We start from the raw sequence: 57,671 nt of genomic DNA, 5'->3' as shown, positions 1-57,671 counted from the left end.
CCGATTCGTACACCGTCAGCCGGGCGCTGGCATTCAGGCCCTGGGGCATGTAGCAGATGCCCGGCGTGCCCTTTATCGAGTCCTGCAAGACAACCTGTCCGGGACCGTCGATCAGCCCCGCCATCCGTTTGAACAGGGTGGACTTGCCCGCCGCGTTGGGGCCGACCACCGCGACCACCTGGCCGCCGGCAAAGGTTGCCGTTGTGACACCACTGATGATCGTGCGCTGGTCGTAGCAGGCACCGAGATTCTCAAGCCGGATCTTTACCATGAGTTTTTCTTCCCGCTGAGAATCAGAGATATGAAGAACGGTACGCCGATCAGCGAAGTGACCACGCCGATGGGGAAAATTGCCCCGGGGATCAGGGTTTTGCTGACCACCGAACTGGCGGACAAAATCAGTGCGCCGGTCAGCAGTGAGGCCGGCAGGAAGAAGCGTTGATCTTCACCGATCAGCATCCGGGCAATGTGGGGACCGACCAGCCCGATAAAGCCGATGGTGCCGACAAACGCCACCGGAAAAGAGGCCAGCAGGCTGACCATGATCAGCGTCTGGAAACGCAGGCTGCGCACGTTGATGCCGAAACTCGCGGCCTTGTCATCGCCCAGGCGCAGCGCGGTCAAGGCCCAGGCGCGTTTGGCGAAGATCGGCAGGGTGATGAGGATCACCAGGCAAATCACGCCGAGCTTGGGCCAGGTGGCTTTGGTCAGGCTGCCCATTGTCCAGAACACCACGGCCGCCACGGCTTGCTCGGTGGCAAAAAACTGCACCAGGGCCAACAGCGCATTGAAGGTGAACACCAGGGCAATGCCGAGCAGCACGATGGTTTCGGCCGTTACGCCGCGACGCATGCTCAGGAAGTGGATCAACAACGCTGAGAGCATGGCCATGATGAAGGCGTTCACCGGCACCATGTACTGCGCGGCCAACGGAAACAGCGCGACACCAAACGCCAGCCCCATCGCCGCGCCGAAGCTGGCAGCGGCGGAAATACCCAAGGTGAACGGGCTGGCCAGCGGGTTATTGAGGATCGTCTGCATCTGTGCACCGGCCAGCGACAACGCCGCACCGACCGCGACGGCCATCAGCGCCACCGGCAGGCGGATATCCCACATCACCACCCGGACCTGCGGCGAAGCGCTATCCGGCGAAAACAGCGCACCCAGCACTTCGGTAAGGCTATAGCGTGCCGGACCGAGGGCCAGATCGAGCAGCACACTGCAAATCAGCAACACCACGAGTCCGCTCAGGATCAGGCGTTTGCGCAGTACCAGGCGACGGTAAGTCTCGCCCTGGACAACCCGTGCTTCGTTCAGTGAGCTCATGGTTTGACCTCCGGCGTGCGCAAGCTGACAAAGTAGCCAGGTTCATAAGGGACTGGCAGGAACCGCTCATGCAGTTCGCGAAACGACGCGTCCGGATCCAGATCGGCAAACAGCGTCGGATGAATCCACTTCGCCAGTTGCTGGATGGCCGCGAACTGGTAGGGGCTGTTGTAGAACTGATGCCAGATGGCATGGAAGGCTTGATCGTCCTGAGCCTTGATGCCGGTGTAGGCCGGACGCTGGGTGTACCACGCCAGTTTGTGCCTGGCTTGTGCCATGTCCGCGCCGGGGCCGACGCCGATCCAATGACCGCCGGGCGCGAAGGCTTCCCAGTTGGCGCTGGTGACGACGATGTGGGCCGGGTTGGCGACGATGACCTGCTCGGGGTTCAACTGGCCGAAGGTGTTGGGAATGATGCGTCCGGCAATGTTGTTGCCACCGGCCAAATCGACAAAAAGACCAAAGTTCTCGTTGCCGAAACTCAGGCAGCAATCATCGGTGTAGCCACCGATACGTTCGATGAACACGCTGGGGCGGGCAGGGTGCTTCGCTTCAATGACATCGGTGACACGGCGGATCTGCTGGTTGCGAAAGTCGATGAACGCTTCGGCGCGAGCTTCCTTGCCAAACAGCTGGCCGAACAGGCGCATGGTCGGCTCGGTGTTTTGCATCGGGTTATTGCGAAAGTCGACGTAGACCACCGGGATGCCGAGGGCATCGAGTTTCTCGATGTAACGCGCATCGTCGGTGGCATGTTGGGCCTCGATGTTCAGGATGATCACATCCGGTCGCTGTGAGATCGCTTGCTCGATGTCGAAGGTGCCGTCCTCGAACCCGCCGAAGGTCGGTATCTTGGCGATATCGGGAAATTTGCGCAGGTAGGCGCTGTAGGTATCCGGGTCGGACTGGATCAAGTCCTTGCGCCAGCCGACGATGCGTTCAATGGGGTTTTGCGTATCCAGCGCGGCGACCAGGTACAACTGGCGACCCTCGCCGAGGATGACCCGCCTGACCGGCAGATGAACCTTGACCTTGCGGCCCAGCAAGTCGGTGACTGTGCCGAGGGCGGGGTCCGGATCGGCGGCGTGGGCATTGCGCGGCGTCAGCGACAACAGCGACAAACCCAGCAGTCCGGTGAACAGCAGTGCAGCGACAGTGTGGCTGCGTCTAAAAATCGAAACCATGTTGTATGCCTTTGCAGAAGCCGGACCGGATAACGGCTCAGTTCGCCGCGCCGGACCGGACGTTTCAGAAATCGATGGTGGCCGACAGCAGCAGGGTGCGTGGTGAACCTTGGGAGAACGCCCCGTAGGAGGCGACGCCCGACCAATATTCGCGGTCGAGCACGTTCTGCACGGTGGCGCGGAATGTGGTCGGTCGATCCGCGATGCGAGTGGCATAGCGCGCGCCGACATCGAAGCGGGTCCAGGCATCGAGTTCCTGGGTATTGGCCTGGTTCACGTACTGGCTGCCGGTATAGATCGCACCACTGGTCAGTGTCAGCCCTTCGACAGCCGGGGTATCCCACTCGGCCCAAAGGTTGGCCTGAACCTCAGGGACGCCGACGGGTTTATTGCCACGGTTGGCGGCTACGCCGGTGCTGGTCAGTTCCCCATCGAGCAGGGTCACACCACCGATCAGGCGCGTGCGCGGGGTCATCTGGCCGGACATGTTCAGCTCTACGCCACGGTTGCGCTGCTCGCCCTGTACCGAGAACACCCCGGACGACAGCTCACCGCTGGGTTTCTTGATCTGGAACAGGGCCAGTGTGGACATGAGGTTGCCGTAGTCGACCTTGACCCCGACTTCCTGTTGCCGGGAGACGTAAGGTGAAAAAATCTCCCCCGCGTTCGAAGCGGCGGACGGTGCGACATCGCCCTTGCTCAAGCCTTCGATGTAGTTGTAGTAGAACGACACGTGGTCCCAGGGTTTGGCGACGATACCGAACAGCGGCGTGGTATCGCTTTTGTCGTAGGAGGTGGTGACGGCCCCGGCCGCATTGTAGTTGTCGGACTTGATGTTCTGTTGGCGCAAACCGACGGTGACTTGCAAGCGCTCGTCCAGCACCGAAAGGGTATCGGCCAATGCCACACCGGACAGTTCGCTCTCGGAGATTGTCGGCGTATCCGGTTTGGCGATAGAGGGCTTGGGGCGATGGACCGGATGGTAGATGTTCGACAGTATGGCCGGGCCGGAAATGATGCCTCGGGACAACTCATCGCGATAACGGGTGACTTGCAGGGCGGTACTGTGACTGACCGGCCCGGTGTCGAAGCGCAGGCGGGCACCGGCGTCGACCGTGTAACGCTGCACTTCGAACTTGTAGTAGCCGGGGGTTGAAGAGGTGTCGCCGGCGGCGTTGATGATGGTCGGGGTTTGATCGGACATGCGCGCTACATCCGATTTGCCGCCACCGGCGTGGGCGAATAGGGTCAGGGCATCGTTGACGTCGTATTCACCACCGAGCAGCGCCGATTTGTCACGGGTTTCGGACCAGCCCCAGTCCTGGCTCACGTTGCTGCGGCCATTGGCGGCGGAGGGAATCTGCACGCCGGGCGCGATCAGAAACGGTCGGGACGCGGCGTCGAATTGTTCTTTCTGGTTGATCAGGTCCAGGGTGGTCCGCAGGCGATCACCCTGATAGTCCAGGGAGAGGGCGCCGATGCCGACCTCCCGGGATTGATCGTCGATGGGCGTATCGCCTTGCTGGACGCTGCCGTTGATCCGCACACCGAAGCGGCGCTCCTCACCGAAGCGCCGACTGACGTCGATGTGACCGCCGAGTTGCGAATCCATGGCGTAACTGGCGGTGAATCGGGTCAAATCCTCGTCCAGAGAGCGCTTGGGTACCACGTTGATGACGCCGCCGACAGCACTGTTGGGCGACATGCCATAGAGCAGGGCCCCGGGGCCTTTGACCACTTCGATGCGTTCGGCGTACTCGGTGAACACCCGGTAGTTGGAAGCCACGCCGTACACACCGTCGAACGCCAGTTCACCGAGATTGCCTTCGCCGACGGGAAAGCCGCGGATGAAGAATGAATCGACAATGCCGCCAGTCTGGCCCGTGGAGCGCACGGAAGAGTCACGCTCCAGCACATCGCCCACGGTAACCGCCTGTTGATCCTTGATCATCGCCGAGGTGTAGCTGCTGATGCTGAAGGGCGCGTCCATCACATCCGTATTGCCCAGCATGCCCAGACGCGCTCCGCTGGCGACCTGACCGCCCGGGTACAGGGGTGGCAAGCTGCCGCTGCGTCGGTCGATGCCATCGACGGTGGTTTCCTCCAGCGTCACCCGGCGTGCCACCAACGTATAGCTGCCGTCGTCGCGCGCCACCATGTCCAGGCCACTGCCGGCCAGCAAGCGGGTGACGGCTTCCTGTGTGGAGTAAGAGCCGGAAAGTCCCGGGCTGATCAAACCTTCGGTCAAGGCGGGCTCGAACGACAGGGCAATGCCGGCGTCCACGGCAAAACTCGACAAGGTCGCGCCGAGCGGTCCGGGCGCAATGTTGTAGGCATGGATGGCGACAGCGTCCAGTTGCATGGCAGTAGCGACCACGGCCAGCGGGCAAGTGGCAACGCTCAGGGCAAGGCTTAACAACACACTGCGAATAACTGGCTTGAGCGGATGATCCGGACGCAGGGGCCGTGCAACGAGCATGAATGGATGACCCTATGGACGAGGTAGTAAAGGTTGTTCCTTTCTTTGCCAGCCGAGATCAAAAAAAGTATCACCTGCGCGGCGATTTTTTTTGCCTGAGGTCAGGCGGGAGAAAGCGTCACCCAGTAACCACTCAAGTGGCCGGTGACGAGCACCGGGTAGGTTTGCGCCAGCATGTTCAGCGTGCGCTGGGTATCGTTGATGGGAAATGCGCCGGAAATGCGCACATCGGCAATGGCCGGATCGCAGCGCACGAAGCCTCTGCGATAGCGCGCCAGTTCGGCAACGAAATCCGCCAGCCGCATCTTGTCGGCCATCAGCATGCCTTGGGTCCAGGCACCCACGTGGCGATCTGTCGCCATGACCTGGCCAAAGGCCTGTGATGAGAAATCCGTACGCTGTCCCGCGTTGATGATCATCGGCGCTGCATGGCTGCTCTGTGCCAATTCAACCCGCACAGCACCTTCCAGTACGGCGAGCTGGGTGCGGGGCATCAGTTCGCGAACGGTGAATCGTGTGCCCAGGGCCTGCATCCGGCCCTGGCGGGTGGTGACCAGAAAGGGGCGGGCCAGCGGTGAAACATCCGGCGCGGTCTGTACCAGTATTTCACCTGCGCGCAAGTTGATGAGTCGCTGATTGGCGTCGAACAGCACGTCGATGGCCGTGTCGGTATTGAGGGTGATCTGCGAGCCGTCGGCCAGGGTCAACTCGCGGCGCTGACCCACGGCGGTGCGGTAGTCCGCCGACCATTGCTGCGATTGCGCCAGGTGCCAGCTGCCCCAACCGGCAGGGACCGCCGCCAGCAGCAGGGCCAGTTTGCCCAGGGCCGCGCGACGTTCGGGACTGCTCGGGCGATCCAGTGCCGACATCGCCAGTGAGGGAGGCAACCCGTCGAGCTTGCTTTGCAGTAACTGCGCGCGGGCCCAGGCCCGATCACGTTCAGGGCTGCTGACCTTCCAGCATTCCCATTCGGCGCGTTCGGTATCGCTGAGGTCGTTTTCACTCAGCCGCATCAACCACTCGGCGGCCTCTTCGAGAACTTCGGGGTCGAGCGGCGGTTCATTGCGGCGGGTGAACATTCATTCCACCAGCATCAGGCACTGCACGAAAGCCTGTTTCATGTAGCGCTTGACCGTGATCAGCGAGACGTTCAGCTGTTCGGCGATATCGTCGTATTTCAGGCCACCGATCTGCGACAGCAGAAATGCGCGCTTGACCAGCGGAGGAAGGGTGTCGAGCATCGCGTCGATTTCGTGCAGGGTCTCCAGCACCATGAAACGTAATTCAGGCGATGGCACTTGCGGGGCGGGCAGGTGCGTGAGTGCATCCAGGTAGGCGCGTTCCAGTGCCTTGCGCTGATACCAGTTGACCAGAATGCCCTTGGCCACGCAGCTCAGGTAGGCTCGGGGCTGCTCGATGGCGGTGACCTGGGAGGCGAGTATGCGAGTGAAGGTGTCCTGCGCCAGATCCGCCGCATCCATGGCGTTACCCAGCTTTTTCTTCAGCGTGGCATACAGCCAGCCATGATGACCGTTGTACAGGGCCTCGATCACGCGCAGATGATTATCGTTGTTCGCGGGCAGGATTTCGCTCATGGCTGCAGGTTTTTTGCAATTGAGAAGTATTCCCAATGCTAATTGACAACTCGCCTGTGAAGCAAGCGGGATTCGGTATCCCGTATTCAATCCAGGCGCCTTGATCAATCCCCGCATGGGTCGCGATTGGGGTGCGCGCCCACGGGCCGGTATCGCAAGGCGACAATGGGAAGCAGTGCCACCGCATAAGCCAGACAAACGAATAGATAGGTGTACTGCAAGCCATAGACCTGGCTGAGCAGTCCACCGGCCGAAATGCCCGCAATCGAAGCGAATTGCGCGGTGCCCTGGGCAATCCCCAGCACGTGGCCCTGTCGTGAGCTGTCGGCGGTTTTCGAGATCAGGGCCATCAGCACCGGTGTGGTGGCCCCCAGCAGCACTCCCCAGATGAAATAGGCAGCGACAAACACCATGGCGTTGCGTGTGACACCGGCCACCGCGGTCAGGGCAATGCAGCCGATGACGATGTAACTGATGCGCTGCAGGGTGTCTTGCTGGCTGCGGTGTTCAAAGTAGCGTGACCAGGCCGTCGCCGAAAGAATGAAACCCAGTGCCAGCAAGCCATAGCACAGGCCGACGACCGAATTGCTGACCTCGAATATCGAGCTGACGTACAACGAGAATGCTGTCTGGGGCAGCATCCGCGCCAACAGCAGAATGCCCATGACACACAGCAGTGACAGCAGCGGCGATCCTTGCCAGACACTGCCGGTACGGCCAGTCGCGGCAGCGGTATGGGCGGCGGGTGTTTTCTTCACCGGCGGTACATCCGGCAATGTCACGGCGGCCACCACGGTGCAAATCGCGCACAGTGCCGAGGCGATGATGTTGATCCAGAAGAACGTCGCGTAATCGAGGATCAACCCGCCGACCACCGCGCCTAGCAACGAACCGACGTTGGTCGATATCTGCAGGATCGCAAACAGCCGCGCCCGCCGCGAAGGCGCTTCGATACTCACACCGTAAGCCTGTGCCGGGGCGATATACCCGGCGAAGGCACCTTGCAGGAATCGCAGGACCAGGATGACCCAAATGTCACCGGACAGTGCCAGCCCAAGCTGGGTCAACGACAAGCCGGCAAGGGCACGGATCATCATCAGCTTGTGGCCGTAGCGATCACCGATACGGCCCCAGAATGCGCTGGTCAGAATGATGCCCAGCATCGGCCCGACGTACACGGCGATGCTGGCGAAGCTGAAAACCGACTCCGAGGACGTCAGCCCACGCAGGTGGACGGGCCAGAACGGCCCGCTCATTTCCATCGCGCCCATGGAGATGAGCTGGATCGCGAACAGAAGATAAATCAGGATTCTTACATTCGAACCCTGGATGACACCTGCATGGGACATGAGTCAGTCTCGGTGGTTAAACGGCATCAGGCGTGAGGTTCAAAATGCCCTCGGTGCAGGGCGCCATCGCCGCAATCGCGGATCAGCAGACTACGTGCTTTGTGATCAGGGGAAAACAGCTCCCTGGTATTTCGCTGACGGATTTCCAACCCGATATCGCACGACAGATAAGATCTGGAAAAAATAAAACTCAGGGGGGTGATACTTTTTCGCAGGTCGACTGGCAATAGGAGTGATTACCATTTTCCCTTGCTGAAAAGGATCCTTACGTCATGTCTGTTGCAAGTCGACCTTGCGGTGAGTGCGCGTTATCGCTCGCAATCCGCACCGCCACGCTGAGTTTCGTTTTGGTCGCAGGAAGCGCCAACGCCTGGGCCGCCGCCCCCGAGCAGGAGGCTACCGCCGACAAGACCTCGAACAGTTCTGCTGTGCCGCTGGCCGATGACACTGCTGCCGGGTTGACCCTCGGCGTGACCAACATCGACGGTGTCTACAATGGCCCGACCGCGCTCCCGCCCGTGCTGGCCGGTGGTCAGGTTGCCCGTGGCGCCCGCTTGGGAATGTTGGGCAACAAAGACGTAATGGATACACCTTTCAGTGTGACCAGCTACACCGCAAAAACCCTGGCTGACCTGCAAACGGTGACTGTGGCTGACGCCCTGGAGCGAGATCCTTCCGTGCGATCCACCGGTCAGACTGGTGGCATCGTCGACTCGTTTTTCATTCGCGGATTTGCGGTAGGCGAGGGCAACCTGGGCGAACTGGCCTACGATGGCGTGTATGGCGTGGCGCCCAATTACCGGGTGTTCACCGAATACGCCGAACGTGTCGAAGTGCTCAAGGGACCGGGTGCCCTGATGTACGGGATTTCGCCCAACAGCGGTGTCGGCGGGGTGATCAATATCGTTCCCAAGCGGCCGCTGGCCGAAAGCCTGACCCGCTTTACCACCAGCTATGCGTCGGACTCCCAAGTGGGGGGACACCTGGACATCAGCCGTCGATTCGGCGCCGAGAACCAGTTCGGCGTGCGCTTCAACGGCGGCCTGCAGGGTGGAGACACCGCCGTTGACAACCAGGAGCGAGATCTCAATATCGGTGCCATCGCGCTCGATTACCAAGGGGATCGGTTGCGCCTGAACCTCGACTTCATCAGCCAGAAAGAAAGCTTTGATGCTGCCTCGCGGCCATTCACCGTCGCGCCCGGCATTGACATCCCGTCTGCCCCGAATGGTCGTACCAACGTGTCGCAGGAGTGGGGATGGTCGGACACCCGGGAGCAGTCGGCGTTGCTGGGTGGCGAGTATGACCTGACGGATGCGGTCACTGTATTTGCCCATGCCGGTGGCGGACGATCAGACGTCAAGCGGCTGTCCGACCAGGTGCCGAGAATCCTCAACGACGCAGGCGATACCAGCAACATTCCGGGTTACTACAAATTCAACGTCGATCGTTCGACAGCCGATTTAGGGATTCGCGGCGTATTCGCAACCGGTCCCGTTACCCACACGACCACGCTGATGGCGACCCGGTATCAGGACGAACTGTCGAGGGGAATCACCAACGGAACGGACATCCGCTCGAACATTTACCATCCGGTGGATGTGCCCAGGCAGTTCATCAGCGCGCCAAAGGTGCTGCGCATCTCCGAGTCGGATTTGTCCGGCGTTGCACTGACCGACACGCTGTCGGTGCTGGATGACCGTCTGCAGTTGACCTTGGGCGTGCGCCGCCAGGACATCGAGTCGCGTAACTACAATGCGGCCGGTTCGGTGAGTTCCCGATATGACGACAGTGCCACGACCCCGCTGGTCGGCGTGGTGGTCAAGCCCTGGGAAGACGTCTCGTTTTACTACAACTACGTCGAAGGCTTGAGCAAAGGTGATATCGCGCCGGGCACGGCGGCCAACGCCGGCGAGACGTTCGCACCTTATGAGTCGAAGCAGCATGAGATCGGCGTCAAGTATGAGCACGGCACGTTCATGACCACGCTGGCGCTGTTCCAGATCGAGAAGCCCAGTGGCGAAATCGGCGCGGGCAACGTGTTCTCGGTACAGGCTGAGCAACGTAACCGCGGCGTGGAGTTGAGTATCTACGGTGAAGTGGCACCGGGCACGCGCTTGATGGGCGGTGTGACGCTACTCGATGGCGAACTGACGGATTCGGCCACCGCCGCGAACCGTGGCAACAAGCCTGTGGGGGTGCCTGACGTACAAGCCAACCTCTGGGCTGAATGGGATACGCCGTGGATCGAGGGCTTTACCCTCACTGGCGGTGCGATCTACACCGACCGTCAATTCGTCAATCAGGCCAATACCCAGGAGCTGGATGCCTGGACCCGTTTCGATGCGGGGGCTCGCTATGCCACCAGGATCGAAGGTCGACCTACGACATTCCGGGCCACGGTGCAGAACGTCTTCGATCGCGAGTACTGGTCGGGCGTTGCCTCTTATGGTGCGTTCTCTCCGGGTTATCCGCGCACGCTGCAATTGTCGGCCACGGTCGATTTCTGACGCAGACGTGAAGGGGGCTACGGCCACGGGAGCCCCCATTGAACATTTCTGAAAAGGAGTATTCGCATGTTGAACAACTCAGGCTCAGTAGCGGCTATTGCACCTCAACCCTTTCAGGCAACCCGTTCACTCGCCTTCGAACACGATCGCAGTGCCAATGAACATATTCGAGAGTTGCTTCGCTGCTATGGACTGCGTGCCAGTCTGATCCGTTTCAAAGTGATCAATGCGTTGGTCATTGCCACTTTGGGCGGACGTTCCATTGGCGTGCGCGGGGTGCATGCCTCTCTGGAGTCGTTCTCTGCGGAGCTTGCGTTCATCAGCGTTCGTGAAGTGCTCAAGCGCTTGTGCGATGAGGGTGTGATTCAGTTCCAGGAAGACAAGAGCTATCGCTTCACCACCGAAGCCTGGGCAATGCTCCACCCGCATCTGGATGACTAGAGCAGTGGACCCGCCAGAACGGCGGGTCCGAAGGGGATCAGAGTTTCGGCAACTGCCCGATGCGTCCCATCATCTCGGTCACGATCTGCAGGTCCAGCAGGAACTGCTCGGTGGTCTTGAACTCGTTGTCGTTGTGGCCGGTGTATTTGACGTCGGGCATGGCCAGGCCGAATTGCACACCGTTGGGCAGTTCATGCACCGAGGTGGCGCCGGCGGAGGTGCCGAACTTGTGTTCCATGCCAAGGTTTTCGCTGGCCACGGCGAGCAGGGCCTTGACCCATTCGCCTTCGGGGTTGCGATACATCGGTTCGGCGATCGAGTAGTCGAAGGTCGGCGCGATGTGAGTCTTCTTGCTCCAGGCGTCCAGCTTTGTGGCGATTTGCGATTTGAGCGTTTCCGGCGACTTGCCCTTCGGCACGCGCAGGTTGACCGCGAGTTTGAAGGCTTTGTCATCCATCCCGACATAAGTCAGGGAGGTGGTCAGCGGGCCCATGAATTCATCGGAAAAACCGACGCCCAATTTGCCTCCCAGGTAATCCAGCCCCCAGTTGTCGGCGGCGTAGCGGGCGGCGTCAGTGATCGCGTTCTGCTTGAGTGCGACCTTGCCGTCGAGGCTATTGATGAAGTCCAGCATCCTGGCCACCGGGTTGACGCCGGACTCGGGCTCGGAGGAGTGGGCGGAAACGCCGGTGACCGTCAGTTTGACGTCCTTGCCGTCGACTTTGGCGTCTACGGTGAAGTTGCCGCCATTGCGCTTGGCGTAATCGGTACCGGCCTTTTGCAGGCTGGCGGCCAGTTCGGCAGGCTTGTCAGTCACCAGGGTAACGACTGATGTCGATGGAATCTGGTTGGTGGCCAGGCCGCCGGTCATCGAGATGAGTTCTGCGCCCTGGCCTTGCGCGGTACGCCGGGCAAAGCTGGCCATGACGGTGCCGTAGCCTTTCTCGGCGATCACCACCGGGTAGCCACCGTCCAGTGCCAGGTTGTAGTTGGGGGTCGGGTTGCGTTCGAAGTAGTACGGGATGGCGTCACCCGTGGTTTCCTCGGTGGTGTCGACCAGCAGCTTGAAGTTCCGGGCCAGCGGCAGCTTTTCTTCCTTAATGATCTTCATGGCGTAGAGCGAAACGACGATGCCGTTCTTGTCATCCTCGGTGCCCCGGCCATACATGCGGTCGCCGATCAGGGTGACTTTGAACGGATCAAGTCTGGTGCCGTCCTGCAGCACCCAGTTCTCCGGCGTTACAGGCACCACATCGGCATGGGCGTGAATGCCGACCACTTCATCGCCAGTGCCTTCGAGGGATATTTCATAGACGCGGTTGTCGATGTTGCGAAAGTTCAGGTTGAACGCCTGGGCCAGGCCCTTGATCTTGTCGGCGATCTTGATGAACTCGGGGTTCTCGTGTTGGGCAACGCCGTCCACGCGGAACGTCGGGATGGCCACCAGCTCGCGCAGGGTCTCGGTGGCGGCGCTGCCGTATTTCACTCGCGCATAAAGGCCCAGCAGGCGATGGATTTCGTTTTGCTGATCGGGAGAAAGCGTCTTGTTGTCGAGGAAGGCACTGATGGCCGGGCCGATGTCGCCGGTTTTGGCGACGTCGCTCTTGGCCAGGCTCTGCAGGAACTGCCTGAAATCCGTGACCGACGCATCGCTGAAAGTCTTGAGAATGATCGCGCTCTGTTGCGGGGTGATGTTGGCGTGCGCAGCGGTGGTGAACGACGACAGGCCGGCGAGCATCAGGGTGGCCGCGGCCAGGTGCTTGAGTGAAAAATCCATTGTTGGGGGCATTCCTTTGCAGGCGGTTTGTGAGAAATATCTGATCGTTTAATCAGAAACGTTTGCAAACTAGCAAACGAAGAGGGGATACGGGAGCCCCTGAAGCGGGATTTGTCGCACAAAAATGCGAAAGGGGCGCAGAAACGAAAAACCGGGGAGGGCGCAGGTCGTGCGGCTGTAGCCAATCCCCTTGTGGGAGCGAGCCTGCTCGCGAAAGCGGTGACTCAGTCGGCTTGGATGTTGGATGTGAGGACCCCTTCGCGAGCCGGCTCGCTCCCACAGGGGATTTGCGTTGCTGACGATATTTGTGTCCCACCCCCGACCATTGTGGGAGCGAGCCTGCTCGCGAAGGCGGTGGGTCATTCAGCAGAGATGTTGGATGTGAGGACCCTTTCGTCGGAACGCCGCCCGGAGCCGGCTCGCTCCCACAGTCATCTGCTCAAACCCCCTTGGTAGAAGGCAACAAAATCGTCAAAACCCCCAACAACGGCAGATACGAGCACAGCGCATACACATACTCAATACCGTGAATATCCGCCAAATGCCCCAGCAACGCAGCGCCAATACCGCCAAAGCCGAACATCAGCCCGAAGAAGACGCCGGCGATCATGCCGACGTTGCCCGGTACCAGTTCCTGGGCGAAGACCACGATGGCGGAGAACGCCGAGGCGAGGATGAAGCCGATGACCATGCTCAGCACGCCGGTCCAGAACAGGTCGACGTAGGGCAGGGCCAGGGTGAAGGGGGCGGCGCCGAGGATGGAAAACCAGATCACCTTCTTGCGTCCGATCCTGTCGCCGATGGGGCCGCCGAAGAACGTACCCGCGGCGACAGAACCGAGAAACAGGAACAGGTACAGCTGAGAGCTGGCGACTGACAGGTCGAATTTTTCGATCAGGTAGAAGGTGAAGTAGCTGGTGAAGCTGGCCATGTAGAAGTACTTGGAGAACACCAGCAGCGCCAGCACCGCCAGGGCAAAGGTCACCCGTTGCTTCGAAAGGCCATGGGTGGCTTTGCTGCCTTGCTTGAGCTTGAACAGGTTCAGGTGACTGCGATACCAGCGGCTGAGGCCAAACAGGATCAGGATGGCGAACACTGCGAACAGGCCGAACCAGGCCACATTCCCCTGACCGTAAGGAATGATGATCGCCGCCGCCAGCAAGGGGCCGAAGGCGCTGCCGGCGTTGCCGCCGACCTGGAAGGTCGACTGTGCCAGGCCGAAGCGACCGCCCGAGGCCAGACGCGCCACCCGTGAGGTTTCCGGGTGAAAGGTCGAGGAACCAATGCCCACCAGCGCCGAGGCCACAAGAATCGCCGGGAAGCTGCCGACAAAGGCCAGCATCAGGATGCCGATGAGGGTGCAGACCATCCCGGCGGGCAGCAGCCAGGGTTTGGGGTGCCGGTCGGTGTGGTAACCGACCCAGGGTTGCAGCAGCGAAGCGGTGAGCTGGAAGGTCAATGTGATCAGGCCTACCTGGGTGAAGGTCAGGCCGTAGTTGGCCTTGAGCATCGGGTAGATCGAAGGCAACACGGCCTGAATCAGGTCATTGATCAGGTGCGCCAACGCGCAGGCACCGATCACGCGCATGACCAGGGGACTGGTCTGGCCGGCCACCGAGGCGGTGGCGCAAGGGGTCGTCATTGAGGACATCGCACATCATCCAGGCTGGGAAAGAGGGGCATTGCGTAAACCTGGCGCTATGCTAGATTTCGCGAAATTGCCTGTCTCGCGCAATTCGGGCGGCTACTTTCGTAAAAGAGGCATCATGGTCAAATCGCTGGAAACATTTCTGGTCGAAATGGACGAAGTCGCCTGGGCGGTCTGCACCAGTGCGACCGATTACCCGGAAGACTGGATCATCGAACCTCACCGCCACGCCAAGCACCAGTTGATCTACGCCATCGAGGGCGTGATGGTCGTGCATTCGGGGCTGAGCCAATGGACGGTTCCACCGAGCCGAGGGATCTGGATGCCCAGCGGGCACGTGCACTCGATTCGTTGCGTCGGCGCATTGAAGATGCGCAGCGTCTTCGTGCGGCCGGATCAATTTCCCGAGCTGCCGGACGAAACGCGGGCCGTGAGCATTTCCGCGCTACTGAGCGAGTTGATCAAGACCTCGGTGACCATCGCGGCACCCATGGACGAGGATTCGCGCGAAGCCAGGATCATGCGTTTGATCGTGGACGAACTCACCCTCCTGCCGACCTTGCCCCTGCACCTGCCGCAACCGGCGGATGAACGAATCCAGGCGATCTGTTCGGCCCTGCAACAGGACCCGGGGGATGGATCGACGCTGGCGGACTGGAGCGCTCGGCTGAGCCTGGATGCCAAGACCATCCAGCGCCTGTTTCACAAGGAAACCGGCATGACCTTCGGCCAGTGGCGCCAACAGGCCCGCCTGCTGTTGGCGCTGGAGCGTATTGCGGTCGGCGAGAAGATCATCGACGTGGCGGGCGCCTTGGGCTACGACAGCCCCAGCGCGTTTACCACCATGTTCAAAAAGCAGTTCGGGACGACGCCGAGTCATTTTTTCAGGTGAGCGATGGACCCAGCTCAATCACCAATGCATCGTTGAATGCGGGGTTCTCGTTCACACCATTTTTCGCATAGCCCCGGGGGTTGCACACCACGCGGGTATTGCCCACCCGATAGTCAAAACTGCCATGGGTATGCCCATGCAACCACAGCGCCGGCTGCCATTGTTTGATCCGTTCTTCGAGGTCCGAAACGAAACTCGGGTTGATCGGCGAACCGGCAAACATCGGGCTGATGCTCGACCGGGTCGGTGCGAAATGCGAGATCACCACCGTGGGCGTCGTACTATCCCGGGCGAAGCAGTCGTCCAGCCAGGCGACGGTCTGCAGAAAAATCAGCTGGGAAACCGCGGGGGTGAACAGGTCCGGAAAGTCCGGCGAAACTTTGATATGGCTGAAGTCGCGAATGAGCTGTGTCGCCAGATCGATACTCTGGCTCCGAGCCTGCGCATCGTCGAACAGACGGTAGTCCGACCACAGGGTGCAGCCCAGGAAACGCACGCCGTCGTGGACATATTCCGAGCGCTCCAGAACCTGTATCCCTGTGCCTTGGGACAAGCTGTTCAGCTGTTCGTAAGTCGAGATCAGGTCACTGCCATAGAACTCGTGATTGCCGGCCACGTACAGGATCGGAGCCGGGCAGGTTCTGGCCCATTCAATGGCCCTGGCGGGTCGGGCAATGTCCCCTGCCAGCACGACGATATCGGCATCCACGTCGGGAAACGGTATGGCGTTGACGGACAAGTGGATATCGGACAGCAAGGCGATGCGCATGGATCAATTCCCTCTGTGTTGAATGTCGGCCCCTCGGCCAACTGTATCTCGCCCATCGACGCAGGTCTGCATTCGATGCCCCCGGCATGACGCTTGCCAAGCCTAAGCTAATTCCAAAAAGATATTTATTTAACTTTTTTAAGATCGATTAGCTTTATGCGTTCTTGAGAGCGCTGCGTTTACCACCTGGCGCTTGGCCGATTTTCTACCTTGGGCCGGGAGCTCCTGTGACCACCATTCAAACGTCTTTGTCGACTGCACGCATTGAGTCCTTTCAAAGATTTTCGCCACCGTCCGACAGCCCCGCCAATGACAGTGATGTCGTACTCGAACTGCGCGACGTCACCAAGGCCTATCTGCGCAAAGGTGCGCCGGTCGCGCCCGCGGTCAGCAACGTCAGCCTGAAGGTGCGTCGTGGTGAAGTGCTGTGCCTGATGGGGACGTCCGGCAGCGGCAAGTCGACGTTATTGCGTCACATCAACCGCTTGATCGAGCCCAGCAGTGGCGAGGTCTTGATCGACGGACAAGCCATCAGCGGCTTGAGCAACCAGGCCTTGCGTAACCTCAGGTCGCGACGCATCGGCATGGTGTTTCAGCATTTCGGCCTGCTGCCCCATCGCACGGTTCTGGACAACGTGGCGCTGCCACTGGAGCTGCGCGGCGAACCCGAGTCCGTGCGCCATGCGGCGGCCATCGAACAGTTGCAGGCGGTGGGCCTGGACGGTTGGGGCGAGCATTACCCCCATGAACTGTCCGGTGGCATGCAGCAGCGCGTGGGGTTTGCCCGGGCCTTGGTGACCAAGCCCGATATCCTGCTGATGGACGAGCCGTTCAGCGCGCTGGATCCGACCATCCGCCGCGATCTGCAAAGTCACTTTCTGGCCCTGGCCCGTGAGCGCGGAATCAGCACTTTGCTGGTCACTCACGATCCGGCGGAAGCCATACGCCTGGCCGATCGTATTGCCGTGCTGCGGCAAGGCCGGCTGGTGCAGTTGGGCACGCCCGAACAATTGCTCGAGCAACCCGCCGATGCCGAAGTCGCAGACTTTTTCCGCGATTGCACGCCAACGCCATCGGCGCTGCAACGTCCAGACAGCATTCGCACCCCGACGCCACAACGCCAACCCCGTGAGCCATCTGTCGATCACGGTTTGCCCCGCTGGCAAGCGCTGTTGCTGGGGCCGGCAGCCCTGGCGGCGCGGGGTAGGGGCGGGTGGTTCTGGTTGACGTTTGCCGCCGAACTCGCCGCATTGGCGGTTGCGGGCCAAGGCCTGGCCAGCGCGTCATGGCTTGCAGTGCTCGCGGCTATGGCCGTGTTCGGTGCCAGCCGCTTCAGCGCGATCTCGCTCAGCCGCCAAACTGTGCGGCAGACGACGGGCTGGGGGCTGCCTTTGGCATTGCTGCTGGTCAGTCAGGCCCTGGTGATATGGCGCGTCATCACCCCCGATACCCCCCATGCCCTGTTGCAGTTTCCCGAAAACCGCCAATGGCTGTTGCTGGCGGCGGAGAGTATCGACCAGTTTATCGGCTGGTCCCAGGTGACGTTTGAAGGTGCGTTCGTCGGCGTGATCGTTGCCGTGCGCACTGTCATCGAAGGCATTGAAAATCTGCTCGGCTGGCTGCCCTGGCCGGTGTCGGCGCTGGCCGTGGTGTTCCTCGCCTGGCGCTCGGCCGGACTGGCACTGGCGCTGACCAGCGGCGTTGCATTGTTGTACATCGGCCTGTTCGGCTTCTGGGAGCACACCATCGCCACCCTGGCGCTGGTGGGTTCTTCGGTGTTGATCGCCCTGGTCATCGGCGTGCCGACCGGCATCCTGCTGGCGAAGCGGCCGCTGGTGCGGCGCCTGTTCACACCCTTGCTGGATGTCATGCAGACACTGCCGACCTTCGTGTACCTGATTCCCGCCGTGGCGTTCTTCTCTGTCGGCAAGACCCCGGCCGTGATCGCCACGGTGATTTTCGCCCTGGCGCCGATGATCCGCCTGACTTCGCTGGGTATCCAGGAAGTACCGAAAGATGCGGTCGAGGCAGCGGTCGCCCACGGTGCCAGCCCCTGGCAAACCCTGGTCAAGGTGCAACTGCCACTGGCGCGCCGCTCACTGCTGCTGGGGATCAACCAGACCATCGTCATGAGCCTGTCGATGGTGGTGGTGGCCGCGCTGATCGGCGCCGGTGGCCTGGGGTATGACGTCATGACGGCGCTGCGCAACATCAAGGGCGGCGAGGGCATGCTTGCCGGCGTGGCGATCGTGCTGTGCGCGCTGATACCGGATCGAATCATTCAATCGAGCTTGCGCAAGCAAGATCACCTGCACAACCCACAGTGAGACTTATCGTGAACACACATTTTTCTCGTACGCTTGGCGCGGCCGCGTTACTGGCCTCTTTTATTCTCCCGGCAACCGTCATGGCCAAGGACAAAATCGTCATCGGCGAGCAGAACTGGACGGGCGCCATCGCCATTCAACACATTCTGGGCGAGGTGATCAAAACCCGGCTCGATGGCGACGTCTCGTACCTGGCCGGGGATGTCCCGGTACTGTTCAGCGCCGCCGCCAAAGGCGATGGCTCGGTCGACGTGCTGACCGACATCTGGCTGCCGAATCAGTCGGCGGCCTGGGCCAAATACGTCACTGGCGGCAGCAAGTCGCTGGTTGCAAACGTTCAACCCTATGCCGGGGAGCAAGGGTTTTATATCCCGGGCTATCTGCAGGACAAGTACGGGGTCAAGTCCATCTATGACCTGAAGAAACCGGAAATCGCCAAGCTTTTCGAACCCTTGGGTGGTGGCAAGGCGCAGTTGCTGGTCGGCCCGGCAGGCTGGGAGTCGACCTACATCGGCCAGATCAAGGCCAAGGATTATGGCTTCGCCGATAAATTCGAATCGGTGTCCACGGAAGCCTCGGTGACTTACGCCAAGCTGGCCACGGCCTACAAGGCACAGCGCGGTGTGGTGTTCTACGCCTACACCCCGGACTGGATCTTCTCGGCCTTTGACCTGCGTCGCCTGGAAGAGCCGGCGTTCGACGGCTATGCCCAGGACAACAAGAAAGGCGATCCGCTGTACAAGGCCGACGGTTGCTGGAAATTCATCAGCCCGACGGTCGATCCGGACTGGTTGAACAAGAGCCGGATCACCTGCGCCTTCCCGGATGCCAAGGTGTATGTGCTGGCCTCTGCGGCCCTGCAAAAACGCGCACCGAAAATCGCCGATTTCTTGCATAACTTTGCCATTGCGCCGGCGCAGCTCAATGACCTGATCCTGAAGATCGAAAAGGAAAAACAACCGGCTGACGTTGCTGCCAAGGCGTGGGTCCAGGCGAATGGCGCCACCGTTGATCAATGGCTGGCCGCCTCGGCGCCGAAAGTGAGTGCAGCGCAATGAGTGACCGCTCCTTGCGCTTGCTCGACGGTGGCATGGGACGCGAATTGCAGCGCATCGGCGCGCCATTTCGACAGCCTGAATGGTCAGCCCTCGCGCTGATCGAGGCGCCGGAATTTGTGCTCCAGGCGCATCAGGCATTCGTGGATGCCGGTTCCCGAATCATTACAACAAACAGCTACGCGGTGGTGCCTTTCCACATCGGCGAAGAGCGCTTTGCCGAGCAGGGGCGAACGCTTGCCGATCGGGCAGGGCGTCTGGCCCGTCAGGCGGCGGTCGGTCGTGAACCGGTCACCGTGGCCGGTTCGCTGCCTCCGGCGCTGGGGTCGTATCGACCGGATCTCTTTGATCACCAACGTTCGGTGGCGATCCATCGCGAGCTTATTGCCGGGTTGCAGGCTCACGTGGATGTCTGGCTGGCGGAAACCCAAAGTTCCATCGCTGAAGTGCGGGCGGTGGTCGAGGCGCTCGATGCCGATATAGAAACCAAGCCGCTATGGGTGTCCTTCACGCTGCTGGATGAAACGGGCGAACCGCCTCGGTTACGTTCCGGCGAACCGGTCGCCGAGGCGGTGCGTGTGGCAGTCGAATTGGGGGCAACGGTGGTGCTGTTCAATTGCAGCCAGCCGGAAGTCATGGCGGCGGCACTTGCCGAGGCTCGCGAGGTTATTGAGCGTCTCGGCCAAGCGATCGAGCTGGGGGTTTACGCCAATGCCTTCCCGCCGGTCAGCACCGAGGCCAAAGCCAATAGCACCTTGCTGGAGATTCGTCGTGACCTGGGCCCTGAAGCCTACCTGCACTGGTCGCGGTCGTGGGTCGCCGTCGGAGCCAGTATCGTTGGCGGATGCTGCGGCATCGGGCCTGAACATATCGCACAGTTGCACTTGCATCTGCTGCCACAACAGGAGGGTGTCCGCGCATGACGGATATTCAGCAAGACGCGGTTGTTGAACAGGCGACATTTGGCGCCGGTTGTTTCTGGGGCGCTGAAGCTTCATTTCGGGCATTGCCGGGGGTGCGGGATACGCGGGTCGGGTTTGCACGACCGGCCAGTGGCGAGCCGGTGTCGATCGAAGTGGTGCAGGTTGATTTCGATGCGCGGGTGATTGCTTACAGTCGCCTGATCGAGCATTTCTGGACGCTGCATGATCCGACTTCGGTTGATCGGCAGGGCGCTGATGTCGGGGTGAAATATCGGTCGGCGTTGTTTTTTGGTTCTGCCGAGCAAGAGCAGTTGGCGCGGGTCGCCAGGCGGGCGCTGGAGGCTTCGGGGCAATTGGCCAAGCCGGTGGCCACGGTGATTGTGCCGCTGGGTGAGTTTGAGCTGGCGGGTGAGGAGCAGCAGCGTTATCTGGAGAAGCACGGGGGGAGTAGCTGTTCGATCTGATTGTGTGGAGGACAAGGCTGTTTTTGGTTGAGTACATATCCATCTATTTACCTGTGAACCTGTGGGAGCTGGCTTGCCAGCGATGGGGGCGGTACATCAAATTTTGATGTTGCCTGACACACCGCCATCGCAGGCAAGCCAGCTCCCACAGGGATCGAGTACACCTGCAGGCGAGGCAGATCAAGCGTTGTAGGAGCGCACCAGAATCGATTCGTCGATCTGATCAATGGACGTCACCCCGGTCAGCGTCATCGCCACACGCATCTCCTTGGCAAAAATATCCAGCATGTTTTCCACCCCGCGTTGCCCGTCGGCAGCCAGCGCGTAGGCCATCGAACGTCCCAGCAAAACCCCTTTCGCCCCCAGGGCCAACATGCGCACCACATCCAGCCCTGAGCGGATGCCCGAGTCGACCAGCACGCTCAGGTCATTGCCTATCGCCTGCATGATCGGAGGCAAGGCGTTGGCGGTGGAGAGGACGCCGTCGAGCTGTCGGCCGCCATGGTTCGAAACGACAATCCCGTCAGCACCGAAACTCACCGCATCGCGGGCATCCTGGGGATCGAGAATGCCCTTGATGATCATCGGGCCTTTCCAGAACTCACGAATCCACTCCAGATCGCTCCAGCTGATCGACGGGTCGAAATTGTTGGCCAGCCAGCCCATGTAGTCCTCAAGCGTGACGGCTTTGCCCAGGTACTTGGAGATATTCCCGAGGTCGTGTGGACGCCCCATCACGCCGACGTTGAAGGCCCAGTCGGGGCGGGTCATGGCCTGGAGCACGCGACGCGACGAGGCGAACGGACCCGACATGCCCGAGTGGGCATCCCTGTATCGGGCGCCGGGCGTGGGCATGTCGACCGTGAACACCAGGTTCTGCACCCCGGCGGCTTGCGCACGCTCCAGTGCGTTGCGCATGAAGCCGCGATCTTTCAGTACATACAGCTGAAACCAGATCGGCTGCTGAGCGTTTGCCGTGACTTCCTCGATCGAACACACCGACACGGTCGACAGGCACAACGGGATGCCTTTGTTTTGCGCCGCCTTGACCGCCTGCACCTCGCCACGGCGGGCGAACATGCCGGTCAGCCCTACCGGCGCCAGCACGATGGGCATTGCCAGTTTTTGGTTGAAGAGGGTGGTGTCCAGGCTCAGGCTTTCGACATTTTTCAGGATGCGCTGGCGCAGGCTGACGTCACTCAAGTCGGCGCTGTTGGCCCTCAACGTATGCTCTGCATAAGCGCCTCCGTCGATGTAGTCGAACAAAAAACGGGGGAGTTTGCGGCGTGCCGCTTCGCGGTAGTCCGATGCAGAAGAGATGATCATAGTGTGCAAGGCCTTGATCTGATGAGTGAGGGCTGAGCCGTCGAGTCCAGGCGTCAGGTTAGCGTATGCGAACGGTGTTGCGCTCGTTTCAAACCCGGTCCTTCGTACTCTTTTTGCTGCCTCGAACATGGGGCTGGCAATATCGCTCGATGATTTCGAACAGTCGATGACACGATGTGGCGAGCTGAGCTTCAGGCGCTGTGGCAACCCCGAGCAATAGGCCAGATGAGCTACCGGACGGAGTGGCGAACCAGGCTGACAAAGGCGACGGTGCAATGCCAATGGTCATCGCGTCCTGAACGATCTGCACGTCGGGCGCGCCGTCGGGGAGTCTGAGCAGGACTGCCAGGCCTGCCTTGACCCACTCTGCATTGCGCATGCGCAACTGCTCGCATAGCGCGTCACGCTGGGCACAATAGAGTCGCTTGAGCCGACGGACACGCCGGATGTAGTGGCCCTCGTGCATGAACTGAGCCGTGGCGAGTTGGATGAGGGGGGAGGGGGCGGGGGCAAGCGTTGCGGCGACCTCGGAGAACGCGACAACCAGTTCGGCTGGCGCTACGACAAATCCAAGGCGCAGTCCCGGGCTGATGGTCTTGCTGAATGTACCGATGTGGATGACACGTTTGCCCTCGTCCAAAGACGCCAGGGCAGGGGCCGCCCGGCCTTCCAGTTGCAACTCGCTGAGGTAGTCGTCTTCGATGATCCAGGCGTCGTTCGAGACCGCCCAATCGAGTAGTTGAAGCCGTCGCCTCAACGACAGCGTCGAACCCAGGGGCGCTTGTTGACCGGGCGTCAGGACGGCTAACGCAGCGTCCGCGGCGTTCTCGATGGCGTAGCCTACGTTGAGACCTTCATCATCCACCGGCACCGGAATGACCTGCAAACGAGCGAGCTCCAGCCCCTTGCGGGTCAGAAAGAAACCGGGATCTTCCATCCAGACTTTCTTACCGTCCAGACCCAGTACTCGCAGTGCAAGCCCCAGGCCGGAGCTGTATCCCGACGTGATGAACACCTGCTCAGGGAAGCAATGCAGGTTTCTGGAGAGGGAGAGGTAGCCTGCAATCTCTCGGCGCAGCTCCAGTTCCCCCCGAGGATCGGGATAGATCAATGACGAAAAGGATCCTGCCTTCAGGAGATTGGAGGAGCGCGCGCGCGCGAAAAGCTTTTCCGGCAAGCCTCCGGACGCTGGAATGCCGAGCTGAAAGATCGCCGGCCCGGTGTTCATCCGTTGATAGGCTCTCATAAACGCGCCGGGGTCCGGCGGTTGCGGTTGAGCCACCGCCACACGAGGGCGCGGCGCCACGCGTGTGCCCTTCGCGCCGAAGGTTTCGATCAACTGGGCGTCTGATAACCGTTCATACGCCGTTTGAACGGTTCCGCGCGCCACACCCAGGTGCGCGGCAAGGTCCTGCCATGAAGGCAATCGAGTGCCGGGGGCGAGCAGGCCTGACTCTATGGCCCTGCTGATACTCATACGAATCTGTTCTGTCAGAGACAGCTTCGCTGTCCGGTCGAGCTGAATCTGCAGGTCTGAATTCATATTCTTGGTACACACAAAAGTGGGGATTCTTGGTTCTTCAATTCATACCATTGACGGTGGAAGATGCAAAGACCAGGACGCAGCTACCACCGCGACGCATCGAGTGAATGCGCTCTGGTACTTCAACTTCCCTTCAACGACAGGAACCATCATGACCAACGCCGTCATCGAATGCATCGTGAGTCGCAGTGCCGCCAAGTACTACGATCCCGCCGCCACGTTGAGCGACGAGCAAATTCGTGAGCTGGTGCGAATCGGCACCACCGCACCGACTTCCTTCCACATACAGAACTGGCGCTTCATCGCCGTACGCACCCCTGAAGCCAAAGCCCGGTTGAGTCCGATTGCCTGGAGTCAGCCGCCGATCATTGAAGCCGCCGTTACTTTCATCATCTGCGGCCAATTGGCCGATTCCAGCGTCATACCGCAACGCCTTGCGCCGTTGGTTGAAGCGGGCGTGATGCCGGCCTCGATGGTGCCGGATTGGGAAATCCCCGCACGCGATTTGTATTTGCAGCACCCGCAGCGCCAGCGCGACGAAGCAGTGCGCACGGCCACCTTCGGTGCGTCGGCGATGATCTATGCCGCCCGCTCGTTAGGCCTGGGTTCTACACCGATGATCGGTTTCGATGCCGAAGCGGTGGCCCGTGAGTTCGGCCTGGCTGAAAACGAAGTGCCGGTGATGCTGTTGTCCATAGGCGCGGAGCGTCCGGGAAACTGGGCGCAGAAGCCGCGCCGTCCGTTGGCCGAAGTGTTGGATCTCGTTTGATTGTTCAATAAACCAGTGAGTTACGGAGACTACGATGCCTAGAAGTGCAGTGTTAAACCCGGAACAAGTACCGGCCGATTCGAAGCCGACACTCGATGCGTTCACCCGGAACATCGGGTTCACGCCAAACATGATGGTGACCTTCGCGCAAAGCCCGATCGCGTTCAACGCATGGGCTACGTTGCTCGGTTCCTTGAGCAAAGCGCTCGACGTGAAGACGCGTGACAGCATCGGCCTCGCCGTCTCCGAAGCGAATGGCTGCAACTACTGCCTGGCGGTTCACAGTTTTACCGCCGAGCACATGGCCAAGCTGCCGGCCGATGAAATCATTCTCGCCCGCAAGGGCCAGGCCACTGACCCCAAGCGCAACGCTGCCCTGCAGTTCGCGCACAAGGTCATCGAGACTCGCGGCAAGGTCAGTGATGCCGATCTCAAAACCGTCCGCGACGCGGGCTATACGGATGCGAATGTCATGGAGATTGTCGCGCTGGTGGCCATGTACTCCCTGACGAACTTTTTCAATAACGTGTTTGATCCCGAGAAGGATTTCCCTGCCGTTACGCCGGCGGGCTCGATCTGATCTCGATTCGCTCGCATCGACCCTCGCCAGGAGGTGTCTCTGATTCGAGCATCGGTCAACCACCGGGCCATGCTGCACGCGCCCATGGATGGCTCAACGGGGGACACCGTTGGTGTCTCCCGCATCGGACCAAGGGCGCATGCGGAGCTTTTGTCAGAAGCCCCGCAGATCATCCACCGGCAACTTGAGTGCCTGCTTCGGCTCGGTTCCGGTGATGCGCTTGAGCGTTCGGCTCACCACATCCACGCTATTGTCGAAGCAGCCGTGGGTCGCCTTGATGGTGACATCGGGGCGGTTGTCGGGGCTGTCCGATCGGAAGCTGAACACCGTGCCTGCGTCGAGGATGTCGATTTGCTTGCGCCTGGCCAGGCCCGCCGCCTGGACGGCCTGGCGCCATTTGCCCAGTGCTTCGCCGGTGCTGGAGGAGCCGTCCCAGCCGTTGTATCCAGGGTCGAGCACGTTGGCCTGGCCAAGGATCGGCATACGCAGGTCGCCTTCCAGCGCGTTGGACACCAGATAGAGCAGTGACTTGCCATAGGGGCCGATGCTGTCGTCACGCTCATTGCGATCGGAAAGGATGTCCAGGTAAAGGTTCTGCATCAGCGTTTCGTGGGGAGCGAAGTGGCGATTGGCAAACTGCACCGTGCAGGCTGGCGCGTAGAGGTGCAGCGAGCGGACGTTCGTTTCGAGGCCGCGTGCGGCCAACAGGTCGATGACATGGCCAAGGAAGATCGCACCGGCCGAATGTCCCACCAGGTGGATTTCCAGGTCGTCGCCCCAGGTCCTGGCCAGGTTCTGCAGGGCTGTCACCAGTTTGTCGCCGCCACGGGTGGGTAGGTTGGCGAACTCGGCGTTTTCTTTCATCTCGCTCCAGATCGGACGGGCGAAGGGGCGGCCGATTCCCCGTTCGAGGAGGATGTCGGCGCCGTCCTGCAGCGCCTCGCGCAAACCGCCGGCACGGGGTGGTTCGCGTTGGAACATGTCGGTGATGATGTTCGTGATGGATTCGAGTACACCGGTCTTCCAGACGATGAACAGCGGATAGCAGCCGTTGCCCAGGAAGTAGCGTCCCATCGCCCTCGCGCGCTCGATGGCGGCGGCCTGGTCGTTCAGTCCTCCGTGGGTGTAGAGCACCAGGCGCTTGGTCTTGCCCGGCTGGGATCGGAACCACTGGTCCGGCAGCCCGCAGGCCTGGTGCAGCAATGAACGGTTCAGCTCGTCCTGGGTGAGGTGGCGATCGATTCGTCCGTTGTTGCCGAAGATCACGCTGTGCTCATAGGCCTTGGGTTCATCCCACCACCGGGAGCTGTCGACAGCGGCCGCAGCGATTGCCGTACCGCGGCCTGAGGCCAGTTGACCGAGCATCACCCCCGGTACGCCCAGGGCTGCAACCCAGGCGTCCATGGCATTGGCGAGCCAGTCGGCATAGGTCAGCAGGGCAAAACCGCCCCCGCCCCAGTCGGTACCCCAGGAGTTCTGCACGATGAAGCCGCGGGCATTGAAACCGACCAGGGCGAAGGCGTGGCCGCCGCTCTGCGACGGCCTGCCGTCGAACGCAATGGCCGGCAGGGCAGCATGTCCGTTGAGTTTGCCCTTGGGTTTTGCCACGTTGTTCCAGCCGTCGTGAGTGAAAGCGGACACATAGATCGCACCGACCTGGCAGATGGCAGCCTGCAGATCGGTGATTGAGCCGATGTCGATCCGATAGTAGACGCCCAATGTATTGTCGGTTGCACGGGTTGCATAACCGAACTTCGGCGGCAGGGTGTCCTGGTCATCGTAGGGCCAGTCGGACTCCGGGCACACGCCGTGGTGGTGCCAGCCCTTCAGGGCGCCACGGCAACTGGAGCCTTCGTAGTTCTCGCCGTCGTACTCGTCGTAGCGTCGCGCGAAGTTGTAAAGCATCCGTGGGCTGACCGATTCCGGAACTTCACCGTTGCCGTTCTTGCGCCAGCGCAGGTAGTTAATCACGCAAGCCAGCCCGAAACCGGTGCAGGCACCTTCCCGTCCCTGGTCGAGGATCAACCCCGATTGGGTATAGCGCGGCAGATATTCCTTGATCTTATCGTCACCGGGACAGATATCGGGCAGGTTTGAAGGGGGTGGCATGTAGGCGCGGTCACGCAGGTCCACCGGGTCCTTGCTGGCATTGAGCTGACGCGCGACTGGCGTTGGCTTCGCTGCAGCCTTTTTCGCCGCCGCGCCCTTGACCTGACGGGCGCGAGTCGGCTGCGGTATCAGCGCTGCAAGTCTGAAGACATCGCTGAAGCGGTCCAGGCCGTGGGAGCCGCCGTTGACCTCCTTGCGAGCCGCGCGGTAGTTGTCACTGGCCAGGGCGGTACGAATTTTGGACGCCCGGTCGCCCAGGAATCGCGCCAGGAGGACGGCCGCCACTTCGGGAGCATTGGCAAGGTCCGGTTGCGCTTGGATATCCACGCCAATCTTCTCTGAATAGACGTGATAGTTGTGGCGCCCGGTCAGTTGTACGAAGCCACGGCCGCGGAAGTTTGCGCCATCACCGGGTACGGTGTTGCCCAGGTCCTTTCTGCCGTCGTAGGCGCTGAACGGCGCCATGCCCGGGCTGGTATTGAACTTCGAGGGAAACTCCGAAATGGGCACGAAGCCTTCGGTCTCGGCGCGAATGGTGCCCAACGCAGCCAGTATCATCGGTCTGTCCGTCAGGTCGGCCGCTGCCAGGGCCGCCGCGACATAGGGAAGGTAGCGCTGAATGTTTGAAGCTTTGGTGGCGGGGAACAGGAGCTTTACCGTATCCACGCTGAGCGCCATGGCCAGCGATTTGAGTTCGCGCAGACCCAGCAGGCTCTGGCAGTAAGGACCGACCACTGCGTCCGCGACGATGCCGATGCCCGATTGCCAGTGACGGACCGCCGATTCCGTCAATGCGTCGAAATCACGTCCACTTGCAAGTCCGGGGAATCCTTGCTCGTCGGCGGCCAATGCCTTGGCCAGTTTCTGGCGAAGTTGCGCTACGTCATCACCACTCTGGTTCCGAGCCAGCAGCATATTCATGACTCTACCTCCCGTTTTCCGCTATCGGCCCCTGAATGTGAAACACCAAACCCTTGCGGCACGGGTAGTCGACGTTTTCCTATCGGTGAACGGAGGCATCAAGCTTCGTCACGGCATTACTTGGGTCAGCCACCGGGTCGTGCAGCAACGAATAGCCTCGGTCCAGTAATGTGCGGCCGATAAAGCGCGATCCCACTTCATTGAGGTGCGAATCATCCAGGTACAGCAGATGACCCTTGATCATCGGGCTGCACACGCCTGCCGTACAAATCACTTGATTGGGGTCGATAAAGTGCACCTGCGGGAACTTCACCTTTATGTCGGCCCAATAGGGCGCCGCACCACTGCGGCTGACTGTGCAACTGTGGTCGGTATCGAACATCAAGTGACGAATCGGGCAACTGGCGGCTTTTTCGATGTGTTGATTCCTCAAGATAACGATGACCTGGTCGCTGTGCTCCACCGCCCGCTTGATACTCGCTTCGACGATGTCCTTGGCGATCGCCTCCCTGGGCCAGATCGCCGCCAGTACCACATAGCGGTAATGGTTCTGTTCGATCAGGTTGAACGCCCGTTCGTTGCGTTTTGCACAATGTTCGGCATAGGTCGCGGACATGTCGACGGTGTAGCCGATGATCGGCGGGCACGAGTCCATGGTGTAGTCCATGATCGAGAGGTTATCCGGCTTCGCCAGCAGATCGACCATGCCGGTGAAGTGATTGGCAAACGAATCACCGATCATGATGCCGTCCAGTTGTTCCTTTTCAGCTCCCAGGCGACAGGCGTCATCGGGTTCTGTTTTGTACAGCGCATTGGTCACGTGGCAGCCCTTGCGGATCTCGCTCGGCTTCTGCAGGGTCATGGCTTCCAGTCGCGAAACATCAGGGCTGAAGCGTTGCGCAAAGCCGTTGAATTGCACGCTCAGCACCGCCAGCGTGGCCAGCCCCAGTGCCGGAAGGGCGAATCGCCGGAAGAAGACCCGGGAAAAATCCCAAGTGGCTCCACTGCGGCGAAAGGGCACCTCGACATAACGCCAGGATAGCCACGCGAGGGTGATCGAGACCGCGATCAGCATCGCCCCCACAGGCAGATCGATGGGGATTTCCAGGTAACTCAGATAGGCAATCAACGGCCAGTGCCACAAATACAGCGAATAGGAAATCAAGCCGATGAACACCATGGGCCGGCTGGTGAGCAAGCGCGAGCGCGTGTCGCCGCTGCCGGCCAGGATCAGCAACGCGGCACCCAGGCACGGGACCAGCGCGTTGACCCCGGGGAAGGTCGAGTTGGCGTTCAAGGCAAACAGCGAAAAACCGATCAGCAGCAAACCCGCCAGAGCCAGGCCATGGGCGGTCAGCTTTGCGATGACGCGCGGTTGATGCAAATAGATCGCCAGCACCCCGCCCAGCATCAATTCGAAAAAGCGCGTGGGCAGCAGGTAGTAGGCGGCCGTCGCGAAGACCCCGGTCGCGTATTCAGAAGCGCCGACCGCGGCCACCACGCCCAAGGCCAAAATCGGCAGCACGTAACGCGGCGCCAGGCGATAGAGCAGCACAATGAACAGCGGCCACAGCAGATAAAACTGTTCTTCGATACCCAGCGACCAGGTATGCAGCAGGGGCGCCTCACTGGCGTCAGCGGCGAAGTAGTTGCCGTACTTGACCCAGATGTAGACGTTCGACACGCCCAGCAAAGAGAGCAGGGTGCTGACGTTGAGCCGGATCAGGTCGACCGGAGAAAGGATAAATGCCCCGACGATCGCCGTCGCCACCAACACCGTGACCAATGCCGGCACGATGCGATTGATGCGTCGCTGATAAAAACCCTTCAGTGAGAAGGTGTTGCGCTTGACCTCGGAAAACACCTGGGAAGTGATCAGGAACCCGGAGATGACAAAGAAAATGTCGACACCGACGAATCCGCCCGGCAGCAGGTTGGTGTTGAGGTGATGCAGCAGTACCGCGATCACCGCTACAGCCCGCAGCCCATCGATGTCGGAGCGGTACTTGCCTTGAGCCATGAGCCTGACCATCCCAGAATTGTCCCGTGTATCGGATGTCCGCTCATGACAGCCACTGTCAATATTTGGACACTTCCCGCCTTATCTATCACTTGTAGTTGGGAAATTGACGGTTGGCAAAATTAATAGGAAATAACGGCACCGGTTCACGAGGTGTCCCAAGCATTTGAAACACCGGCGGATGTACTGATGGCGACAACAAAATATCGCCATGTCTCAAACGAAGCCCGGGCACCTCGGTTGGCAGAAACATCACTCCGGCAGCAGACGAATTCTACCGGCACGGCAGCAGAGCGGCCTCCATGACCCAACGGGGAGGGGCCGAACCGATCGGTCATGTCCGGATACTTTTCGCCACTCCATCGCACATGGCGAAATTTTGATACTAGACGTCGAGTTGGCAGGAGCGATGAAGCGCTGACGACGATTATTGTTTTCGCACAAAAGCAGGAAACAATAATCATGCTGCCGTCGAAGAAAAGAATTGATAGCCACGTTCACTTTTACACATCGGACGATCTTCACCGGGTCGCCGGCTCGCTGCCCTATGCCTTACCCGAGCCGCATCCGCTGACCACCTGGCTGGATCAACTGATCGATGCCGGCATTGCTCCGACGGTCATCAACAATGTCCATCTGAGTATCCTGCCGGACTCTGAAAATGTGTTTGCTTCGTTCGAGGAGCTCAAGAACCTCCAGGCATCCGACCCGTTGCGCTACGGCGAAGTGAAACTGGTGGGAACGATCAAGGCCGAACCTGCTTACGCCACCCGGGAGCGCCTCGCGCATCCGCAGGTCGTTGGCGCCCGGATCGTCCTGCACGATGCCAGGCCCGAAACGGTTTCCGATACTCGCTTCAGTGACGGGCAATGGGCCGCGTTTTACGCTCGCCTGCTGCCGCACCAACACCTTCACATTTACGCCAAGGAAGCCCAGACCAACCTGCGCGTGTTGCGCCAGGTGCCTGAAAATGTGCGGGTCATCATCGATCATCTGGGCAGCTGCCACAGCGAGCGTGGCACCACCGAGCCGGCCTATGTCGCGCTGCTCAATGAAGCCAGACGACGCGGCAATGTGTGGTTCAAGGGACCCGGTTATCGCACCTCTGTCTATCCCGAGGAAGCCGCTCGTTTCGTCATGCAGATTGTTGGCGCAGTCGGTGCCGACAAGATTCTCCTGGAAGCCACCGATGCCCCCCATGTTGGAACCGCCAACAACGGCGTGCCGTATTCCGGACTGTTCGATTTGAACAAGGCGTTCAGTTTTGTCGATGCCGTTGCCCATCACGTTTCCTCAGAAACCCGAATTCCGGTTGACCAACTTCTCCGAGGAGCGGTTGGTCAGTTGGACCGTTGATCTATGCCCACGCTACAACTCCGAGATATAAAGCGATGACGAACATTACTGCCAAAGAAATCAACTTTGCCGTCAAATATGGCAACGAAACCCTGAGTATCAAAGGGACGGTATTCGAGCCGGAACACATCGACGCGTCTGCCGGCAAACTCCCACCCGTGGTTTTCAACTCCGGCTTCACCGGTGGCGTCACGATGTACGGCCAACTGTTCGGCCGCGCCCTGGCAGCCCGGGGTTATCGCGTCATGACCTACGACGTGGCGGGTTTCTTTTCCAACAAGCACATCCGCAACACGATCCGCGCCGGGGACATCGAGATCACCAACGTCAGCCTGCAAGACCAGAAGGACGAAGTCCTCGGTGCCGTTGCCTGGGCGCGTGACAACTTTGGCGAGATGCCGGTGGTGGCGTCCTGGGCGATGGGTTCTGTGGCGAGCCTGGGCGCAGTGGCGGAACTGGCGGCTGCGGGGGGTGAACAGATCCGGTTCTGGGTGCCGATGAGCTACACCAACATCCGCAAGCTGCAGGCCTTGCGTGCCGATAGCAAAGCCGCTGACGCGGCGATCCTCCAGCTGGCGGATGACGCCGCCATTCCTCCATTCGACACCGGAACCGCAGCGACCCGTCTTGGCTACTATCCACTGGATCCTGACACCCAGGCGTATGTCGATCAGCAACTGGGTGGCTATACCGAAGCCGGTGGTGCCGACCGCTGGCCTGGCTGCACCCACGTGACGGCGAAGTCCTACAAGTCGTATGTGGCCTATGACCCGGAGCAATCCATTGAAGGTGCAAAAGGCTTCCCGCCGGCGCTGATCATCCACGGTGCCGACAACACCTTGCACATGCCATCAGAGTCCGAGCGCCTGCACCGGCACTATCCCGGCGATGCCGGTTCGAACGCGCTGATCATCCCGCACATGCAGCACGGTCAGCAGAATCAGGTGGACAGTCCGGTGTTCAAGTCGATGATCCAGAGCATCGACGAGGCCATTCGCACCCGCGGCTGATTCAATCGCCAATACCCTGTGAGACCTCGCAAGGAGGTCTCGCAGCGATTCAATCTGGCTCAATACGTGCCCAGGTCCTAACATAGCGTGTCCAAAGCCACTCCCACGGGCTGGCCTGAGCCGTGTTCTGCGAACGGCTGGAACCCCCTATGACAAGGATCTGGCGATGACGAGCCCCAGTGAAGCCGCGACGGCTGTGAACGGTTGCACGACCAAGCGAATCGGCCTGCTCATTCTCCCTCAGTTTTCCATGATGGCGTTGGCCGGAGCCAGCGAGCCTTTGCGGGCGGCGAATCGGCTTGCCGGCAAAACCCTGTATGAGTGGACAGTGCTCACGGAATCCGGTGGACCGGTCAGCTCCAGCAGTGGTTTCGAAATCCAGACCGTACCGATCGACCAGGCGCCCGAGGTCGATCGCATTTTCGTCCTGGCCAGCCTGGACATCGAACATCAGAAACCACCGAAAATGCTGCGGTTTCTGCAACGTGCCGCAGCCCGTGGGATAACTGTCGGCGCATTGAGCACCGGCACGTTCATCCTCGCCCGCGCCGGCTTGCTGGAAGGCAAGCGCTGCACCTTGCACTGGGAGTCCATTGGACAGTTTTCCGAAGAATTTCCCACGATCGAAGTCACCAAAGAGTTGTACGTCAACCATGGAAACCGCTGGACCTGTGCGGGTGGAACGGCGGCCATCGACCTCATGCTGGCGCAAATCGCGCTGGATTACGGTAATCAGCTGGCTGCGAACATCGCAGAGCAATTTCTGCACGCAAGGATCAGAGCGCCGGAAGAACATCAGCGGATGTCGATCCAGTGGCGGTTCGGGATTCACGACAGGCGACTCACGGCCGCGATTGCCTTCATGGAAAACAGCCTGGAGAACATTATCGGCATCGAAGAGATCGCCGATCGCTGCAATCTGTCGCATCGTCAACTGGAGCGCCTGTGGCATCAACATTTCGGCATGACGCCGAAGAAGTTCTATCTGGAGCTCAGGCTCAACGAAGCACGCCGATTGCTGCGTGAAAGCACCCAGCCCATTGCGTCGATTGCCTACAGCTGCGGGTTTGTCTCGGCATCACATCTGGGTGCCGCCTACCGTCGTGTCTGGGGCTGCACGCCCGGAGAGGAGCGGCGGAAATTTGATGATGCGCATTCCTGACCGGGCGTCCCGGGCGCCCTGGTCAATCCGGCGCTAATCCTCAGGTCCAAACTTCTCTGCAAAACCGCATAGCTAGCTAATGACTTGGTCCGACCGCTGGTGCGCGCGGGCAGGGCCTGGTGATTTGGCGATCCTGTATTCTTCCCGGCGAACTCGACCCTTTACCCTGAACGGCACACCGGAAGGCTTCGCGACGTCGGTTTTTTGATAGAAATCGTCGAACTCAAAGCGCAGGCAGCGTTCGGGAGCGCGGTAAGGTTCATTACAAATCCGGCGTCCACTTCCAGATGCACAGCCGGCAAAAACAACAATGACGTACAGAAGGCATCACAACCATGGAAACCTTGAGTTTCATTCTGGAAAACGGCGGGCTGATCAGCCTGCTACTCGGGCAGCACCTTCTCATCGTCGCGATCGCGGTGGGCCTGGCGATCCTGACCGGCGTGCCTGTCGGGATCGCAATCTCCCAGCACCCCAGAACGCGCCGTTGGGTCCTGGCCTTTGCCGCCGTGCTGATGACCATTCCTTCGGCCGCGCTGTTCGGGCTCATGATTCCGGCCCTTTCCCTGATCGGCTACGGGATCGGCGTCGTGCCGGCGGTCATTGCACTGTTTCTCTATTCCCAACTGCCCATCATCCGCAACACCACCACCGCGATCTCCAACATCGATCCTGCCTTGCGCGAAGCGGCAATCGGGATGGGCATGTCCACCTGGCAGCGGCTGCGCAAGGTCGAGCTGCCGATTGCAGTGCCGCTCATCATGGCCGGAGTGAGGATGGCAACCGTCATCAACATCGGCATCGCGGCCATCGCGGCCTACATCGGCGCGGGCGGCCTGGGCAGTCTGATCATTCGCGGCATCGCCCAATCCGATACCCGCCAGCTGCTGGCCGGCGCCATCGTCATCAGCGTCATTGCCATTGCAGCCGATTATGCGCTGTACGCCTTGCAGCGCCTCCTCACGCCCAAAGGCCTGAACAAGAACAAAGCGGCCACTGGCCCAATGAAGGAAGCGACGACGTGATCCAGATCGAAAACCTGAACAAGAAATTCGGCTCAACCACGGCGGTAGAAGATGTCTCATTCAACGTTGAAGAGGGGCAAATCTGCGTTCTGCTCGGGCCGTCGGGCTGCGGTAAAACCACGACGTTGAAAATGATCAATCGCCTGATCACGCCGACGTCGGGAACGATCAGAATCGGTGGGCGCGACACGTCCGAACTGGACAGCGTCACCCTCAAGCGATCCATTGGCTACGTGATTCAGCAAGTCGGCCTGTTCCCGAACATGACCGTCGAGGAAAACATCTGTGTCGTCCCCAATCTGCTGGGGTGGGACAAAAACAAAAGCCGCAAGCGCGCGGCGGAGTTGCTGGAAGTGGTCGCGCTGGAGCCGTCCAGATTTCTCAAGCGCTACCCGTGCGAACTGTCCGGTGGTCAACAGCAGCGCGTGGGCGTGGCCCGGGCGTTGGCTGCGGACCCGCCGGTGATGTTGATGGACGAGCCCTTCGGCGCGATCGATCCCATCAACCGAGAAGTGATCCAGGACGAGTTCATGCGCATCCAGCGCCAGGTCAACAAGACCGTGCTGTTTGTCAGTCATGACATCGACGAAGCCGTGAAAATGGCGGACTGCGTTGCGCTGTTCCACAACGGCAAAATCGAGCAGTTCGGCAGCCCGGATGATCTGCTGGCGCGGCCCGACAGCGAATTCGTGGCGAACTTCATGGGCAGCGACCGGATCATGAAACGCCTGTGTCTGCTGCGGGCGGCTGATATCGCCAGCAAGATCCCGCCACGGGAACACATGCAAGTCGTTGGCGGCAATAGCGGCATCTCCACGCGCTCGCAACTGGTCGTCAAACCTGGAGACGACCTGCGCCAGGTGCTCTCGCAGCTACTGGGTCGCGGCCAGGACTGGGCGTTGTGCAACGACAGTGACGGTCGCTTCATCGGCTATGTGCACCAGACCGATATCCTGGCGCGACTGGTTGAAAACATTACTCCGGCGGTGCATTGACGATGCCTGACTTGATGATCAGATTTTGGGAAGGGCTCCAGTATTACTGGGGCGATATCAGCTATCTGACGGTTCAGCATCTGCAGATAGTTGCCATCAGTGGGGTCCTGGCCCTGGTTGTCGCGCTGCCATTGGGCGTGTGGATGAGCCGGCCCGCGAACCAGCGTTACGCCATGGCCAGCATGCAGTTTCTCAATGTGGGGCAGGCGATACCCAAGCTTGCACTGTTGGCGCTGGCCATGAGTTTTATTGGCGTAGGCAGCGGCGCCGCCATCATCGGATTGTTTGTCGCGACCTTGTTGCCGGTGGCGGTCAACACCTATGAAGGCTTGCGCGCGGTGCCGGCGCATTTGGTCGAAGCGGCCGAGGCCATGGGCATGACGCCACGGGAAACCCTGTGGAAAGTCGAGATCCCGAATGCGATGAACGTGATTTTCGCCGGCATTCGCACGGCGCTCGCCATCAACGTCGGGACTGCGCCGCTGGCCTTCCTGGTCGGTGGAGGAGGGCTGGGCGAGTTGATCTTTACCGGTATCGACCTGAACGACTTCGGCATGATGCTGGCGGGTGCGGCGTCGACCGCGCTGTTGGCCATCGCCGTCGATCTGGCGTGCGGACTGGTCCAGACCGTCGCCGTGTCGCGGGGCTTGAGGTTGGCCGGGCGCGAATGATTAGAAGACCCAGGATAAAAACCAATAATACGAGGTGCATCATGATTCATCGCATGCTAACCAGTCTGATCCTAACGCTTGGTCTTGTTTCAGGTTCCATGGGGACTGCTTCTGCCAACAGCACCATCGTGGTCGGCGGCAAGAAGTTTACCGAGCAGCAACTGGTGGCGGAAATGACCACACAATTACTGCGCGCCAATGGATACAGCGTCGATAAACGTCCGGACCTGGGCTCGTCTGTATTGCGCGCGGCACAAGAGAACGGTCAGGTCGATGTGTATTGGGAATACACCGGGACCTCCCTGGTCATTTACAACAAAGTGACGGATAAACTGGACGCCGAGCAAACGTACAAGAAGATCAGCGCCCTCGACGCAGAGAAAGGCATTACCTGGTTGAACCCATCGAAAGCCAACAATACCTACGCGTTTGCCATGCGCAAGGACGAGGCCGATAAGGAGGGCATCGTTTCGATCAGCGATCTGGCGAAAAACGTCGGCGAAGGCAAAACCTATAAATTCGCTTCCAACGCGGAGTTCTTTTCACGCTCCGATGGCCTGCGTCCTCTCCAGGACATGTACCAGTTTGAGTTCGAGCGCAAGAACGTCGTGCGCATGGACGGAGGCCTGACCTACCAGGCACTCAGGGACGGTCAGGTGAACGTGGCGTTGGTGCTGTCGACTGATGGGCGGATTCCGGCATTCGGCTTTGTCGTGCTCAAGGACGATAAAGGGTTTTTCCCCAGCTACGCATTGACGCCGGTGATTCGTACCGAAGTCTTCAAAGAGAATCCGAAGATTGGCGAATTGCTCAACGCACTCTCTTCCAAACTGGACGACGACTCGATTGCCGGTCTGAACTCCCGGGTCGATGTCGGCCGTGAGTCAATCGAGAGTGTGTCCAGGGAATTCCTGGAAAAGAACAAGTTGATCTAGTGATTGCGCCGTGGCGTTGAAGTCGCCCGGTTTCGTCTTGATTGTCCAGGCCAGCTGAATACCGCTGGCCTCTTTTTATCCCGCTTATTGGTAGCGCTCATCCCGATCACTTGGGCATGAGCTCATTCCGTTCGCCTGTACTGATGAGGAGAATACCCATGCAGTTGAATAAAACGTTGGTGGCGTGCTCGTTTTTGCTACTGGCGGCAAGGGCTCAAGCGGATGACGGTATTGACCGCATGACCCTTGCCGACATGCGTCTTGCCTTGAATAAAGGGGACATCACTTCCGAGCAATTGGTCCGGCACTACCTGGACAACATTCGCGCGAACAACCATCAGGGCCAGAACATCAATGCGCTGGTGACGCTCAATGAGCAGGCGATCGAACAGGCCCGCCAGTGGGATGCCGAACGGGCTAAAAATCCCGAGGCCAAATATCCACCGCTGGCCGGCATTCCGTTCGTGGTGAAGGACAACTTTGACACCGCCGGTCTGGTCACCTCCGGTGGGTCCTACGTACTGCGTACGTCGGTGCCGAGCCAGGATGCCTTCACCGTCAAGAAGCTGATCGATGGACAGGCGATTCTGCTCGGCAAAGCCAACCTGTCGGAACTGGCCGCGTCTTTCGGCTGGTTCGGCTACAGCTCGTTTGGCGGGCAGACGCTCAATCCGAGAAATACCCGGCGCGATGCTTCCGGCTCCAGCAGCGGCTCTGCCGCCTCGGTGGCCGCGGCGTTCGCACCCTTTGCGCTGGGGTCGGATACCAGCGGGTCGATCCGCGCGCCGGCCAGCGTCACCGGTACGGTGGGTTTTCGACCTTCGATGGGGCTGATCAGTCGCAGCGGCATTATTCCGCTCTCGCTCACGTTCGATACCGGTGGCGTCATTACCAATAGCGTGCTGGATCAGGCCATCGTGCTGGATGCGATCAAGGGACAGGACAACAGCGACCCGGCGACCCTCGACCTTGCCGCCGACACCATACAGTTTGAGCCAGCCCTGAGCCGTTCCTCGCTTCAAGGCAAGACCATCGGGGTGATCACCAACTTCAAAGGCGCCAACCCGGAGGTGGACGCGGTTTTCAGAACCGCACAGCAAACCCTTGGCCAGCGTGGGGCGCATGTCGTTTCCATCGAGCTGCCAAAGGCATTTGAAACCCTCTGGAGCGATGTGCTTGGCCCGGTGGGAGAGAGCGAATTCAAACCGCAGTTCGAACGATACCTGGCCACCCTTGGCCCGAGCCAACCGCGCACGCTGGCCCGGTTCCTTGATCTGGCGAAAAAGAATCAGGCTGACAACGCAGCGCATGGCATGAACCCGGCGCGCCTGGCCGGACTGGAAGCGGTATCGAACACCACCGGCACCGATTCGCCGCAGTACATCTCCATCCTCTCCAGAAAGATCCCGCAGTTGCGCGCGCAACTGATGGACATCATGAAGAAGAACCAAGTGGACAGTCTGTTCTTTGCGACGATCAACTGCCCGGCCTCGGTGGTTCACGGCGTGACGGATGACAGTTACCTGTGCAACGCCGGTGATACCTACGCCTCGTCGTACATTGCCTCCGCCACCGGGTTTCCCGAAATCACGGTTCCGGCAGGCACCATCAAGGGTAATCTGCCGGTGGGCGTTTCGTTCCTGGGCGGTTACGGTGAAGACGCCAAGGTCGTGAGCTACGGCTACGCATTCCTGGGGCGCTGATTGCGCAGATGGGTCGTCTATGAAAACGCGTGCCTGCGTCGCCCATACGTTCTTCGCGAGCAGGCTCGCTCCCACAGATTCAGCGCAGGACTTTGTAGGAGCCGAGCTTGCTCGCGATGGTGGTCAACGATAACGCGGGGTACCTGGATGCCCACAGATTCAGATCAGCGGCATCGGTCAGATTTGTTCCAGCAACCAGGTACGGAACGCGATGAGTGATGGCAGCCTTTCGTTACGTGGCGGATACGTCAGGTAGTAACTGCGCTGACTGGCGAAGGGCTGGCCGAGGCTGATCAGCTCTGCGTTGGCCAACTCATCGGCGACCAGGATACGCGGTACCAGGCCGATGCCGATGCCGGCCCTCACGGCCTGGATCAAGTGCGAGGTGAGTTCGAAACTCGGCCCCAGCCGCATCATCCGATGGGGCAGGCCGTGGTGGCTGAACCACTCGCCCCAGACGTTGGCGTTGTTCGCGACGTTGAGCAGCGTCTGTGTGCCAATGCGCTCCGGTGTCCAGGTGTCATGGGCCGCCGCCGCTTGTGCCGACATGATCACCATCAATTCTTCGGTGTGCAGGCGATGGCTGATCAGACCCGGCATGTCGGCGTTACCGACGACGATCGCGGCATCGATGCCACTGGTCTCGAAGTCGATGGTGTCGATCCGGGAATTGATGTGCACCAGCATGCCGGGATGGGTTTTGTAGAAGTCGTGAAGGCGTGGCAATAACCACTTCGAGCCGAACGTCGGCAAGGTGGCCAGGCGCAAGGTTCCGCTGCCCGACTGATAAGCCATGGCCTGCAAGGTGGCGCTGCGGATGCGTCCGAGCGCTTCGCTCAGTTCCCGCTGATAAAGGCGGCCGACATCGGTCAACTGCACCTGCCGGCCTTCCCGGCGAAACAGCGTCAGGCCCAGTTGCTGCTCCAGCGCCTGGACCTGTCGGCTGACCGCGCTTTGAGTCAGCGAGAGTTCCACCGCGGCGCGTGTGTAGCTTTCATGGCGAGCGGCGGCTTCAAACGCCAGCAGCAACGACATGGAAGGGGTGAGGTGGCGGTAATTCATTCGTAAAAGTCATCGATAGCGGCAGGATTATCCGTTTGTCCGGCGCCGGAGCCTCCAGGATCATTGGCACGCTGACAACCTGAGGCTGACCGATTAATGCCCTGGCGACAAGTGTTTTGATTTTTCCGTGATTCGACCGACAAGAGACCATCCCGAGATGATCGCCCAGCTGTCTACCGTTGCACCCGCGCCACAGTACCCGGAATTTCTTCAAGCCCTGCGGGCCAGCGGCTTTCGCGGTCAGCTCAGTACTGACTACGCCACCCGAACCGTGCTGGCGACCGACAACTCGATTTACCAGCGCCTGCCGCAAGCAGCGGTATTCCCCCTGGACGCGGACGACATCGTGCGCATCGCCACCTTGATGGCCGAGCAGCGCTTTCGCCAGATCAAGCTGACCCCGCGGGGTGGCGGCACCGGCACCAATGGCCAGTCATTGACCGACGGCATCGTGGTCGACTTGTCGCGGCACATGAACAGCATCCTCGAAATCAACGTCGCCGAGCGTTGGGTGCGGGTGCAGGCGGGCGTGGTCAAGGACCAGCTCAATGCCGCGCTCAAGCCCCACGGGCTGTTCTTCGCCCCGGAGCTGTCGACCTCCAACCGTGCCACCGTTGGCGGAATGATCAACACGGACGCCAGCGGGCAGGGCAGTTGCACCTATGGCAAGACCCGCGATCATGTGCTGGAACTGCACAGCGTATTGCTCGGTGGCGAGCGCCTGCACAGCCAGCCGCTGACCGACGCGCAGCTTGATGCGGCGTGCACGCAACCCGGCCGCCTCGGCGAGGTGTACCGTACCGCGCGGCAGATCCAGGAAACCCAGGCCGAGCTGATCGAGTCCGTGTTCCCCAAGCTCAACCGCTGCCTGACCGGTTACGACCTGGCCCACCTGCGCGACGAGCAGGGGCGTTTCAACCTCAATAGCGTGTTGTGCGGTGCGGAGGGTTCGCTGGGCTACATCGTCGAGGCCAAGCTCAACGTACTGCCGATCCCCAAGTATTCGGTGTTGGTGAACGTGCGCTACAGCAGCTTCATGGATGCGCTGCGCGACGCCAACGCGTTGCTGGCGCACAAGCCGCTGTCCATCGAAACCGTAGACTCCAAAGTGTTGATGCTGGCGATGAAAGACATCGTCTGGCACAGCGTCGCCGAGTATTTTCCCGCTGACGCCGAGCGCCCGACACTGGGCATCAATCTGGTGGAGTTCAGCGGGGAAGACGCCGCGCAAGTCAACGCGCGCGTGGCGGCGTTCGTGGCGCATCTGCAGGCTGACACGAGCATCGAGCGACTGGGGCACACGCTGGCCGAAGGAGCCGAAGCGGTGACCCGCGTCTACGCTATGCGTAAACGCTCAGTCGGGTTGCTGGGCAACGTCGAAGGCGAGATTCGTCCGCAGCCTTTCGTTGAAGACACCGCGGTGCCGCCGGAGCGGTTGGCCGACTACATCACCGAGTTCCGCGCACTGCTGGACAGCCATGGCCTGGCTTATGGCATGTTCGGTCATGTCGATGCCGGTGTGTTGCATGTGCGCCCGGCGCTGGATATGAAAGACCCGGCCCAGGCGGCGCTGGTCAAACCGATTTCCGATGCCGTGGCCGAACTGACACGGCGCTATGGCGGCTTGCTGTGGGGCGAACACGGCAAGGGTTTGCGGTCCGAATATGTCCCGGAATTTTTCGGTGAGCTGTACCCGGCGCTGCAATCGCTCAAGGGCGCGTTCGATCCCCACAATCAGCTCAACCCCGGCAAGATCTGTGCCCCGCCGGATGCCGCCCAAGGCTTGCTCAAGGTCAACGAAGTGACGCTGCGCGGTGATCTGGATCGGCAAATCGATGAGCGCGTCTGGCAAAGCTTCGGCACTGCCGTGCACTGCAACGGTAACGGCGCTTGCTACAACTACGATCCCGACGATGCGATGTGCCCGTCGTGGAAAGCCACCCGTGAACGCCAGCATTCGCCGAAGGGCAGGGCCTCCTTGATTCGCGAGTGGTTGCGTCTGCAAGGTGCGGCCAATATTGATGTGCTTGAAGCGGTCGCAGGCCAATGGTCGTGGCTGCGCGGGTTGCCGAAGCGATTGCGCAACAATCTTGCGCGTTCACGGGGCGAGGAGGATTTTTCCCATGAGGTCTACGACGCGATGGCCGGTTGCCTGGCGTGTAAATCCTGTGCGGGACAATGCCCGGTCAAGGTCAACGTGCCGGAATTCCGTTCGCGTTTTCTGCAGCTGTATCACGGTCGCTACCAGCGCCCGGTACGCGACTACCTGATCGGCTCGCTGGAATTCACCCTGCCGTACGTGGCGTACGCTCCGAGGCTGTACAACGCGGTGATGGGCTCGAAATGGATAAGTCGCCTGCTCGAACGCCATGTCGGCATGCTCGACAGCCCACTGATCAGCCGCTACAACCTGCAAGCCACCTTGGCCGGATGCAAGGTGGGCGTCGCCAGTGTCGCGGCGCTGCGTGAGCTGACCCCGCAACAGCGTTCACGCAGCGTGGTGCTGGTGCAGGACGCGTTCACCCGCTACTTCGAGACCCCCTTGCTGGCGTCCTTCATCCAGTTGGCGCACGGGCTGGGCTACCGCGTATTCCTGGCGCCTTTCAGTGTCAACGGCAAACCCTTGCACGTACACGGTTTCCTCGGTGCATTCGCCAAGGCGGCGATTCGCAACGCCCATCAGCTCAAGGCCCTCGCAGACTGCGGCGTGCCGCTGGTGGGCCTGGATCCGGCCATGACGCTGGTCTACCGCCAGGAATACCTGAAAGTACCGGGGCTCAATGATTGCCCGAAGGTCTTGCTGCCGCAGGAGTGGCTGTTTGATGTGCTGCCGGAAAAGCCGCAGCCTGTTGCGCAGACGTTTCGTTTGCTGGCGCATTGCACTGAGAAGACCAATGTCCCGGCCAGTACTTCACAGTGGGAAAAACTGTTTTCCCGGCTTGGGCTCAAACTGGTGACCGAGGCGACCGGCTGCTGTGGCATGTCGGGTACCTACGGCCACGAAGCGCGCAATCAGGACACTTCGAGAATCATCTTCGAGCAGTCATGGGCCGGTAAGCTGGATAAACAGGGGGAGGCGTTGGCGACCGGATACTCCTGCCGCAGCCAGGTCAAGCGCATGGCCGACAGGCAACTGCGTCACCCACTGGAAGTGCTGTTGGAGCATGCGCTGCCGTTGTAGGGACATGCTGTTGACTCAAGACGCAGGGAGACATCCGTTTCTTCAGTCACGGCTGCTTAGGGTTGCACTCTTGCGTCTGGTCCTTCCGGTTCTTTTTGAATCCCCGAAGATTCATGACGCAGAGGCAGATCTGCAGGACGATCAGGGCATACGCTTGTGCGTAGGCCCCCCAAACCACCCACAAGATGTTGCTCAGGATGAAGCAGATGAATCCTGTCATTCTCCGGGTTGGTCGTTGCGACCCAATCAGCCACGCGGCGAGTACCGTTACCAACATCGCAGGCCATTGAACCCAGTCAACGTAGGCCAAGGGGAGCACCTCTTCGAAATCGCGATCTTCAACAGTTGGAAGTGAGATGCACTTTTTCCGGCATGTCCGATCACAAGTGTGCTCGAAACAGAAATCTGTGCAGGCTGCGATAGCGGCAAGAATAGACGACTGGCGAAGGATTTTTTCCATAGCGGCAGATGCGGTGGCGTAGCGGCAACATTGCGCTTTTCCACTGCGAGAATGACTTCGCTACACCCCATCTTCGATCAGTCAGAGTGGCAGATACGACCTGTTTGTACTGAAAGCGTCAGCGCCCCGAACTTTCTCCGGTTGATTCAGGTCGACAAATTTCCAGCCTCATCAGCGTAGCCCAATGCCTGACGTCGAGGCATCTCGACTGCCGAAGCGTGGCGGTTCAATAACAAAAATGGTGATAGCGATGAATTGTCTTATCTGTGTCGGCGTGGCGAAGCGCATTCATTGCCACGGCCCGTGGGAGGAGAGGGATTGTCCGGATTGCGGGCGCTATCGGGTTTCCGACGAGCTCCTTTTGACCTTGATGGATCAGGGCCAGATCTTCGATGTCGGCAAAACCAGAGACTGGCTGCAAAGCCGACGCAAAGGCGGTGCTACCCCTTCGATTGAAATCCATGAAGCCTTGTTGCTGCCATAGCGCTTGCCCTGTCCGAACGAGGGACATAAGCGGCGTGCGCGAGATCCTGTCGTAATCCTGTCACCAGGCTCGTGATGGCTTGTCCATTTGCCAGTTGATCTACCGCGATACCGGTAACGACAAGCATTTCCTGATTGGAATTGTCCTGGAAAAATCGCACCGTCAAGGCAGCCCCCGAATCAACTGTGCATTCACAGCGCACGGGTAAAAAGCTTTGCTCTATCAAGTGCCGGATTTCTAAAGTCGATAGCATCTGTCTTGCCTCGACGAGAGCCAGCCAAATGACTTTTGTCTGAGGGGTATTGAGCAAGCGCCGCGAAGTAACGGGCTTGATTGGGCTTCGCCTGAATCGTTGGCTGGAGGCTCACTATTAATTCTAGATCCGATCCTTCAGGACATTAGATCCTTTCAATCTGAGTGATGGCTCGCAGCGACACCTCATCTGCCGCCCCGAAGATTCTTTGCGGCGGACGACGTCGATGGCGGTGACGTCGGCTTGATTGCCGCCGCGTTTTTACCCTCATTCGTAACGATTCATTTCCCAGGTTGAATCCCGGGGCATTGGGTCATTCAGTAACCGAATGAATCGCATCACTTTATGAAGTTTGAGCACCTCTGGTCGGCGGTCATGAACGTGTGTCGAGTTCTGCGGATCCATTCGAAAACACCTGTGGAATGAATGCGGTCATGAACTCTTTCGAGAATCAGCTGACGCCCGCTCAGGAGAAAAGACTAAACGCCCTGGCATTGTGGTATCGCGTGTTCGAGGCCAGCGCCCTGCGTATGGATCGTCCAGATACCTATCACGAAGAATTGCTTCGCCAGGCGGATGAGATGGATCGTCAGGGCATCATTGATTGGGAGGAGTGGCGGGACTTGCGCGTAGAAGCAGACCAGGCTTACTTGCGTGCAGTCGCAGGCGAAGACTATCACCCGGTTCAAGCGTCAATGCTGTCGATTGATCCGGATGCCGTTTAGGGAATGGAAGCAATGAACCGCCAGCTGAAGTTCGGTATTGAAGAGGAATATTTCATTACCGATCTGGTCACTCGACACATGCCTGGAACGCTCGTCCACGCGGTGAGTGACAAATGCAAAACCGAACTGGGCCAAAGTTTCGCCTACGAGATGTTCCAGGCGCAGATCGAAGTGGCTTCACCTGTGTTCACCGACCTGGCGCAGGCAGCGGAATTTCTCGCTAACGCCCGAGGCACATTGAAGCATGCTCTCCAGGCTTTTGACCTGGGATTGCTGTGTGCCGGTAGTCATCCCTTGGCGGACTGGCGTATTCAGCACCCCACAGACCAGTATCATTTTCAGCAGCTGTTCAACGATTATCAACGCGTAGCTCGACGCAGTCTGCTCTCGGGTCTGCACGTGCATGTAGAAATTGCGCATCACCTGGATCGAATTCAGGTCATGAACGAGGTGCTTGCGTGGACACCCATGCTATTGGCCTTGAGCAGCTCCTCTCCATTTTGGGACGGTTGCGATAGCGGATTTGCCAGTTATCGGCAGACAGCCTGTGATGAATGGCCCCGGATGGGCATTCCGGAATTCCTTGAAGATGAACCTGCCTATAAAGCCTACGTTGCCTTTTTGGTTTCAACCGGTTCGATGAGAACCCCAAGTGACTGCTGGTGGGGGGTACGGCCTTCAGCAAGGTTTCCGACGCTGGAATTGCGAATGACGGACGCCTGTCCGCGTTTGGATGATGCTTTGACTATTGCCTGCTTTTTCCGATTGATGATTGCCTACGCCATCGAGCAACCTCATCCGGGAGCGGCTTACTCGCAGCAATCCCGGTGGATACTGATGGAGAACCGCTGGAGAGCAAAAAGGTCCGGAATCCATGCATCGTTTCTCGTTGAGGGTTTCGAGCGGCCTTGCACGATCGATCAATGGCTTTTCCTGGTAGAGCAAATCCTGGGAGATACCGCTCGAACACTGGGCGTCGAAAACGTATTTTCCCGGATTCGCCGAATGATCCACTCCGGTACCAGCGCAGAACGGCAACGTGTCGTCTACGAAAGCGCCATCGGCAGCGGCTTGAGCGTCCAGGCAGCACTCTCACGAGTGGTTGACCAGTTGTTGCTGGAAACAGCGTGAGTACAAGGCATCACGCAAAGTCCGATCTAATGAGGCATTACCCTGTGGGCGCCGGCTCGCTCCGACATAAACATCGCGCTCATCATCCGCTTTGAACTCCCGACACGGCTGCTCCGTCCTCTGCTATGAGGGGGCTCAGGGCATCTCGCTGTGAACTCCCGCAACGCTTCTCAAACAGAAGGCGAGGGACGACATGAATACTTCAGATAGCAGGGCGGGAACTCAGGCAAATAACCCGGATCCCGGCAAGCCTGAGCACGCTTTTCAGGATCTTAAAGAGGATGTCACCGAGGCGCTGGGGGGCGTGCGTGAGCAAGCCGATGCTCAGTTCGGTGAGTACCGTGACACTGCCGCGGATCAGATCGAGGCTTTGGCAAAAGGGGCAAAATCCTTTGTTTCCGAACTCGAGGAAAAGGACACGCTCGGCATGTCCGATTACCTCAGCGACATGGCGGAGTCGATGAGCGGACTCGCCGGGAGTCTACGCGGCAAAAGTGCTGAACAGCTCCTGCATGACGCCGCCGAACTGGCGCGGAGCAACCCGACGCTGTTCATCGCCGGCAGCATTGCGTTGGGCTTCGGTCTGTCGCGATTCTTGAAGGCAGGCAGCGCGTCGACTGCGCCCCTTGATGCGGCAAGCGATTCATCTGCGAGCAGCTCGACGCCTCCCGCAGGCGGATTTGGTGCTCATCGACCTTATGAGTCACCCATCGCCCCGCACACTGATCCGAATCCGGGTCTGGCCACCGGCATCACACCCGCTTCGCCCAATGAACAGGATCATCGGTCGGACTTCGCCACCTCATCGGCAACGGGTGCGCCAATCTTTAAAGGAGACGTGTGATGAACAGAGAAGATACCGAGCTGCCCGGCTCAAGACCTATATCGGCGTCTGACGATGCTTCGATGATCGGCTTGCTGCGGCAATTATCCCGGGAAGTGCCTGCCCTGTTTACGAAGGAGCTGGCGCTGGCCAAGGCCGAACTGCAAGCCAGCCTGACCACCCTCAAGGCAGGGATCGCCGCCGTGGCCGGCGGTGCAATTGTGCTGTTGGCGGGTTTTATCATTCTGTTGATGTCAGCGGTGTACGGGTTGAGCACCGTCATGGCGCCCTGGCTGGCTGCACTGATAGTCGGTGTGGTGGTGATGATCGTCGGGTTCGCCATGCTGCAATCGGGAAAAAAACAATTCGAGCCGTCCCACTTCAAGCCCGACCGGACCCTGGACGCTTTGAATAAAGATCAGGAAGCGCTGCGGAGGAAAGTCACATGAAAAGCGAATTGGACATCGAATCGGAAAAAAGCCCCGAACAGATCGAGCGTGAGATCGATGCGCAGCGGGCCAGCATCGGCAATATCGTCGATGCGCTGGAAAGCAAATTCACCCCCGGGCAAATGTTCGACCAGGCCTGGGGCATGATGCAGAACAATGGCACGACGTTCATGAGCAATCTGGGCACCAGTGTGCGTAACAACCCAGTTCCCGCCGTGCTGACCTCGGTCGGTTTGCTGTGGCTGATGATGGGCCAAAATCGTCCCCCGGTCGCTTATCCCGGGTATCGAACCGGGCCCGACCAGGGCAGGGTCGGCGAGTGGGCCGATGATCTGGCGGACGGCATCGACGGCGCACGCGAGCATCTGCATCAAACCGCCGATTCACTGAAGGGGGGATATCAGTCACTCAAAAGCAAGGCTGCGAGGGCAGGCGACAACGTCGGTGCTGCTGCCGAAAGCATCAGCCACGCGGCGCATGACGCCAGTGACCGGATTGCGCGCAACACTCAGGTCTTGGGTCAGCAATTCAATCATTTGCTCAAGGAGCAACCGCTGATGGTTGCCGCGGCGGGTATCGCTTTGGGCGCGTTGCTGGGTGCGGCGTTGCCGACGACCAGCACTGAGCAGCGCTATCTGGGGCGTAAAAGCGCCGGCCTGGTGGATAAGGTGAAGAAGCAGGCACAAGAAGGCTACGAGGCGGTGCGCGATACCGTCACCAAGACAACCGAGCATTCGGAAAATCGGGCCAACCGGGAGTCAGGGCCCACGACTGCAGCCAATGCTTCAGCCGATCTTACCAAGGGGCTGGGGACGTCCTGACACTGCGGCTCCCACGGAAGGCCTGCAATGGGCCTTCCGTAAGGGATCGGGTATCAATCGCTGCGGATAGCTGGATTCATAGACTGGGTGTTCCATTGATCCGATGTCACAATTGAGCACCGGCGCGTCGCCAGGCGGTGCGCTGGGCATGCGGTATTGGCGGCTGTATGGTTCCCCGCGCATTGACTGCAGAGCATATGACCGGCCATTCCTACAACACCTTCGGTTTCAGTGTCTTTAGCGGGAAGGTTCGTCCTGGCCGCGAATGACGGCGACCGGGTATCGCCGGATGGAAGTCCCCCGATGCCATGGACCGCAATAAGTACAACACCGGCGCAAGGCCGGTGTTGTGTCATCGCGTCGGGTTCATCCGGGTAACAGAGTACCTCGCCGCTGCGCTGGGTAACTCAGAAACGGTACTTCGCGGACGCGGTAATGCTGCGGGGCGCACCGTATGTCAGCGCACCGTAGGCATCGAAAATGTCGAAGTACTTCTCATCGGTGACGTTGTTGGCATTGACCTGCGCCGAGAGGTTATCGGTGATCTCGTAGCGCGCCATCAGGTTGACCAGCGCGTAGGCATCCTGCTGAATCTTCTCGGAGTTGCCTGCCGGGTTGGTGGCGTAGGTGTAGATCGAATCCTGCCAGTTGACGCCGCCGCCAATGGTCAGCTTGTTGAACATGCCGGGCAGGCGATAGGTGGTGAACGTACGCAACAATTTGGTTGGGTATAGCGTGTTCACATCGTCGCCGTTGGCATCTTCGGCGGTGAACTGGGTGTAGCCCACCGAGGCATTCCAGTCGGTCGCCAGTTCGCCGGAGACTTCCAGCTCGAAGCCCTTGCTGGTCGCGCCTTCGCTGGCCTCGTAGGCGTAGCCGCCGACAGGGTTCGACGGATCGATCAGCACGCCGGTGCTCTGGCCCAGGTTATCCTGTTTGATCTGGAAAATGGCCGCGGAGGCGTTCAAGCGGCCCCCGAAGTACTCACCTTTCAGGCCGATTTCACTGCTCTCGCCAACGATGGGCTCCAGTTGCTGGCCACTGCTGTCACGCACCGACTGCGGCAGGAAGATTTCCGTGTAGCTGGCATAGGCCGAGAGGTTGTCGGTGAGGTCATAGACCACACCTGCATAAGGGGTCAGCTCATGATCGACATCGATCTTGCTCACTTCCGAATAGATGTCATCACTGGTCTTTTCGTACCAGCTCTCACGTGCGCCAAGAATCACTTTCAAATCGTCGGTCACGTTCAAGCGTGTTGCCGCATACAGCCCTTTTTGTCGGGTCTCGCTGTAGCCGTAGTCTTCCCTCGGACCCCAGATCGGCTCGGGGAAATCGCCGTTGTAGGCATCGAAGTCGGCAACACCGTCAAACCCGGTTTGCGCGTTGAGGGCATCGGCGTCGAATTTCTGTTTGCTGTCCACATAACCAAAGGCCAATTCGTGCTCACGGCCCAACATCGAGAACGGGCCACTGAAGCGGATGCCGTAGTCATCCTGGGTGGTCTCGGTCTTGTAGGTCGCCGGGAATGAAGACATGCCGGAGCTGCCATTCTGGCCAGGATTGCCAGAGAGGTAGAGCAGGGAAGAGTCGCCGTTTCGCTCGCCACGGTTGTAGCTGAGGTTCATTTGCCAGTCGTTGGCGAACCTGTGGTCGAGGTTGACGAAGTAGGTCTCGAAGGTGGTGTCCCACTTGCTCCACTTGGCGGAGGTGGTCTTCGAACGGCTCCAGTGGGTGCGGCTGCCGTCGGCGTACCAGACGGGCAGGCCACCCCACATCGGCGAGTCGGCATTGCTTTCCTGCCGGCTCAAGCCGAACCACAGCGTGGTGTCGGGGGTCAGGTCGATATCCATGGTGCCGTACAGGGTCTGGCGCTTGTTCGAATTCATATCGATCCAGGTGTCGCCTTCGTTGGTCTCCGCGACCAGACGCCCACGCACAGTGCCTTCCGAATTCAGCGCGGTGGACACATCGGCCTCGACGCCATAGGTGTCCCAGGTACCGGCGCTCAGTTCCAGCGAGCCTTTCAGATCTCTACTGTTGGCGCGTTTGCGCACCATGTTGATGGTCGCCGAAGGATCGCCGGCACCGGTCATCAACCCGTTGGCGCCGCGCACGATTTCGACGCGGTCATACATGGCCAGGCTGCTGAAAATCTCCCCCGAACTCCATGGCTGCTCGAAGATGGTGGGTACGCCATCGATCATCAGCGAGTTGAGTTCAAAGCCGCGGGCGTTGAACTGCGCCCGGCTTGTCTCGTAGCGGTTGACCGACACCCCCGTGGCATTGTTGACCACGTCGAGGATGGTATTGAGATCCTGGTCCTGGATGCGCTGTTGGGTGATGACGCTGACCGACTGCGGCGTCTCCCGCAGCGACATATTCAACGGCGTGGCCGTGCGTGCAGCCTCTGTCGTGTACGAGTGGGTGTCTTCGGTCACGGCGCTGCGTTCACGGGCGGCAGTCTCTGTGATAGCGATAGGCGCCAGGTTCAAGGCACCTCCCGTCTCGGTCTGCTCAGTCTGTTCCGCCGCCTGCACATAAGGCGCAGTGATGGCGATGCCGGCTGCCAGCATGTGCACGGCGAGAGCCAACGGGCGCACGGTCGAAGGCGAACGCGGCGTAACGGGATTTTGTGAACACAGGGAGAGGAGAGCGGTCATGCGGACTCACATTTGGTTTGCTGTTATTGAGAATCTATATCATACGCATATGTGAATTAATCTGTAATGTGGTTTGTACGCATTTGAGATTATTTATCAAATGAGATGGCGCCCGGGCACATTTCCCGGGCCACTGCGCTTGGGGATCTGCCGGAGAAGTACCGCGTAGTGTTTCTGCTGTCGCGTTGCGAAGGATTCACCCTGGCACGGGGCTACGTTGCAAGCGCGTTTAGCTGACTTGACCGTCGATAGATTTGTGCGGGGTTCAATAAAACCCTGGCGAAACCAGGTGTTGAGTGGGCGCGTCCAAGCCGCAGACGCGCCAGGTTGCCTGTCCATTGGCAGAGTTAACCGCACAATTGGCGTTACTGCTTTGTACCCGGTAGAAGTTCAAAGTCCGGGGTGAACGGGGTCATGGCGGCCATCAGCCGGGCGAACGGTTTGGGATCGCCTTCAAAGGTCGCCTTGCCTTGCGCGACCAGCTGATCGAGGCTGGTCTGCTTCGCCATCACGCCTTCAAGCGCCGAGCGATCGAGGGTGAGGGTCAGATCGGCGTTTTTTGCCTGCTGGCCCTTGAGACTGGTCAGCGTTGAATTGCTCAGCTCCACCACGAATTGTTCACCATTGTCCGGCGTCTTGAGGTTCAGGACGAAGTGCAAGTCCGCAACCTTGCTGCCGTCCAGGGCGATGCCGAGATATTCGAGCCACAACTCTGTGCTCATGGCGCGGATCGTGTCGGGGCCGCCGGATTTTGGCGGCAGGCCCTTGGGCATTCCGTGGCGCAATTCATAGGCAGCCGCAAGGAAGCTGTTGCGTACGCCGGCACTTTCCTTCTGATAGCCTACCTGCTCATAGACATCCGCCAGCAGGTCCTTGGCCTGGCTGTTTTGCGGCTCGGCATACACCAGCTTATTGAGAATTTCATAAGCTTCGCGGTATTTGCCCTCATCGAACAAGGCTTTGCCCTTGGCCATGATCTTTGCTGCGCCACCCATCATTTCAACGTACAGCGGTGCCGAATCCTTCGGTGACAGCGGCATCAGCGTGGCCGGGTTGGCATCCCAATAACCCAGGTATCGGTTGATCACCGCGCGGCTGTTGTGTTCTTCCGAGCCGTGATAGCTATGCGTCGCCCAGTTCTTCTTCAGGCTCTCGGGCAACTTGTAGACATTCTGGATCTCGTTGATGGTGACGCCCTGGTTCGCCGCGTGCAGGACGGCGTTGTTCAGGTTGGCATAGGCATCGCGCTGTGCGCGCATCACTTCCTGGATCCGTTCATTGCCCCAGCGCGGCCAATTGTGCGCGGCGAGCATCACATCAGCCTGCTGGCCGTAGCGATACAGGGCGTTGTTGATGTGCTTTGACCACACCAGCGGATCACGAACCAAAGCACCGCGCAGGGTGTAGATGTTGTGAATGGTGCCGGTGATGTTCTCGGCCGCCCAGAACGTTTTGAATTGCGGGAACCAGGTATTCATTTCCGACGGTGCTTCGGTGCCAGGCGTGTTCTGGAACTCCATTTGTACCCCGTCGATTGTCAGGCTTTCGAAATCCTTTTCGATGTATCGATTGGGTTCGATCAGGCCCATGTTGCCGGCGGCGGCGTTTTTTCCGATGGCCATGTCGACATGACCGTAGGGGCTGCGCGGCAAAAGCAGGCCGTATTGAAAGAACGCCCGTCGGGTCATGGCATTGCCGGCGTAAACGTTTTCAGCCACCGCATGTTCCATGAAGCCCACGGGGGCGATCAGCGCGACCTTGCCGCTGCGCACGTCCGCTTCCTCGATAACGCCACGGACACCGCCGAAGTGGTCCGCGTGGGAGTGAGAAATCACCACAGCCACTACCGGGCGCTTGCCCAGTTTTTCATTGATGAATTCCAGCGCCGCCCGGGCGGTTTCCTTTGAGGTCAGGGTGTCGAAAACTATCCAGCCGGTTTCGCCCTTGATGAACGTGATATTGGCCAGGTCAAAGCCGCGTATCTGGTAGATCCTGTCCGGCACCACCTCGTACAGACCATAGGCCATGTTGAGCAAGGCCTGGCGCTGCAGCGACGGATTGACCGTGTCGAAGTCCTTGCCGTCCAGCAGGAAGTTGTAGCTGCCCATATTCCAGGCGACGTTCCCCGCTTCGGCCATGATCTTGTTGTAGGGCGGTGCTGCGATGAAGCCTTTTTTGGCTTCTTCAAAATCGCGCTTGTCTGCAAAAGGAAGCGTTTCGCGCACACCTTTCTGAAACTCAATGGTGTACGTCGACGGCGATTTTCCTTTGTTATCGAAATGCTCGATCGCGGCCGGCACGGCAGTTGTCTGAGTAGCAAAAAGGGTGGGGCTGAAGCCCGTAGACAGTGCGATGGCCAGAGCGCAACTGAGGGTCTTGTTATTCATGAAGTGTTCCTTCGCCAGGAGTGTCGATGCCGTTGATGGCACGGGTTTGTTCTTGCTTGTCTTGACCCGCCCGGCAAGGAATAGCATATTCATCTGATTACGAAAAATTCCGTTTTATTCGATTTCGATAACATAAAGGTTATGCCATGACCCCGCGCCGCTTACGCCAGTTCCTGGCACTGATTGAACATGCCCATTTTGGTCATGCAGCCAAAGCGTTGGGCGTTTCGCAACCAGCGCTCAGTAAAAGTATTCAGCTGCTGGAGCAGGAACTCGGCGTCACGCTGTTCGATCGACGCACCGACGGCGTGACCCTGACGGCGTTTGGTCAAGTGCTGCAGAGAAAGAGCCAGCGCCTATTGATGGCCGAAGAGGACCTTCGGCGGGACATTGCGCTGCTGGCGGTTGGTGACATCGGCACACTCAAAGTGGCATTGGGGCCGTACCCCAGTGTCATCAGCGGCTATCCGGCCATTGCCCGGTTGCACGCCCGACATCCGCACCTCAATGTGACGGCCCATGTCGCCGGGTGGCGAGAGGTTGCGCAGCAGGTCGCCAGCGGCGCAGTGGATCTGGGGATTGCTGAAATCAGCGCCTTGCAAGGTGGTGAGGAATTCAATTGTGAGCTATTGGGTGAACATGAGGGGCGACTGTTTTGCCGGCCCGGCCATCCGCTGCTTTCGCAACGTTCTTTGAAGCGAGCGCAAACCCTCGATTATCCTTGGGTGGCGTCGCGTATTCCGTTCCGTCTGGCCGGCGTTTTGCTGCCCGCGACGTTAGGCTGCGCCGGCGCCTATGACACAGTGACTGGCGATTTCGTGCCTGCGATTGAAATTGACGTCCCCATGCAGATTGTTCAATTCGTGGCAAACAGCAATGCACTGGCGGTGGGTACTTTGTCGGCCTTCGAGCGGGAGCTGCTGGCGGGTGAAATCGTACCGCTGCCGCTCCACGATCAGGCGTCGTACACCCGTTACGGTTTTATCTCTCTCAAGGAGCGTTCGCTGCCTCCCGCCGTGGAGGCTTACATGCGCGAAGTGCGTGCGGTGGAAGAGGACGTTGCCCGGCGCGAACATGAGCTGGCCGACTTGATGATGAAATAGCGCAAAGGGGCCGGTTTCTACAAGGAGTCAGCTTCTCTGTCAGTGACGGTCCAGCAAGACAGTCTGCGCATTGCAGAATTCGCGCACGCCAAAATGCGATAACTCTCGACCGAAGCCGCTTTTTTTCACACCGCCGAAAGTGACGCGTGGATCGGTAGCGCAGTAGCCATTGATGAAAACACCGCCAGTTTCCAGCCTGCCGGCCATTTGCTGGGCGAGTTCAACGTTGCCAGTGTAAATGGTGGAAGCCAGGCCGAATTCGCTGTCATTGGCCAGTTCCAGCGCATGGGTCGCATCGCGCGCGGTGATGATCGATGCGACCGGGCCAAACAGCTCCTGTTTGAACGAGGTCATTTGATCGGTGACGTTTGCCAGGACCGTGGGCTCGTAGAAATTGCCGCAACCTTCAGCCATCTTCCCGCCCAACAACAGCGTTGCGCCTTCTTCCAGCGTGTTGCGCACTTGTTGATCCAGTTCATCACGCAAATCAAAGCGCGCCATCGGCCCAATATACGTTTCGGGGGACAGCGGATCGCCGACGCTCAGTTGGCGCGTGGCTTCGACGAATTTGCGCGTGAATTGCTCTACAACGCCTTGCTCGACGATCAGGCGTTTGGCGGCGGCGCAGACTTGCCCGGTGTTCTGATATCGGCCGATCACCGCGGCTTTCACAGCGGCGTCGAGGTCTGCATCATCAAGCACAATGAACGGATCGGAACCGCCCAGTTCCAGCACGCATTTTTTCAGCGCTGCACCCGCCTGTGCGCCGATGGCCATACCGGCCCTGACGCTACCGGTGAGGGTGACCGCGGCGATGCGTGGATCTGCGATTGCCTTGGAAACGCCGTCCGGCGTCACGTTGATGACTTCGAACGTACCTTCGGGAAAGCCGGCTTGCTTGAAGGCTTCGAGAAGCCAATACGCGCACCCCATCACATTGGGTGCATGTTTGAGCACGTAAGTGTTACCCGCGATCAGCGCTGGAATGGCACCGCGCAGCACCTGCCAGATCGGGAAGTTCCACGGCATCACCGCGAGAATCGGCCCCAGTGGACGATATTCTATGCGCGCCTTGCTACCCTCGACCAAGGTCGGCTCGGCCGTCAGCATGGCCGGACCGTGTTCGGCGTACCACTCACAGAGTTGCGCGCACTTCTCGATTTCACCGCGTGCCTGGGTGATCGGCTTGCCCATTTCCAGGGTGATCCTGTTCGCCGTGACTGCTGCGTTTTCACGCAAGGTCTTGGCCAGAGCGATCAACAGTTGCGAACGTTGCGCAATGGGCACATGGCGCCAGACGTGGAACCCGGCCGCAGCACGCGACAGTACGGCTTGCAGTGCCGAATCGGACTCGAACGGGTAGAAGGCGATCTGCTCACCGTTGGCGGGATTGATCGAGATGGCATGGGTGAGGCTGGATACGTTGGTCATGACACCGTCCTGCGTGATAGGGAAGGATGTATTGCTCGAAGCCAAAGAGCCGGAGTTATTCAGGTCGCGCGCGCCAGGATGGTTTGTGCACGACCAATGACCGGCGCATCGATCATTTGCCCATCGAGGACGAAGACACCTTCGCCCGTACTCGCGGCATCCATAATGCGTTGCGCCCAATGCAGCTCCTCAAGACTGGGCTTCAGTGCTTGATGGATGATTGCTACCTGGCTTGGGTGAATGCACAGCGCACCGCCAAAACCCATGTCACGAGCAAATTGAATGGCGCAGTGCAAACCGGCGCTGTCCTGTATGGAAGGAAACACCCCGTCCAGCGCAGGCGCGAGGCCGGCTACCCGGGTTGCCAGCAGAACCGCGTAGCGGGCATGACTCAGGATCTCTTCGGCGGCCCGGCTGCCAGTGGTCAGGTTCAGATCCAGGCCCAGATCGAGGCTGCCGAACGACAAACGCTCAACACCCTTTGCCTCGGCAATGGCGCGGAGTCCGGCCAGTCCCCTGGCACTCTCGATGATGGGCCAGATCGGTTTACCGGTATCGGCGGCAGTGAGCACTTGCGCCGCGGTTTCGGTTTTGGGCAGCAGGATGCCGATCACACCGGCGTGCCGTTGGCACAGCGCCAGATCCCAAGCGTGTGCCCAGTGGTCCGGCGCGTTCACTCGTACCAGAATCCGGGCATCCGGATGTTCACTCAAGAAGTAGTCAAGGTTATCCCTGGCCTGTTCCTTGAGGTTTTCCTGCACGGCATCTTCCAGGTCGACAATCACCCGGTCCGCACCGGTGGCGATGGCTTTCGGGATACGCTCCGGGCGAGTCGCCGGTACGAACAGCGCGGAGCGAACGATGGTTGTATTCATGGTGTATCTCCCTGACTGAACCGGACTTCGCCAAGCTGTGCAATACCGTCCTGATTGCCTGCCCAGACTTGCGCCTTGCCGCTGTCGATCAAGCGTCCACCCACCTCGAAAGGTTGAGGCGAAATCAAGGGACGGACACCACGAAAGGTGAAGCGCTCCAGGCGTGCTTTTGGATGTGCCTTGGTAAAAGCTCGCAAGTTGAGGGTGGCGATCAATGGACCATGCACCACCAGTCCCGGATAGCCTTCGGCCTCGGTGACGTAGGGCCAGTCGTAGTGAATTCGATGGCCGTTGAAGGTGACGGCGGAATAGCGAAACAGCAGGGTCGGGGAGGGTTCGACCCGCGCCTGCCATTGGCTTTGCGGCGGCGCTTCGGTGCTGTTCGATTTAGGCGGGGTGGGTTCTCGATAGACGATGTCCTGTTCGTCTTGCAGAACGCGCTGGCCGTCCTGGAAGTACTCATGGCGAACCGTGACAAACAGCAAGGAGCCAGTACGACCGTGCTTTTCTTCGACGTTGAGAATGGTCGAGACACAGGTCACGTCAGCTTCCACCTTCAACGGTTGGTAAAAATCGATTCGGCTGCCCGCCCACATGCGATTGCGATTGTGGGCTGGAGGCAGGAATCCCCCGAGCGCCGGGTGACCGTCCGGACCCAACTCCTCGGCAGTGACCGGTTCCTGAAAAAAAGCCCAGTGCCACAAAGGCGGCAGCGGTTCTCCGGGTTGTGGTGCCGGCTCGCCAAACGTCGCGGCGATGCGTTTGACCAGGGTGAAACTGATCCGGTCCTGGCTTTCCTGGCGACGTCCAATCCAGGCTGAAAAATCGGAATTGCTCATAGTCATCGCTCCCGTCGGTCAGTGGTCAGGCCAGGGCGGCCATTTCTGGAATCGCTTCAAACAGGTCCGCCACCAGGCCGTAATCGGCCACCTGGAAGATCGGCGCCTCTTCGTCCTTGT

48 protein-coding genes (1 of these 48 running past the window's edge) are annotated in these 57,671 nt (G+C 59.8%); 25 read left to right on the top strand and 23 right to left on the bottom strand.

The features are described 5' to 3' along the window. From ACW9HW_RS07025 to ACW9HW_RS06995, 7 genes are all read right to left on the bottom strand, one after another. On the bottom strand, positions 1–271 hold the beginning of the coding sequence (locus ACW9HW_RS07025; RefSeq protein WP_095196106.1) for an ABC transporter ATP-binding protein. 488 nt of this gene lie to the left of the window's left edge; only the first 271 of its 759 coding nucleotides appear in the window; the start codon lies at positions 269–271; its stop codon lies off the left edge, out of view. After that, the gene (locus ACW9HW_RS07020; protein WP_095196107.1) at positions 265–1,326 is read right to left on the bottom strand and encodes a FecCD family ABC transporter permease; all 1,062 of its coding nucleotides are present in this window, start codon (positions 1,324–1,326) and stop codon (positions 265–267) included. Before ACW9HW_RS07020 ends, ACW9HW_RS07025 begins: the two co-directional genes overlap by 7 nt. Next, entirely contained in the window at positions 1,323–2,510 is a 1,188-nt protein-coding gene (locus ACW9HW_RS07015) for an ABC transporter substrate-binding protein (protein WP_457399094.1), read from the bottom strand. The genes ACW9HW_RS07020 and ACW9HW_RS07015 overlap by 4 nt, the downstream gene beginning before the upstream one ends. A gap of 64 nt (positions 2,511–2,574) precedes the next feature. After that, the gene (locus ACW9HW_RS07010; RefSeq protein ID WP_457399093.1) at positions 2,575–4,989 is read right to left on the bottom strand and encodes a TonB-dependent siderophore receptor; all 2,415 of its coding nucleotides are present in this window, start codon (positions 4,987–4,989) and stop codon (positions 2,575–2,577) included. Positions 4,990–5,090: 101 nt separating this feature from the next. Beyond that, positions 5,091–6,068 (bottom strand): FecR domain-containing protein, encoded by a 978-nt coding sequence (locus ACW9HW_RS07005; protein ID WP_095196110.1) that lies wholly within the window; start codon positions 6,066–6,068, stop codon positions 5,091–5,093. Then, a complete protein-coding gene (locus tag ACW9HW_RS07000) occupies positions 6,069–6,584 on the bottom strand; it encodes a sigma-70 family RNA polymerase sigma factor (protein ID WP_457399092.1) in 516 nt (171 codons plus the stop codon). Positions 6,585–6,688: 104 nt separating this feature from the next. After that, positions 6,689–7,933, bottom strand: a complete 1,245-nt coding sequence (locus ACW9HW_RS06995; protein ID WP_457399091.1) for an MFS transporter — start codon at positions 7,931–7,933, stop codon at positions 6,689–6,691. 272 nt (positions 7,934–8,205) lie between these two features. Between ACW9HW_RS06995 and ACW9HW_RS06990 the strand changes: the two genes are divergently transcribed. Both ACW9HW_RS06990 and ACW9HW_RS06985 read left to right on the top strand, forming a co-directional pair. After that, entirely contained in the window at positions 8,206–10,443 is a 2,238-nt protein-coding gene (locus tag ACW9HW_RS06990) for a TonB-dependent receptor (RefSeq protein ID WP_457399089.1), read from the top strand. A 66-nt stretch (positions 10,444–10,509) separates the two neighbouring features. Further along, positions 10,510–10,884 carry a fe2+ zn2+ uptake regulation protein gene (locus ACW9HW_RS06985; RefSeq protein ID WP_457399087.1) on the top strand — a complete coding sequence of 125 codons (375 nt, stop codon included), beginning with the start codon at positions 10,510–10,512 and terminating at the stop codon, positions 10,882–10,884. Positions 10,885–10,921: 37 nt separating this feature from the next. Here ACW9HW_RS06985 and ACW9HW_RS06980 read toward each other — a convergent pair whose 3' ends face one another. After that, on the bottom strand, positions 10,922–12,661 hold the full coding sequence (locus ACW9HW_RS06980) for a dipeptidase (protein ID WP_457399085.1): 1,740 nt from the start codon (positions 12,659–12,661) through the stop codon (positions 10,922–10,924). A gap of 439 nt (positions 12,662–13,100) precedes the next feature. Continuing rightward, complete coding sequence (locus ACW9HW_RS06975; protein ID WP_095196117.1) at positions 13,101–14,312, bottom strand: MFS transporter; 1,212 nt, start codon at positions 14,310–14,312, stop codon at positions 13,101–13,103. 115 nt (positions 14,313–14,427) lie between these two features. Between ACW9HW_RS06975 and ACW9HW_RS06970 the strand changes: the two genes are divergently transcribed. Next, positions 14,428–15,201, top strand: coding sequence for an AraC family transcriptional regulator (locus tag ACW9HW_RS06970; RefSeq protein WP_457399084.1), 774 nt, complete (start codon positions 14,428–14,430; stop codon positions 15,199–15,201). Here ACW9HW_RS06970 and ACW9HW_RS06965 read toward each other — a convergent pair. Continuing rightward, positions 15,194–15,970 (bottom strand): metallophosphoesterase, encoded by a 777-nt coding sequence (locus ACW9HW_RS06965; protein ID WP_095196119.1) that lies wholly within the window; start codon positions 15,968–15,970, stop codon positions 15,194–15,196. The two genes, ACW9HW_RS06970 and ACW9HW_RS06965, sit on opposite strands and share 8 nt — an antisense overlap. 263 nt (positions 15,971–16,233) lie before the next feature. Between ACW9HW_RS06965 and ACW9HW_RS06960 the strand changes: the two genes are divergently transcribed. From ACW9HW_RS06960 to msrA, 4 genes are read left to right on the top strand one after another with little or no spacing between them, the layout of a single operon-like run. Further along, positions 16,234–18,297: an ATP-binding cassette domain-containing protein gene (locus ACW9HW_RS06960; protein ID WP_457399098.1), complete on the top strand. Its 2,064-nt coding sequence runs from the start codon at positions 16,234–16,236 to the stop codon at positions 18,295–18,297. Positions 18,298–18,305: 8 nt separating this feature from the next. After that, positions 18,306–19,355: an ABC transporter substrate-binding protein gene (locus tag ACW9HW_RS06955; protein WP_457399081.1), complete on the top strand. Its 1,050-nt coding sequence runs from the start codon at positions 18,306–18,308 to the stop codon at positions 19,353–19,355. Next, a complete protein-coding gene (locus tag ACW9HW_RS06950; protein ID WP_095196122.1) occupies positions 19,352–20,275 on the top strand; it encodes a homocysteine S-methyltransferase family protein in 924 nt (307 codons plus the stop codon). Before ACW9HW_RS06955 ends, ACW9HW_RS06950 begins: the two co-directional genes overlap by 4 nt. Beyond that, entirely contained in the window at positions 20,272–20,739 is a 468-nt protein-coding gene (gene msrA, locus ACW9HW_RS06945) for a peptide-methionine (S)-S-oxide reductase MsrA (protein ID WP_457399079.1), read from the top strand. The genes ACW9HW_RS06950 and msrA overlap by 4 nt, the downstream gene beginning before the upstream one ends. A 180-nt stretch (positions 20,740–20,919) precedes the next feature. On the opposite strand, the gene lldD is transcribed toward msrA, so the two are convergent. Continuing rightward, positions 20,920–22,065, bottom strand: a complete 1,146-nt coding sequence (lldD, locus tag ACW9HW_RS06940) for an FMN-dependent L-lactate dehydrogenase LldD (RefSeq protein ID WP_457399077.1) — start codon at positions 22,063–22,065, stop codon at positions 20,920–20,922. A gap of 88 nt (positions 22,066–22,153) precedes the next feature. Continuing rightward, positions 22,154–23,608 carry a MocR-like pyridoxine biosynthesis transcription factor PdxR gene (gene pdxR, locus ACW9HW_RS06935; protein ID WP_457399075.1) on the bottom strand — a complete coding sequence of 485 codons (1,455 nt, stop codon included), beginning with the start codon at positions 23,606–23,608 and terminating at the stop codon, positions 22,154–22,156. A gap of 151 nt (positions 23,609–23,759) precedes the next feature. Between pdxR and ACW9HW_RS06930 the strand changes: the two genes are divergently transcribed. Continuing rightward, complete coding sequence (locus tag ACW9HW_RS06930; RefSeq protein ID WP_095196126.1) at positions 23,760–24,377, top strand: nitroreductase family protein; 618 nt, start codon at positions 23,760–23,762, stop codon at positions 24,375–24,377. A gap of 49 nt (positions 24,378–24,426) precedes the next feature. After that, positions 24,427–24,957 carry a carboxymuconolactone decarboxylase family protein gene (locus ACW9HW_RS06925; RefSeq protein ID WP_457399073.1) on the top strand — a complete coding sequence of 177 codons (531 nt, stop codon included), beginning with the start codon at positions 24,427–24,429 and terminating at the stop codon, positions 24,955–24,957. A 153-nt stretch (positions 24,958–25,110) separates the two neighbouring features. On the opposite strand, the gene ACW9HW_RS06920 is transcribed toward ACW9HW_RS06925, so the two are convergent. Then, entirely contained in the window at positions 25,111–27,987 is a 2,877-nt protein-coding gene (locus ACW9HW_RS06920; RefSeq protein WP_457399072.1) for a C1 family peptidase, read from the bottom strand. Positions 27,988–28,066: 79 nt separating this feature from the next. Continuing rightward, positions 28,067–30,007 (bottom strand): acyltransferase family protein, encoded by a 1,941-nt coding sequence (locus ACW9HW_RS06915; protein ID WP_457399070.1) that lies wholly within the window; start codon positions 30,005–30,007, stop codon positions 28,067–28,069. Positions 30,008–30,469: 462 nt separating this feature from the next. On the opposite strand from ACW9HW_RS06915, the gene ACW9HW_RS06910 reads away from it, so the two are divergent. The 8 genes from ACW9HW_RS06910 (at position 30,470) to ACW9HW_RS06875 (ending at position 38,864) form a co-directional block, all read left to right on the top strand. Further along, positions 30,470–31,363 carry an amidohydrolase family protein gene (locus ACW9HW_RS06910; protein ID WP_457399068.1) on the top strand — a complete coding sequence of 298 codons (894 nt, stop codon included), beginning with the start codon at positions 30,470–30,472 and terminating at the stop codon, positions 31,361–31,363. Between the two features lie 35 nt (positions 31,364–31,398). Beyond that, positions 31,399–32,373, top strand: coding sequence for an alpha/beta hydrolase family protein (locus ACW9HW_RS06905; RefSeq protein WP_457399066.1), 975 nt, complete (start codon positions 31,399–31,401; stop codon positions 32,371–32,373). Positions 32,374–32,539: 166 nt separating this feature from the next. Then, the gene (locus ACW9HW_RS06900; RefSeq protein WP_095196131.1) at positions 32,540–33,535 is read left to right on the top strand and encodes a GlxA family transcriptional regulator; all 996 of its coding nucleotides are present in this window, start codon (positions 32,540–32,542) and stop codon (positions 33,533–33,535) included. A 335-nt stretch (positions 33,536–33,870) separates the two neighbouring features. Continuing rightward, positions 33,871–34,560 (top strand): ABC transporter permease, encoded by a 690-nt coding sequence (locus ACW9HW_RS06895; protein WP_457399065.1) that lies wholly within the window; start codon positions 33,871–33,873, stop codon positions 34,558–34,560. Continuing rightward, complete coding sequence (locus tag ACW9HW_RS06890) at positions 34,557–35,555, top strand: ABC transporter ATP-binding protein (RefSeq protein ID WP_095196133.1); 999 nt, start codon at positions 34,557–34,559, stop codon at positions 35,553–35,555. Before ACW9HW_RS06895 ends, ACW9HW_RS06890 begins: the two co-directional genes overlap by 4 nt. A gap of 14 nt (positions 35,556–35,569) precedes the next feature. Continuing rightward, positions 35,570–36,226, top strand: coding sequence for an ABC transporter permease (locus tag ACW9HW_RS06885; RefSeq protein ID WP_256590318.1), 657 nt, complete (start codon positions 35,570–35,572; stop codon positions 36,224–36,226). Between the two features lie 98 nt (positions 36,227–36,324). After that, positions 36,325–37,161 carry a glycine betaine ABC transporter substrate-binding protein gene (locus ACW9HW_RS06880; protein ID WP_256590319.1) on the top strand — a complete coding sequence of 279 codons (837 nt, stop codon included), beginning with the start codon at positions 36,325–36,327 and terminating at the stop codon, positions 37,159–37,161. Positions 37,162–37,319: 158 nt separating this feature from the next. Beyond that, positions 37,320–38,864: an amidase family protein gene (locus tag ACW9HW_RS06875; protein ID WP_457399062.1), complete on the top strand. Its 1,545-nt coding sequence runs from the start codon at positions 37,320–37,322 to the stop codon at positions 38,862–38,864. Positions 38,865–39,041: 177 nt separating this feature from the next. On the opposite strand, the gene ACW9HW_RS06870 is transcribed toward ACW9HW_RS06875, so the two are convergent. Then, the gene (locus ACW9HW_RS06870; RefSeq protein WP_457399061.1) at positions 39,042–39,926 is read right to left on the bottom strand and encodes a LysR substrate-binding domain-containing protein; all 885 of its coding nucleotides are present in this window, start codon (positions 39,924–39,926) and stop codon (positions 39,042–39,044) included. Between the two features lie 157 nt (positions 39,927–40,083). Between ACW9HW_RS06870 and ydiJ the strand changes: the two genes are divergently transcribed. Continuing rightward, a complete protein-coding gene (gene ydiJ / locus ACW9HW_RS06865; protein ID WP_457399059.1) occupies positions 40,084–43,107 on the top strand; it encodes a D-2-hydroxyglutarate dehydrogenase YdiJ in 3,024 nt (1,007 codons plus the stop codon). A gap of 46 nt (positions 43,108–43,153) precedes the next feature. Here the strand turns inward: ydiJ and ACW9HW_RS06860 are convergent, their stop codons facing one another. Then, on the bottom strand, positions 43,154–43,567 hold the full coding sequence (locus ACW9HW_RS06860; RefSeq protein WP_141233009.1) for a YgjV family protein: 414 nt from the start codon (positions 43,565–43,567) through the stop codon (positions 43,154–43,156). 250 nt (positions 43,568–43,817) lie between these two features. Between ACW9HW_RS06860 and ACW9HW_RS06855 the strand changes: the two genes are divergently transcribed. Next, positions 43,818–44,051, top strand: coding sequence for a hypothetical protein (locus ACW9HW_RS06855; protein ID WP_095196214.1), 234 nt, complete (start codon positions 43,818–43,820; stop codon positions 44,049–44,051). Here the strand turns inward: ACW9HW_RS06855 and ACW9HW_RS06850 are convergent. Then, on the bottom strand, positions 44,008–44,304 hold the full coding sequence (locus tag ACW9HW_RS06850; RefSeq protein ID WP_095196139.1) for a DUF1652 domain-containing protein: 297 nt from the start codon (positions 44,302–44,304) through the stop codon (positions 44,008–44,010). The genes ACW9HW_RS06855 and ACW9HW_RS06850 overlap by 44 nt on opposite strands. A gap of 434 nt (positions 44,305–44,738) precedes the next feature. On the opposite strand from ACW9HW_RS06850, the gene ACW9HW_RS06845 reads away from it, so the two are divergent. From ACW9HW_RS06845 to ACW9HW_RS06825, 5 genes are all read left to right on the top strand, one after another. Then, positions 44,739–45,029, top strand: a complete 291-nt coding sequence (locus tag ACW9HW_RS06845; RefSeq protein WP_095196140.1) for a hypothetical protein — start codon at positions 44,739–44,741, stop codon at positions 45,027–45,029. A 12-nt stretch (positions 45,030–45,041) separates the two neighbouring features. Beyond that, complete coding sequence (locus tag ACW9HW_RS06840) at positions 45,042–46,160, top strand: carboxylate-amine ligase (RefSeq protein ID WP_095196141.1); 1,119 nt, start codon at positions 45,042–45,044, stop codon at positions 46,158–46,160. Positions 46,161–46,353: 193 nt separating this feature from the next. Further along, entirely contained in the window at positions 46,354–47,004 is a 651-nt protein-coding gene (locus ACW9HW_RS06835) for a hypothetical protein (protein WP_457399056.1), read from the top strand. Then, positions 47,004–47,432 (top strand): phage holin family protein, encoded by a 429-nt coding sequence (locus ACW9HW_RS06830; RefSeq protein WP_095196143.1) that lies wholly within the window; start codon positions 47,004–47,006, stop codon positions 47,430–47,432. The genes ACW9HW_RS06835 and ACW9HW_RS06830 overlap by 1 nt, the downstream gene beginning before the upstream one ends. Then, positions 47,429–48,253, top strand: a complete 825-nt coding sequence (locus tag ACW9HW_RS06825) for a DUF3618 domain-containing protein (protein ID WP_095196144.1) — start codon at positions 47,429–47,431, stop codon at positions 48,251–48,253. The genes ACW9HW_RS06830 and ACW9HW_RS06825 overlap by 4 nt, the downstream gene beginning before the upstream one ends. A 407-nt stretch (positions 48,254–48,660) precedes the next feature. On the opposite strand, the gene ACW9HW_RS06820 is transcribed toward ACW9HW_RS06825, so the two are convergent. Together ACW9HW_RS06820 and ACW9HW_RS06815 are read right to left on the bottom strand one after the other, a co-directional pair. Further along, positions 48,661–50,916: a TonB-dependent siderophore receptor gene (locus tag ACW9HW_RS06820; protein ID WP_457399054.1), complete on the bottom strand. Its 2,256-nt coding sequence runs from the start codon at positions 50,914–50,916 to the stop codon at positions 48,661–48,663. 365 nt (positions 50,917–51,281) lie between these two features. Continuing rightward, on the bottom strand, positions 51,282–53,303 hold the full coding sequence (locus tag ACW9HW_RS06815; protein WP_457399052.1) for an alkyl/aryl-sulfatase: 2,022 nt from the start codon (positions 53,301–53,303) through the stop codon (positions 51,282–51,284). Between the two features lie 146 nt (positions 53,304–53,449). Here ACW9HW_RS06815 and ACW9HW_RS06810 point away from each other — a divergent pair, with 146 nt between their 5' ends. Then, a complete protein-coding gene (locus tag ACW9HW_RS06810) occupies positions 53,450–54,406 on the top strand; it encodes a LysR family transcriptional regulator (protein WP_095196147.1) in 957 nt (318 codons plus the stop codon). Between the two features lie 39 nt (positions 54,407–54,445). On the opposite strand, the gene ACW9HW_RS06805 is transcribed toward ACW9HW_RS06810, so the two are convergent. The 4 genes from ACW9HW_RS06805 to ACW9HW_RS06790 form a co-directional block, all read right to left on the bottom strand. After that, complete coding sequence (locus tag ACW9HW_RS06805; RefSeq protein ID WP_457399050.1) at positions 54,446–55,837, bottom strand: aldehyde dehydrogenase family protein; 1,392 nt, start codon at positions 55,835–55,837, stop codon at positions 54,446–54,448. A 59-nt stretch (positions 55,838–55,896) separates the two neighbouring features. Continuing rightward, positions 55,897–56,712, bottom strand: coding sequence for an HpcH/HpaI aldolase/citrate lyase family protein (locus ACW9HW_RS06800; protein ID WP_457399048.1), 816 nt, complete (start codon positions 56,710–56,712; stop codon positions 55,897–55,899). Next, the gene (locus ACW9HW_RS06795) at positions 56,709–57,551 is read right to left on the bottom strand and encodes an FAS1-like dehydratase domain-containing protein (protein ID WP_457399046.1); all 843 of its coding nucleotides are present in this window, start codon (positions 57,549–57,551) and stop codon (positions 56,709–56,711) included. The genes ACW9HW_RS06800 and ACW9HW_RS06795 overlap by 4 nt, the downstream gene beginning before the upstream one ends. Positions 57,552–57,576: 25 nt before the next feature. Then, positions 57,577–57,671 (bottom strand): hypothetical protein (locus ACW9HW_RS06790; protein WP_457399097.1); only part of this gene is annotated, 95 nt, incomplete at its 5' end.

Source organism: Pseudomonas sp. SDO5532_S415 (genome assembly GCF_054071155.1).
The sequence above is the reverse complement of the archived record's forward strand: the minus strand, read 5'-3'. Positions and strand labels throughout refer to the sequence as shown.

Excerpts from the sequence above, each read along its gene's own strand:
- ACW9HW_RS06965 (WP_095196119.1), bottom strand. The coding sequence starts at position 15,970 with ATGCGCATCGCCTTGCTGTCCGATATCCACTTGTCCGTCAACGCCATA.
- ACW9HW_RS06870 (WP_457399061.1), bottom strand. The coding sequence starts at position 39,926 with ATGAATTACCGCCACCTCACCCCTTCCATGTCGTTGCTGCTGGCGTTT.
- ACW9HW_RS06835 (WP_457399056.1), top strand. The coding sequence starts at position 46,354 with ATGAATACTTCAGATAGCAGGGCGGGAACTCAGGCAAATAACCCGGAT.
- ACW9HW_RS06885 (WP_256590318.1), top strand. The coding sequence starts at position 35,570 with ATGATCAGATTTTGGGAAGGGCTCCAGTATTACTGGGGCGATATCAGC.
- ACW9HW_RS06970 (WP_457399084.1), top strand. The coding sequence starts at position 14,428 with ATGGTCAAATCGCTGGAAACATTTCTGGTCGAAATGGACGAAGTCGCC.
- ACW9HW_RS06850 (WP_095196139.1), bottom strand. The coding sequence starts at position 44,304 with ATGCTATCGACTTTAGAAATCCGGCACTTGATAGAGCAAAGCTTTTTA.
- ACW9HW_RS06930 (WP_095196126.1), top strand. The coding sequence starts at position 23,760 with ATGACCAACGCCGTCATCGAATGCATCGTGAGTCGCAGTGCCGCCAAG.
- ACW9HW_RS06900 (WP_095196131.1), top strand. The coding sequence starts at position 32,540 with ATGACGAGCCCCAGTGAAGCCGCGACGGCTGTGAACGGTTGCACGACC.
- ACW9HW_RS06995 (WP_457399091.1), bottom strand. The coding sequence starts at position 7,933 with ATGTCCCATGCAGGTGTCATCCAGGGTTCGAATGTAAGAATCCTGATT.
- lldD (WP_457399077.1), bottom strand. The coding sequence starts at position 22,065 with ATGATCATCTCTTCTGCATCGGACTACCGCGAAGCGGCACGCCGCAAA.
- ACW9HW_RS06805 (WP_457399050.1), bottom strand. The coding sequence starts at position 55,837 with ATGACCAACGTATCCAGCCTCACCCATGCCATCTCGATCAATCCCGCC.
- ACW9HW_RS06880 (WP_256590319.1), top strand. The coding sequence starts at position 36,325 with ATGGGGACTGCTTCTGCCAACAGCACCATCGTGGTCGGCGGCAAGAAG.
- ACW9HW_RS06985 (WP_457399087.1), top strand. The coding sequence starts at position 10,510 with ATGTTGAACAACTCAGGCTCAGTAGCGGCTATTGCACCTCAACCCTTT.
- ACW9HW_RS06905 (WP_457399066.1), top strand. The coding sequence starts at position 31,399 with ATGACGAACATTACTGCCAAAGAAATCAACTTTGCCGTCAAATATGGC.
- ACW9HW_RS06860 (WP_141233009.1), bottom strand. The coding sequence starts at position 43,567 with ATGGAAAAAATCCTTCGCCAGTCGTCTATTCTTGCCGCTATCGCAGCC.
- ACW9HW_RS06830 (WP_095196143.1), top strand. The coding sequence starts at position 47,004 with ATGAACAGAGAAGATACCGAGCTGCCCGGCTCAAGACCTATATCGGCG.
- ACW9HW_RS06950 (WP_095196122.1), top strand. The coding sequence starts at position 19,352 with ATGAGTGACCGCTCCTTGCGCTTGCTCGACGGTGGCATGGGACGCGAA.
- ACW9HW_RS06815 (WP_457399052.1), bottom strand. The coding sequence starts at position 53,303 with ATGAATAACAAGACCCTCAGTTGCGCTCTGGCCATCGCACTGTCTACG.
- ACW9HW_RS06800 (WP_457399048.1), bottom strand. The coding sequence starts at position 56,712 with ATGAATACAACCATCGTTCGCTCCGCGCTGTTCGTACCGGCGACTCGC.
- ACW9HW_RS07010 (WP_457399093.1), bottom strand. The coding sequence starts at position 4,989 with ATGCTCGTTGCACGGCCCCTGCGTCCGGATCATCCGCTCAAGCCAGTT.
- ACW9HW_RS06990 (WP_457399089.1), top strand. The coding sequence starts at position 8,206 with ATGTCTGTTGCAAGTCGACCTTGCGGTGAGTGCGCGTTATCGCTCGCA.
- ACW9HW_RS06795 (WP_457399046.1), bottom strand. The coding sequence starts at position 57,551 with ATGAGCAATTCCGATTTTTCAGCCTGGATTGGACGTCGCCAGGAAAGC.
- ACW9HW_RS07015 (WP_457399094.1), bottom strand. The coding sequence starts at position 2,510 with ATGGTTTCGATTTTTAGACGCAGCCACACTGTCGCTGCACTGCTGTTC.
- ACW9HW_RS06810 (WP_095196147.1), top strand. The coding sequence starts at position 53,450 with ATGACCCCGCGCCGCTTACGCCAGTTCCTGGCACTGATTGAACATGCC.
- msrA (WP_457399079.1), top strand. The coding sequence starts at position 20,272 with ATGACGGATATTCAGCAAGACGCGGTTGTTGAACAGGCGACATTTGGC.
- ACW9HW_RS06875 (WP_457399062.1), top strand. The coding sequence starts at position 37,320 with ATGCAGTTGAATAAAACGTTGGTGGCGTGCTCGTTTTTGCTACTGGCG.
- ACW9HW_RS07000 (WP_457399092.1), bottom strand. The coding sequence starts at position 6,584 with ATGAGCGAAATCCTGCCCGCGAACAACGATAATCATCTGCGCGTGATC.
- ACW9HW_RS06910 (WP_457399068.1), top strand. The coding sequence starts at position 30,470 with ATGCTGCCGTCGAAGAAAAGAATTGATAGCCACGTTCACTTTTACACA.
- ACW9HW_RS06855 (WP_095196214.1), top strand. The coding sequence starts at position 43,818 with ATGAATTGTCTTATCTGTGTCGGCGTGGCGAAGCGCATTCATTGCCAC.
- ACW9HW_RS07005 (WP_095196110.1), bottom strand. The coding sequence starts at position 6,068 with ATGTTCACCCGCCGCAATGAACCGCCGCTCGACCCCGAAGTTCTCGAA.
- ACW9HW_RS06820 (WP_457399054.1), bottom strand. The coding sequence starts at position 50,916 with ATGACCGCTCTCCTCTCCCTGTGTTCACAAAATCCCGTTACGCCGCGT.
- ACW9HW_RS06895 (WP_457399065.1), top strand. The coding sequence starts at position 33,871 with ATGGAAACCTTGAGTTTCATTCTGGAAAACGGCGGGCTGATCAGCCTG.
- pdxR (WP_457399075.1), bottom strand. The coding sequence starts at position 23,608 with ATGAATTCAGACCTGCAGATTCAGCTCGACCGGACAGCGAAGCTGTCT.
- ACW9HW_RS06915 (WP_457399070.1), bottom strand. The coding sequence starts at position 30,007 with ATGGCTCAAGGCAAGTACCGCTCCGACATCGATGGGCTGCGGGCTGTA.
- ACW9HW_RS06975 (WP_095196117.1), bottom strand. The coding sequence starts at position 14,312 with ATGTCCTCAATGACGACCCCTTGCGCCACCGCCTCGGTGGCCGGCCAG.
- ACW9HW_RS07020 (WP_095196107.1), bottom strand. The coding sequence starts at position 1,326 with ATGAGCTCACTGAACGAAGCACGGGTTGTCCAGGGCGAGACTTACCGT.
- ACW9HW_RS06980 (WP_457399085.1), bottom strand. The coding sequence starts at position 12,661 with ATGGATTTTTCACTCAAGCACCTGGCCGCGGCCACCCTGATGCTCGCC.
- ACW9HW_RS06845 (WP_095196140.1), top strand. The coding sequence starts at position 44,739 with ATGAACTCTTTCGAGAATCAGCTGACGCCCGCTCAGGAGAAAAGACTA.
- ACW9HW_RS06920 (WP_457399072.1), bottom strand. The coding sequence starts at position 27,987 with ATGAATATGCTGCTGGCTCGGAACCAGAGTGGTGATGACGTAGCGCAA.
- ydiJ (WP_457399059.1), top strand. The coding sequence starts at position 40,084 with ATGATCGCCCAGCTGTCTACCGTTGCACCCGCGCCACAGTACCCGGAA.
- ACW9HW_RS06825 (WP_095196144.1), top strand. The coding sequence starts at position 47,429 with ATGAAAAGCGAATTGGACATCGAATCGGAAAAAAGCCCCGAACAGATC.
- ACW9HW_RS06840 (WP_095196141.1), top strand. The coding sequence starts at position 45,042 with ATGAACCGCCAGCTGAAGTTCGGTATTGAAGAGGAATATTTCATTACC.